Annotated in this window: 57 protein-coding genes (2 of these 57 only partly in view); 10 read left to right on the forward strand and 47 right to left on the reverse strand. The window is 71.3% G+C overall.

Annotated elements, in window-relative coordinates; translation table 11 throughout:
* Positions 1 to 663, forward strand: the 3' portion of a protein-coding gene (locus ACLJOU_RS00260; protein ID WP_410561767.1) for an ESX secretion-associated protein EspG. The gene continues 6 nt to the left of window position 1, outside the view; only the last 663 of its 669 coding nucleotides appear in the window; its start codon lies beyond the left edge, outside the window; the stop codon is at positions 661 to 663.
* 44 nt (positions 664 to 707) lie between these two features.
* Here ACLJOU_RS00260 and nuoN read toward each other — a convergent pair whose 3' ends face one another.
* The 18 genes from nuoN to ACLJOU_RS00350 all read right to left on the reverse strand — a co-directional run bounded on the left by nuoN (position 708) and on the right by ACLJOU_RS00350 (position 21,279).
* Positions 708 to 2,276 (reverse strand): NADH-quinone oxidoreductase subunit NuoN, encoded by a 1,569-nt coding sequence (gene nuoN, locus ACLJOU_RS00265; protein ID WP_410561768.1) that lies wholly within the window; start codon positions 2,274 to 2,276, stop codon positions 708 to 710.
* Between the two features lie 2 nt (positions 2,277 to 2,278).
* Positions 2,279 to 3,829 carry an NADH-quinone oxidoreductase subunit M gene (locus tag ACLJOU_RS00270; protein WP_410561770.1) on the reverse strand — a complete coding sequence of 517 codons (1,551 nt, stop codon included), beginning with the start codon at positions 3,827 to 3,829 and terminating at the stop codon, positions 2,279 to 2,281.
* Positions 3,829 to 5,730, reverse strand: a complete 1,902-nt coding sequence (nuoL, locus tag ACLJOU_RS00275) for an NADH-quinone oxidoreductase subunit L (protein ID WP_410561772.1) — start codon at positions 5,728 to 5,730, stop codon at positions 3,829 to 3,831. The genes ACLJOU_RS00270 and nuoL overlap by 1 nt, the downstream gene beginning before the upstream one ends.
* 11 nt (positions 5,731 to 5,741) lie before the next feature.
* On the reverse strand, positions 5,742 to 6,041 hold the full coding sequence (gene nuoK / locus ACLJOU_RS00280) for an NADH-quinone oxidoreductase subunit NuoK (protein ID WP_363999543.1): 300 nt from the start codon (positions 6,039 to 6,041) through the stop codon (positions 5,742 to 5,744).
* Complete coding sequence (locus ACLJOU_RS00285) at positions 6,038 to 6,907, reverse strand: NADH-quinone oxidoreductase subunit J (protein ID WP_410561774.1); 870 nt, start codon at positions 6,905 to 6,907, stop codon at positions 6,038 to 6,040. The genes nuoK and ACLJOU_RS00285 overlap by 4 nt, the downstream gene beginning before the upstream one ends.
* A complete protein-coding gene (gene nuoI, locus ACLJOU_RS00290) occupies positions 6,904 to 7,428 on the reverse strand; it encodes an NADH-quinone oxidoreductase subunit NuoI (RefSeq protein WP_043783834.1) in 525 nt (174 codons plus the stop codon). Before nuoI ends, ACLJOU_RS00285 begins: the two co-directional genes overlap by 4 nt.
* The gene (gene nuoH / locus ACLJOU_RS00295; RefSeq protein WP_410561775.1) at positions 7,415 to 8,764 is read right to left on the reverse strand and encodes an NADH-quinone oxidoreductase subunit NuoH; all 1,350 of its coding nucleotides are present in this window, start codon (positions 8,762 to 8,764) and stop codon (positions 7,415 to 7,417) included. Before nuoH ends, nuoI begins: the two co-directional genes overlap by 14 nt.
* On the reverse strand, positions 8,761 to 11,232 hold the full coding sequence (locus tag ACLJOU_RS00300; protein ID WP_410561777.1) for an NADH-quinone oxidoreductase subunit G: 2,472 nt from the start codon (positions 11,230 to 11,232) through the stop codon (positions 8,761 to 8,763). Before ACLJOU_RS00300 ends, nuoH begins: the two co-directional genes overlap by 4 nt.
* Positions 11,229 to 12,527: an NADH-quinone oxidoreductase subunit NuoF gene (gene nuoF, locus ACLJOU_RS00305; protein ID WP_410561779.1), complete on the reverse strand. Its 1,299-nt coding sequence runs from the start codon at positions 12,525 to 12,527 to the stop codon at positions 11,229 to 11,231. Before nuoF ends, ACLJOU_RS00300 begins: the two co-directional genes overlap by 4 nt.
* Complete coding sequence (gene nuoE / locus ACLJOU_RS00310; protein WP_410561782.1) at positions 12,527 to 13,384, reverse strand: NADH-quinone oxidoreductase subunit NuoE; 858 nt, start codon at positions 13,382 to 13,384, stop codon at positions 12,527 to 12,529. Before nuoE ends, nuoF begins: the two co-directional genes overlap by 1 nt.
* Positions 13,381 to 14,781, reverse strand: coding sequence for an NADH-quinone oxidoreductase subunit D (locus tag ACLJOU_RS00315; protein WP_410561783.1), 1,401 nt, complete (start codon positions 14,779 to 14,781; stop codon positions 13,381 to 13,383). Before ACLJOU_RS00315 ends, nuoE begins: the two co-directional genes overlap by 4 nt.
* A complete protein-coding gene (locus ACLJOU_RS00320) occupies positions 14,778 to 15,527 on the reverse strand; it encodes an NADH-quinone oxidoreductase subunit C (protein ID WP_410561786.1) in 750 nt (249 codons plus the stop codon). Before ACLJOU_RS00320 ends, ACLJOU_RS00315 begins: the two co-directional genes overlap by 4 nt.
* 4 nt (positions 15,528 to 15,531) lie before the next feature.
* Complete coding sequence (locus ACLJOU_RS00325; RefSeq protein ID WP_086678877.1) at positions 15,532 to 16,080, reverse strand: NuoB/complex I 20 kDa subunit family protein; 549 nt, start codon at positions 16,078 to 16,080, stop codon at positions 15,532 to 15,534.
* A 4-nt stretch (positions 16,081 to 16,084) separates the two neighbouring features.
* Positions 16,085 to 16,504, reverse strand: a complete 420-nt coding sequence (locus ACLJOU_RS00330) for an NADH-quinone oxidoreductase subunit A (protein WP_206790918.1) — start codon at positions 16,502 to 16,504, stop codon at positions 16,085 to 16,087.
* Positions 16,505 to 17,041: 537 nt separating this feature from the next.
* A complete protein-coding gene (locus ACLJOU_RS00335) occupies positions 17,042 to 18,328 on the reverse strand; it encodes a geranylgeranyl reductase family protein (RefSeq protein WP_410561791.1) in 1,287 nt (428 codons plus the stop codon).
* Positions 18,329 to 18,338: 10 nt separating this feature from the next.
* Positions 18,339 to 19,028, reverse strand: a complete 690-nt coding sequence (locus ACLJOU_RS00340; protein ID WP_410561794.1) for a class I SAM-dependent methyltransferase — start codon at positions 19,026 to 19,028, stop codon at positions 18,339 to 18,341.
* Between the two features lie 75 nt (positions 19,029 to 19,103).
* The gene (locus ACLJOU_RS00345) at positions 19,104 to 20,207 is read right to left on the reverse strand and encodes a glycosyltransferase (RefSeq protein WP_410561796.1); all 1,104 of its coding nucleotides are present in this window, start codon (positions 20,205 to 20,207) and stop codon (positions 19,104 to 19,106) included.
* Position 20,208: 1 nt separating this feature from the next.
* The gene (locus ACLJOU_RS00350) at positions 20,209 to 21,279 is read right to left on the reverse strand and encodes a glycosyltransferase family 4 protein (protein ID WP_410561798.1); all 1,071 of its coding nucleotides are present in this window, start codon (positions 21,277 to 21,279) and stop codon (positions 20,209 to 20,211) included.
* Between the two features lie 176 nt (positions 21,280 to 21,455).
* Here ACLJOU_RS00350 and ACLJOU_RS00355 point away from each other — a divergent pair, with 176 nt between their 5' ends.
* A complete protein-coding gene (locus ACLJOU_RS00355; RefSeq protein ID WP_410561800.1) occupies positions 21,456 to 22,286 on the forward strand; it encodes an inositol monophosphatase family protein in 831 nt (276 codons plus the stop codon).
* A 30-nt stretch (positions 22,287 to 22,316) separates the two neighbouring features.
* The gene (locus ACLJOU_RS00360; protein ID WP_410561801.1) at positions 22,317 to 22,874 is read left to right on the forward strand and encodes a GNAT family N-acetyltransferase; all 558 of its coding nucleotides are present in this window, start codon (positions 22,317 to 22,319) and stop codon (positions 22,872 to 22,874) included.
* A gap of 46 nt (positions 22,875 to 22,920) precedes the next feature.
* On the opposite strand, the gene ACLJOU_RS00365 is transcribed toward ACLJOU_RS00360, so the two are convergent.
* The 3 genes from ACLJOU_RS00365 to menD form a co-directional block, all read right to left on the reverse strand.
* A complete protein-coding gene (locus ACLJOU_RS00365; protein WP_410561802.1) occupies positions 22,921 to 23,364 on the reverse strand; it encodes a DUF3592 domain-containing protein in 444 nt (147 codons plus the stop codon).
* 22 nt (positions 23,365 to 23,386) lie between these two features.
* The gene (locus tag ACLJOU_RS00370; RefSeq protein WP_410561804.1) at positions 23,387 to 24,940 is read right to left on the reverse strand and encodes a M1 family metallopeptidase; all 1,554 of its coding nucleotides are present in this window, start codon (positions 24,938 to 24,940) and stop codon (positions 23,387 to 23,389) included.
* A gap of 121 nt (positions 24,941 to 25,061) precedes the next feature.
* Positions 25,062 to 26,738: a 2-succinyl-5-enolpyruvyl-6-hydroxy-3-cyclohexene-1-carboxylic-acid synthase gene (menD, locus tag ACLJOU_RS00375; protein WP_410561807.1), complete on the reverse strand. Its 1,677-nt coding sequence runs from the start codon at positions 26,736 to 26,738 to the stop codon at positions 25,062 to 25,064.
* A gap of 96 nt (positions 26,739 to 26,834) precedes the next feature.
* Between menD and ACLJOU_RS00380 the strand changes: the two genes are divergently transcribed.
* The 4 genes from ACLJOU_RS00380 to ACLJOU_RS00395 are packed head-to-tail and all read left to right on the forward strand — an operon-like array spanning position 26,835 to position 29,995.
* Positions 26,835 to 27,758 carry a 1,4-dihydroxy-2-naphthoyl-CoA synthase gene (locus ACLJOU_RS00380; RefSeq protein ID WP_410561810.1) on the forward strand — a complete coding sequence of 308 codons (924 nt, stop codon included), beginning with the start codon at positions 26,835 to 26,837 and terminating at the stop codon, positions 27,756 to 27,758.
* 1 nt (position 27,759) lies between these two features.
* Positions 27,760 to 28,884, forward strand: a complete 1,125-nt coding sequence (gene menE, locus ACLJOU_RS00385) for an o-succinylbenzoate--CoA ligase (RefSeq protein ID WP_410564638.1) — start codon at positions 27,760 to 27,762, stop codon at positions 28,882 to 28,884.
* 51 nt (positions 28,885 to 28,935) lie between these two features.
* A complete protein-coding gene (locus ACLJOU_RS00390) occupies positions 28,936 to 29,073 on the forward strand; it encodes a hypothetical protein (protein ID WP_410561811.1) in 138 nt (45 codons plus the stop codon).
* Between the two features lie 49 nt (positions 29,074 to 29,122).
* The gene (locus ACLJOU_RS00395; protein ID WP_410561813.1) at positions 29,123 to 29,995 is read left to right on the forward strand and encodes a 1,4-dihydroxy-2-naphthoate polyprenyltransferase; all 873 of its coding nucleotides are present in this window, start codon (positions 29,123 to 29,125) and stop codon (positions 29,993 to 29,995) included.
* Here the strand turns inward: ACLJOU_RS00395 and ACLJOU_RS00400 are convergent.
* The 4 genes from ACLJOU_RS00400 to ACLJOU_RS00415 are packed head-to-tail and all read right to left on the reverse strand — an operon-like array spanning position 29,992 to position 32,319.
* A complete protein-coding gene (locus tag ACLJOU_RS00400; protein WP_410561814.1) occupies positions 29,992 to 30,453 on the reverse strand; it encodes a hypothetical protein in 462 nt (153 codons plus the stop codon). The two genes, ACLJOU_RS00395 and ACLJOU_RS00400, sit on opposite strands and share 4 nt — an antisense overlap.
* Positions 30,454 to 30,467: 14 nt before the next feature.
* Positions 30,468 to 31,550 (reverse strand): PLP-dependent cysteine synthase family protein, encoded by a 1,083-nt coding sequence (locus ACLJOU_RS00405; protein ID WP_410561817.1) that lies wholly within the window; start codon positions 31,548 to 31,550, stop codon positions 30,468 to 30,470.
* On the reverse strand, positions 31,547 to 31,834 hold the full coding sequence (locus ACLJOU_RS00410) for a DUF4229 domain-containing protein (RefSeq protein ID WP_410561819.1): 288 nt from the start codon (positions 31,832 to 31,834) through the stop codon (positions 31,547 to 31,549). The genes ACLJOU_RS00405 and ACLJOU_RS00410 overlap by 4 nt, the downstream gene beginning before the upstream one ends.
* Before the next feature lie 11 nt (positions 31,835 to 31,845).
* The gene (locus ACLJOU_RS00415; protein ID WP_410561820.1) at positions 31,846 to 32,319 is read right to left on the reverse strand and encodes an Lrp/AsnC family transcriptional regulator; all 474 of its coding nucleotides are present in this window, start codon (positions 32,317 to 32,319) and stop codon (positions 31,846 to 31,848) included.
* Between the two features lie 277 nt (positions 32,320 to 32,596).
* On the opposite strand from ACLJOU_RS00415, the gene ACLJOU_RS00420 reads away from it, so the two are divergent.
* Both ACLJOU_RS00420 and ACLJOU_RS00425 read left to right on the forward strand, forming a co-directional pair.
* Positions 32,597 to 32,809 carry a BldC family transcriptional regulator gene (locus ACLJOU_RS00420; protein WP_003081896.1) on the forward strand — a complete coding sequence of 71 codons (213 nt, stop codon included), beginning with the start codon at positions 32,597 to 32,599 and terminating at the stop codon, positions 32,807 to 32,809.
* A 147-nt stretch (positions 32,810 to 32,956) separates the two neighbouring features.
* Entirely contained in the window at positions 32,957 to 33,142 is a 186-nt protein-coding gene (locus tag ACLJOU_RS00425; protein ID WP_354821336.1) for a hypothetical protein, read from the forward strand.
* A 147-nt stretch (positions 33,143 to 33,289) separates the two neighbouring features.
* On the opposite strand, the gene ACLJOU_RS00430 is transcribed toward ACLJOU_RS00425, so the two are convergent.
* The 7 genes from ACLJOU_RS00430 to hemL form a co-directional block, all read right to left on the reverse strand.
* Positions 33,290 to 34,738 carry an AAA family ATPase gene (locus ACLJOU_RS00430; RefSeq protein ID WP_410561823.1) on the reverse strand — a complete coding sequence of 483 codons (1,449 nt, stop codon included), beginning with the start codon at positions 34,736 to 34,738 and terminating at the stop codon, positions 33,290 to 33,292.
* A 76-nt stretch (positions 34,739 to 34,814) separates the two neighbouring features.
* The gene (ccsB, locus tag ACLJOU_RS00435) at positions 34,815 to 35,783 is read right to left on the reverse strand and encodes a c-type cytochrome biogenesis protein CcsB (protein ID WP_410561825.1); all 969 of its coding nucleotides are present in this window, start codon (positions 35,781 to 35,783) and stop codon (positions 34,815 to 34,817) included.
* Between the two features lie 3 nt (positions 35,784 to 35,786).
* The gene (locus ACLJOU_RS00440) at positions 35,787 to 37,391 is read right to left on the reverse strand and encodes a cytochrome c biogenesis protein ResB (protein WP_410561827.1); all 1,605 of its coding nucleotides are present in this window, start codon (positions 37,389 to 37,391) and stop codon (positions 35,787 to 35,789) included.
* Positions 37,388 to 38,161: a cytochrome c biogenesis CcdA family protein gene (locus ACLJOU_RS00445; RefSeq protein WP_410561830.1), complete on the reverse strand. Its 774-nt coding sequence runs from the start codon at positions 38,159 to 38,161 to the stop codon at positions 37,388 to 37,390. Before ACLJOU_RS00445 ends, ACLJOU_RS00440 begins: the two co-directional genes overlap by 4 nt.
* 251 nt (positions 38,162 to 38,412) lie before the next feature.
* On the reverse strand, positions 38,413 to 38,976 hold the full coding sequence (locus ACLJOU_RS00450) for a TlpA family protein disulfide reductase (protein WP_410561831.1): 564 nt from the start codon (positions 38,974 to 38,976) through the stop codon (positions 38,413 to 38,415).
* Positions 38,973 to 39,599 carry a histidine phosphatase family protein gene (locus tag ACLJOU_RS00455; RefSeq protein WP_410561833.1) on the reverse strand — a complete coding sequence of 209 codons (627 nt, stop codon included), beginning with the start codon at positions 39,597 to 39,599 and terminating at the stop codon, positions 38,973 to 38,975. Before ACLJOU_RS00455 ends, ACLJOU_RS00450 begins: the two co-directional genes overlap by 4 nt.
* Entirely contained in the window at positions 39,596 to 40,897 is a 1,302-nt protein-coding gene (hemL, locus tag ACLJOU_RS00460) for a glutamate-1-semialdehyde 2,1-aminomutase (RefSeq protein ID WP_410561835.1), read from the reverse strand. Before hemL ends, ACLJOU_RS00455 begins: the two co-directional genes overlap by 4 nt.
* Positions 40,898 to 41,048: 151 nt before the next feature.
* On the opposite strand from hemL, the gene ACLJOU_RS00465 reads away from it, so the two are divergent.
* Entirely contained in the window at positions 41,049 to 41,525 is a 477-nt protein-coding gene (locus ACLJOU_RS00465) for a TspO/MBR family protein (protein WP_410561837.1), read from the forward strand.
* Here the strand turns inward: ACLJOU_RS00465 and ACLJOU_RS00470 are convergent.
* From ACLJOU_RS00470 to ACLJOU_RS00540, 15 genes are all read right to left on the reverse strand, one after another.
* Complete coding sequence (locus ACLJOU_RS00470; protein WP_410561839.1) at positions 41,522 to 42,067, reverse strand: hypothetical protein; 546 nt, start codon at positions 42,065 to 42,067, stop codon at positions 41,522 to 41,524. The genes ACLJOU_RS00465 and ACLJOU_RS00470 overlap by 4 nt on opposite strands.
* Positions 42,068 to 42,078: 11 nt before the next feature.
* Positions 42,079 to 43,281 carry an ABC transporter permease gene (locus ACLJOU_RS00475; protein WP_410561841.1) on the reverse strand — a complete coding sequence of 401 codons (1,203 nt, stop codon included), beginning with the start codon at positions 43,279 to 43,281 and terminating at the stop codon, positions 42,079 to 42,081.
* Entirely contained in the window at positions 43,278 to 43,991 is a 714-nt protein-coding gene (locus ACLJOU_RS00480; RefSeq protein ID WP_410561844.1) for an ABC transporter ATP-binding protein, read from the reverse strand. Before ACLJOU_RS00480 ends, ACLJOU_RS00475 begins: the two co-directional genes overlap by 4 nt.
* Complete coding sequence (locus ACLJOU_RS00485; RefSeq protein ID WP_410561846.1) at positions 43,988 to 45,271, reverse strand: efflux RND transporter periplasmic adaptor subunit; 1,284 nt, start codon at positions 45,269 to 45,271, stop codon at positions 43,988 to 43,990. Before ACLJOU_RS00485 ends, ACLJOU_RS00480 begins: the two co-directional genes overlap by 4 nt.
* Positions 45,272 to 45,333: 62 nt before the next feature.
* Positions 45,334 to 45,672: a hypothetical protein gene (locus ACLJOU_RS00490; protein WP_410561848.1), complete on the reverse strand. Its 339-nt coding sequence runs from the start codon at positions 45,670 to 45,672 to the stop codon at positions 45,334 to 45,336.
* A gap of 13 nt (positions 45,673 to 45,685) precedes the next feature.
* Positions 45,686 to 46,126 carry a hypothetical protein gene (locus ACLJOU_RS00495; RefSeq protein ID WP_410561850.1) on the reverse strand — a complete coding sequence of 147 codons (441 nt, stop codon included), beginning with the start codon at positions 46,124 to 46,126 and terminating at the stop codon, positions 45,686 to 45,688.
* The gene (locus ACLJOU_RS00500; protein WP_410561852.1) at positions 46,123 to 46,659 is read right to left on the reverse strand and encodes a hypothetical protein; all 537 of its coding nucleotides are present in this window, start codon (positions 46,657 to 46,659) and stop codon (positions 46,123 to 46,125) included. Before ACLJOU_RS00500 ends, ACLJOU_RS00495 begins: the two co-directional genes overlap by 4 nt.
* 17 nt (positions 46,660 to 46,676) lie before the next feature.
* Positions 46,677 to 47,648 carry a porphobilinogen synthase gene (gene hemB / locus ACLJOU_RS00505; RefSeq protein WP_410561853.1) on the reverse strand — a complete coding sequence of 324 codons (972 nt, stop codon included), beginning with the start codon at positions 47,646 to 47,648 and terminating at the stop codon, positions 46,677 to 46,679.
* A gap of 163 nt (positions 47,649 to 47,811) precedes the next feature.
* Positions 47,812 to 49,344: a uroporphyrinogen-III synthase gene (locus ACLJOU_RS00510; protein ID WP_410561855.1), complete on the reverse strand. Its 1,533-nt coding sequence runs from the start codon at positions 49,342 to 49,344 to the stop codon at positions 47,812 to 47,814.
* 84 nt (positions 49,345 to 49,428) lie between these two features.
* Positions 49,429 to 50,358 (reverse strand): hydroxymethylbilane synthase, encoded by a 930-nt coding sequence (hemC, locus tag ACLJOU_RS00515; protein ID WP_410561857.1) that lies wholly within the window; start codon positions 50,356 to 50,358, stop codon positions 49,429 to 49,431.
* Positions 50,359 to 50,378: 20 nt separating this feature from the next.
* Positions 50,379 to 51,686: a glutamyl-tRNA reductase gene (locus ACLJOU_RS00520; protein ID WP_410561859.1), complete on the reverse strand. Its 1,308-nt coding sequence runs from the start codon at positions 51,684 to 51,686 to the stop codon at positions 50,379 to 50,381.
* A 73-nt stretch (positions 51,687 to 51,759) separates the two neighbouring features.
* Positions 51,760 to 52,674, reverse strand: coding sequence for a redox-sensing transcriptional repressor Rex (locus ACLJOU_RS00525; protein WP_410561862.1), 915 nt, complete (start codon positions 52,672 to 52,674; stop codon positions 51,760 to 51,762).
* Positions 52,675 to 52,915: 241 nt separating this feature from the next.
* Positions 52,916 to 54,469: a molybdopterin-dependent oxidoreductase gene (locus ACLJOU_RS00530; RefSeq protein ID WP_410561864.1), complete on the reverse strand. Its 1,554-nt coding sequence runs from the start codon at positions 54,467 to 54,469 to the stop codon at positions 52,916 to 52,918.
* A 58-nt stretch (positions 54,470 to 54,527) separates the two neighbouring features.
* Complete coding sequence (locus tag ACLJOU_RS00535) at positions 54,528 to 54,767, reverse strand: glutaredoxin family protein (protein WP_410561867.1); 240 nt, start codon at positions 54,765 to 54,767, stop codon at positions 54,528 to 54,530.
* Between the two features lie 10 nt (positions 54,768 to 54,777).
* On the reverse strand, positions 54,778 to 56,194 hold the 3' portion of the coding sequence (locus tag ACLJOU_RS00540) for an AMP-binding protein (protein WP_410561869.1). Its footprint extends 95 nt past the window's final position; only the last 1,417 of its 1,512 coding nucleotides appear in the window; the start codon falls outside the window, past its right edge; its stop codon occupies positions 54,778 to 54,780.

Consider the following 56,194-nt stretch of genomic DNA (forward strand, 5'->3'; position numbering starts at 1 on the left):
GCTGTCTTCTCGCTGAACAGCCTCCTGACCGCCATGCGGCACGTCGGCTGCGGTGATCCGCACCCCGTTTTCGCGAAAGGGCTCCGGTACATCCCACCGGCAGCCAAGGACCAGATCACCCGAAGGGCCGTGGAAGAACTCGGCCCCTACGGTTTCACCCGAGGAAACGGCTTCACGCCCGAATTCGAAGACGTCCTGCACCTCATCGACCACCCGGCCCAGGAGTACGTCGCCCACGCCCGGGACACCACCGGGCAGATCGGGGTGCTCGTCGCCGTCAAAGGCCGGAGCAAGGTCTGCGTTGTCTGCCGGGGCGATCAGGTCGAACTCACCGATGTCGACACCCACCCCGCCGATGCCCTCGTCGCGCAGCTGCCCGGCTACCGGCCCGCGGACATCAGGCCCTTTTCGCTTCCGCAGGCCGACTTTCAGCCACAAAACGAAAGCGACATCTTCGACGACGCTCCCGCGCGCAGCCGGGAAGCCCAGGAACTCGACGCTCTCTTCCAGCAACCCCACTACGGCGTCGGGCAACTCCAGACGAACGACAAAACCGTCAGCTACCTCGACCTGCGCGAAGGCCGTATCGGCATCGCGCTCGCTGACGGCTACATCAGCGTGCTGCCCGGCGAGCCGCACCAACTGAGCCGAAAACTGAAATAGGGCCGCCACTCCCCGAAGAGAGTGGCGGCCCCAAGAACCAAACCTCAGAAAGCGAACCCGCCCGAACCCGCCCAGCCGAGCGCGAACGCCGGGACCAGGCCCAGCACTAGCGTCACCGCCGTGCCCAGGAAGATCGCCGTTCCGGTGCCGAAGCCCGGGACCGATACCGACGGGCCGTCCGCCGCCGGCTCCGAGAAGTACATCAGGACGATCACGCGCAGGTAGAAGAACGCGGCCACCGCGCTGAACACCAGGGCCACCACCACCAGCGGGGCCATTCCGTCCGACAGCGCCGCCGAGAACACCACGAACTTGCCGACGAAACCGGACGTCAACGGAATACCGGCCAGCGCCAACAGCAAGAACGTGAACACGCCCGCCACCAGCGGTGAGCGCTTGGCGAGACCCGCCCACGCCGACAGGTGCGTCGCCTCGCCCGAGGAGTCCCGGACCAGGCTGATCACCCCGAACGCCGCCAGCGTCGTGAAGCCGTACGCCAGCAGGTAGAACAGCGTGCTCGACAACCCGTCGCGAGTCATCGCGATCGCGCCCACCAGCAGGAAGCCCGCGTGCGCGATCGACGAGTACGCCACCATGCGCTTGACGTCCGTCTGGGTCAGGCCCAGCACCGCGCCGATCACCATCGAGATGATCGCCACGCCCCAGAGAACTCCGCGCCACTCCCACGAAGTCGACGAGAACGCCACCGACAGCACCCGCAGGATCCCGCCGAACGCCGCGACCTTCGTGCACGCCGCCATGAACGCCGTCACCGGCGTCGGCGCGCCCTGGTACACGTCCGGGGTCCAGGTGTGGAACGGGCCGACCGAACCCTTGAACAGCAGGCCGACCACCAGCAGACCCAGGCCGGCGAACAGCAGCGTGTCCGACCGGTCCGAACCGGCCGCCGCGGCCGCGATGTCGCCCAGCTTCACCGAGTTCGCGTAGCCGTACAGCAGCGCCAGCCCGTACAGGAAGAACGCCGAGGAGAACGCGCCCAGCAGGAAGTACTTGACCGCTGCTTCCTGCGACAGCAGCCGGCGGCGCCGCGCGAGGCCGCACATCAGGTACAGCGGCAGCGAAAGCACTTCCAGCGCGATGAACATCGTCAGCAGGTCGTTCGCCGCGGTGAACGCCATCATGCCGCCGAGCGCGAACAGCGTCAGCGGGAACACCTCGGTCTGCATCACCGTCGCCGTCTGCGCGCGGTCCTGGACCGTGCCCGGGCGGATGCCCGCCTGGGCGACGAGCGCGCCGCCCGGCTCGACCACGCGGTCGGAGATCAGCAGCACCGCGCCGATCGCCAGCGCCAGCAGCGTGCCCCAGAGGAACAGCGCCGGCCGGTCGATCGAGATCGCGCCGCTGAACGTCGTCACGCCACCCGCGGGCGCGCTGCCCGTCGCGTAGATGATCAGGCTGACACCGGAAGCCACGATCGCCGCCAGGCTCAGGCCCACCTGGATGCCGAACCGCGACCGCTTCGCCGCGAACGCCTCGACCAGCACGCTGACGCACGCCGCACCGAGGACGATCAGCACCGGCAGCACCGCCGGATAGTCGATCGACGGCGTCGCGATCGGCGCCGGCGCCTGGGTCAGGAGGATGTCGAGCACTTTTACCTGCCTCCCTGGACCGCGGACAGCGTCTGCTGCACCGTCGGGGTGACTGTGTCGAGCACCGGCTTCGGGTAGAAGCCGAGAACGATGATCAGCACGACCAGCGGCGCGAGGATCGCGATCTCACGGCCGTTCAGATCGCGGATCGCCTTCTTCGCACCCAGCTCCGGCGCGATCGCGGTGCCCGGGCCCCCGCCGACGCCCACGAGCGCGTCACCGCGGACCGGGCCCTGGAAGACCCGCTGGTAGAGCCACAGGACGTACGCCGCGGCCAGGACCATGCCCACCGTGGCGAGGATCGTGTACACCGGATGGTCCACAAAGGACCCGATGAGCACCAGGAACTCCGAGACGAACGAGTTCGTGCCCGGCAGCGAAAGCGTGGACAGACCCGCCAGGAGGAACAGGCCCGCGAGCAGCGGAGTCACCTTCGCCATGCCGCCGTAGTCCGAGATGCGCGACGACCCGCCGCGCGCGATCACCAGGCCGATCACCACGATCAGCATGCCGGTCGCCAGGCTGTGGTTCAGCATGTACGTCGCCGAGCCGACCATCGCCTGCTCGTTGAACGCGAAGATGCCCAGCGAGATGAAGCCGAAGTGGGCGATGGACACGTAGGCGATGAACCGCTTCATGTCCCGCTGCCCCGCGGCGAGGATCGAGCCGTACAGGACGCCGATCACCGAGAGCACCAGCACCAGCGGGGCGAGGGTCTTGCTCGCCTGGGGGAACATCGGCAGGCAGTAGCGCAGGAACCCGAACGTGCCGACCTTGTCCAGCACGCCCACCAGCAGGACGGCGACGCCGATCGGCGCCTCCCCCGCCGCGTCGGGCAGCCAGGTGTGGAACGGCACCAGCGGCGCCTTGATCGCGAAGGCCAGGAAGAACCCGAGGAACAGCCAGATCTGCGTGGACAGCGGCGCGTCGCGGACGACCGTGACCAGCGTGGCCCAGTCGAAGGTGCCGTGCCCGATCTTGTCCTTCGCCAGCGAGTACGCCCCGATCGCCGACGCCAGCATGATCAGGCCGCCGAGGAACGAGTACAGGAAGAACTTCACCGCCGCGTACTGCCGGTTCGCGCCGCCGTAGCCGCCGATCAGGAAGTACATCGGGATCAGCATGATCTCGAACAGCACGTAGAACAGGAAGACGTCGGTCGCGGCGAACACGCCGATCGTGAGCGCTTCCTGCAGCAGGATCAGCGAGAGGAACCCGCCCGCGCTGCGGTCCGCCGGGAGCTTGTCCAGCGTGCCGAGCCCGCCCACGACGATCGGCACCAGCAGCGCGATCACCGCGATCATGATCAGCGAGATGCCGTCGGTGCCGAACGCGATGTGCACCCCGAAGCTCGGGATCCAGTCGAAGCTCGACGTCATCTGCAGCCGCGCGCCCGAGGGCGAGTAGCTGAGCCAGAACGGGATGATCAGCACCAGCTCGAGGATGGAGAAGCCCAGCGCGGCCAGCACCGCGGCGCGGTCGTTCCCCTTGAGGAACGCCAGCACGCCGGCGCCGGCGAGCGGCACCAGGATGAGGATGAGCAACCAGGTCATCAGGAGAACCTCACCAGCAGGAGAGCCGCCAGAAGCAGGAACGTGCCGCCCAGCATCGACAGCGCGTACGACCGGACGAACCCGGTCTGCAGCCGCCGCAGCCGGCCGGACCCGCCGCCGAGCCCGGCGGCCAGGCCGTTGACCGCGCCGTCGACGCCGCGGTTGTCGACGTACACCAGCGCCCGCGAGAGCCAGGTGCCCGGGCGGGCGACCAGCGTCTCGTTGAGGGCGTTGCCGTAGAGGTCCTTGCGCGCGGCCCGGGTGACGAACGAGACCCGCTGGGGCTGCTCGACCGGGACGTCACGGCGGAAGATCAGGTACGCGAGGGCGACGCCGAGCAGCGAGAGCACGACCGCCGCCACCGAGATCACCCAGGCGTCCACCGGCAGGTGGTGCGCCTCCTCCAGCTCACCGACCGACGGAGTCAGCCAGTCGCTGAAGCGGTGGCCGAGGGCGAAGAACGCGCCGGCGCCGACCGAGCCGATCGCCAGGACCGCCATCGGGATCCACATGACCGACTTCGACTCGTGCGGGTGGAAGTCGTGGCCGTCCGCGCTCTTGAGGTCCTTCCAGCGTTCCTTGCCGAAGAACGTCATCACCATCAGGCGGGTCATGTAGAAGGCGGTGAGCCCGGCGCCCAGCAGAGCGGCGCCGCCCATCACCCAGCCGCGCCAGCCACCCTGGCCGAACGCCGCTTCGATGATCGCGTCCTTGGTGAAGAAGCCCGACAGCGGCGGGATGCCGATCAGGGCCAGGTAGCCGAGGCCGAAGGTGATGAAGGTGATCGGCATGTGCTTGCGCAGCCCGCCGAACTTCCGCATGTCGACTTCGTCGTTCATGGCGTGCATGACCGACCCGGCCCCGAGGAACAGCCCGGCCTTGAAGAAGCCGTGCGCGACGAGGTGCATGATGCCCAGCGCGTAGGCGATCGGCCCGAGGCCGACGGCCAGCATCATGTAGCCGATCTGGCTGACCGTCGAGTACGCGAGGACCTTCTTGATGTCGTCGTACGCGCAGCCGATGATGCACCCGAGCAGCAGGGTCACCGTGCCGACCAGCGTGACGATGAGGCGGCCGTCCTCGGTGGCGTTGAAGATGTCCTTCGAGCGGGCCACCAGGTAGACCCCCGCGGTCACCATCGTCGCCGCGTGGATCAGGGCCGACACCGGGGTCGGGCCCTCCATCGCGTCCGGGAGCCAGGCCTGCAGCGGGAACTGGCCGGACTTACCGCAGGCACCCAGCAGGAGCAGGATCGCCATCGCGGTGATCGCGCCCGGCGAGAACTTGCCGTCGCCGACCGCCTGGAAGACCTGCGCGTAGCCGGTCGAACCCGCGTACTTGAACATGATGAAGATCGCCAGCGCGAGGCCGACGTCCCCGACGCGGTTCATCAGGAACGCCTTCTTCGCCGCGGTGGCGGCGGACGGGCGGCCCTGGTACCAGCCGATCAGCAGGTAGGACGCGAGACCCACGCCTTCCCAGCCGAGGTAGAGCGTCACGAAGCTGTTGCCCAGCACCAGGATCAGCATCGACGCGACGAAGAGGTTGAGGTACGCGAAGAAGCGGTACCGGCCCTCGTCGTCGGCCATGTAGCCGATCGAGTAGTAGTGGATCAGCATGCCGACGCCGGTGATGAGCAGGACGAACGTCAGCGACAGCGCGTCGATCCGCAGCCCGAAGTCCACCTGCAGCTGGCCGACCGGGATCCACGAGTAGAGCTTGACGTCGGACGTCGTGCTCGTGTTCGCGCTGAAGAACAGAATCAGCCCGTAGATGAAAGCCAGGGTGACGGTGGCACAGCCGAGCAGATGCCCCCAGGCCTTGGCGCGCTTCCCCGCCAGCAAGAGGATCAGGGCGCCGAGGGCGGGGAGGGCCACCAGCAGCCACGATGATGCGGTCACTCGGGGGTCTCCTAGTACTTCAGCAGGTTGGTGTCGTCGACCGAGGCCGAGCGCCGGGTGCGGAAGATGGCCATGATGATCGCCAGGCCGACCACGACCTCGGCGGCCGCGACGACCATGACGAAGAACGCCATGATCTGGCCGTCGAGCCCGCCGTTGATCCGGGCGAAGGTGACCAGCGACAGGTTCACCGCGTTGAGCATCAGCTCGATGCACATGAACACGACGATCGCGTTGCGCCGCACCAGCACGCCGACCGCGCCGAGCGAGAACAGCAGCGCCGACAGCAGCAGGTAGTACGTCGGGGTCATGCCTTCTCCCCTTCCGAAGCACCTTCCGGCGCGGCTTCCGAGCCGACCAGCGCGTGCGCGTCCGCGTGCGGGCCCTCGTCGGCGACGAGCTTGCGTTCCTTCGCCAGCTCGATCGCCGAGGTGGACTCGATGATCGCCGAGAGCGACTCCGGCGCGATCGAGCCGTCCGGCAGCAGCGCCGGCGTCGCGACCGAGTTGGCGGTCGCGAAGACACCCGGGCCAGGCAGCGGCGACGGCCGGTCGTGCTCACCGCGGAAGCGCAGCAGCACCAGTTCGCGCTGCGAGAGCTTGCCGCCCTTGCCGTGCCGGTCGGTGAAGGCCAGCACCATCGCGCCGATGGCGGCGGTGATGAGCAGCGCCGACGTCAGCTCGAACGGGAACAGGTAGTCGGTGAAGATCAGCCGGCCCAGGCCCTTCGGCCCGCCGCCCGCCGGGGTGGCGGAGTCGAGCGGGATGGCCGGGGTGACGTTGGCCAGCGCCCGGTAGATGCCGGTGGCCAGCAGCGCGGCGATCCCGATGCCGAGCACGGTCGCGGCCAGCCGCTGGCCGCGGAGGACTTCGACGACCGAGTCGGAGCTCTCCCGGCCGACCAGCATCAGCACGAACAGGAACAGCATCATGATCGCGCCGGTGTAGACGATGATCTGGGTGAACCCGAGGAACGGCGCCGACTGGATCATGTACAGCGCACCCAGGCTCAGCATCGTCAGGACCAGCCACAGCGCCGAGTGGACGGCGTTGCGGGAGAAGATCATGCCGAGCGCGCCGAGCAGCGAGAGCGGGCCGAGGATCCAGAACGCCACGGCCTCGCCGGTGGAGACACCGGCCGACGCGTTCGGCGCGGCGGCCAAGACTGCGGAGATCACTTGACGCCCTCCCCGCGAGCCAGTTCGGGGCCATTCACGTAGTAGTCCTGCTCGTTCTCGCCGAGCCGCATCGGGTGCGGCGGCTGCTCCATGCCGGGCAGCAGCGGGGCGAGCAGGTCCTCCTTCGTGTAGATCAGCCGCTGGCGGTCGTCGTCGGCCAGCTCGTAGAAGTTGATCATCGTGAGCGACCGGGTCGGGCACGCCTCGATGCACAGGCCACAGCCGATGCAGCGCAGGTAGTTGATCTGGTAGTCCTTGCCGTACCGCTCGCCCGGCGAGAACCGGGCCTCCTCGGTGTTGTCACCGCCCTCGACGAAGATCGCGTCCGCCGGGCACGCCCACGCGCACAGCTCGCAGCCGACGCACTTCTCGAGGCCGTCCGGGTGGCGGTTCAGCTGGTGCCGTCCGTGGTACCGCGGCGCGGCCGGCGCGCCGGCCTCCGGGTACTCCTCGGTGGCGACCTTCTTGAACATCATCCCGAAAGTGACGCCGAAGCCCTTGACGGGATCAAGAAACCCCATCTTGCGCTCCTTCCTGTGCGGTACCGACGGCCGCCGGCTTGCGGCGGGCCGCCTTCGCCTCGGCCTTGGCCAAAGCCCTCTGACGCGGGGTGGTCTGCGGGACCTTGAGGTCCAGCGGCGGGACCGGGAAACCGCCGCCGGTCACCGGGATCGACTCGCTCTCTTCCTCGCGGCCCGCGGCGCGGACGTAGAAGAACAGCGCGAGGACGATGAAGATGGCGACCGCGGCGATGATGATCGTCGTGACGTTCCAGGTGATCACCTTCGCGAAGGTCACCATGACGATCCACACCAGGTTCAGCGGGACCAGGACCTTCCAGCCCAGCCGCATGAACTGGTCGTAGCGCAGGCGGGGCAGCGTGCCGCGCAGCCAGATGAACCCGAACAGCAGGACGAACATCTTCGCGAAGAACCACAGCACCGGCCACCAGCCGGTGTTGAGGACGTTGTTCCCGATCAGCGACAGCGGCCACGGGGCCATCCAGCCGCCGAGGAACAGCGTGGTCGCGAACGCCGAGACGATCACCATGTTGACGTACTCGGCGAGAAAGAACATCGCGAACTTCATCGAGCTGTACTCGGTGTGGAACCCGCCGACCAGCTCCGACTCGGCCTCCGGGAGGTCGAACGGCGCCCGGTTGGTCTCGCCGACCATCGAGATCAGGTAGATCACGAAGCTGGGGACCAGGTAGAGGAACCACGCCGGCTGCTGCTTGCCGACGATGTCGGCCAGGTTCAGCGACCCGGCCTGCAGGATCACCGCGACGATCGACAGGCCCATCGCGATTTCGTAGGAGATCACCTGCGCCGCGCTACGCATGCCGCCGAGCAGCGGGTACGGCGAGCCGGACGACCAGCCGGCGAGCACGATGCCGTAGACGCCGATCGAGGAGCAGGCCAGGATCACCAGCGCGCTGACCGGCAGGTCGAGCAGCTGCAGCACGGTCCGTTCGCCGAAGATCGACACGACCGGGCCGAACGGGATGGCCGACAGCGCGATCAGCGACGGCACCACGCAGACGACCGGGGCGAGGAAGTACACCTTGCGGTCGGCGGTGTCCGGGATGATCTGTTCCTTGAACGGCAGCTTGATCGCGTCCGCCAGCGACTGCAGGTAGCCGCCCGGGCCGACCCGGTTGGGGCCGGGCCGGTTCTGCATCCGGCCGACCGCCTTGCGCTCCCAGACGATCAGGAAGATCGTCATGATCGGCCCGATCAGCAGGATGACCACGCACTTGAGCAGGATCAGCCACAACGGGTCGTCGGCCAGCAGCGCCGCCCGCGTCGCCGCGTCGGGAACACTCCCGACAGCAGCTTCGGTCAGCAGCGGGGTCATTGCCCACCTCCAGCGAGGTTCACGACGGCGCCGTGGCCGGCACCGAGCGTCTTGAACACGGCGGAGCCGTCCGAGTTGCCCGGCAGCCACACGACGCCGTCGGGCAGGTCGGCGATCTCCACCGGCAGCGTGATCGCGCCGCGTTCGGTACTGACCCGCACGGTGGTGCCGAGCCCGGCCGCGGTCGTCGCGGACAGCCGCGCGACCGGCGTGCGCTGGGTGCCCTTGAGGTGCGGCTCGCCGTCCTGCAGCGAACCGTTGTCGATCAGCTGGCGCCAGGTCGACAGGATCGCCTGGCCGGCCGCCGGCGTCGCGGGCGGCGCGACCTCGGCGGCGACGTAGCTCCAGCGCAGCGCCGAAGCCTGGCCCAGCTTCTCGAAGTCCCCGCGGGCGGCGGCCGGCGTCTGCGTGAACAGGTCCGCGTCCATCTCGACGGCGAGCGTGTCGAGCACCCGGCAGTCCGGCAGGGCGCCGGTGCCTTCGATGGTCGTGTCGAACGGGCGGGTGCGGCCCTCCCAGTTGAGGTAGCTGCCGGACTTCTCGTCCGACGCGGCCACCGGGAGGACGACGTCCGCGCGCTCGGTCACCGCGCTGTGCCGCAGTTCGAGGCTGACCACGAACCCGGCGGCACCCAACGCGCGCAGCGCGAGGTCCGGGTCCGGCAGGTCGTACGGATCGACACCGCCGACGACCAGGCCGCCGAGCTCGCCGGCCGAAGTGGCCAGCAGGATGTCGGTCGTGTCGCGGCCCGGAGTGGCCGGGAGCGGCACGCCCCAGGCGTTTTCGACGGCGACGCGGGCGGCGTCGTCGCCGACCCGGCGGCCGCCGGGCAGCAGCGACGGGACGCACCCGGTCTCCAGCGCGCCCCGGTCACCGGCGCGGCGCGGGATCCACGCGAGCCGGACGCCGGTGCGCTCGACCAGGTCGTGGAGGGCGGCGAACAGGCCGGGGATCGCGGCGGCGCGCTCGCCGACCAGGACGACGGCACCTTCGCCCCGCAGGGCCTCGTCGAGGTCCGGCGCGTGCTTGGCGATGCCCTCGACGGCCGCGGCTTCCTGGCCGGGGACGCAGGCGAGCAGCTCACCGAACGTCTTGCGCACCGACGACGTCGTCCACTGTCCCAAGTGGACGACCCGGGTCCTGTTCCGGCGGGCCGCCTTGCGCAGCCGCAGGAACACGATCGGGGCCTCGTCCTCGGGCTCGAAGGCGACGCACAGGACCGTGCGGGCCCGCTCGATCTCGCCGAAGGTGACGCCGGACTCCGGCGTCACGCCCACGACGTGCGAGGTGAGGAACGCGAGTTCCTCGGCGGAGTGCGGGCGGGCGCGGAAGTCGACGTCGTTGGTCCGCAGGGCGACGCGGGCGAACTTCGAGTACGCGTAGGCGTCCTCGACGGTCAGCCGGCCACCGGGCAGCACGCCGACCCCGCCGTTGGCCCGGGCTTCGACGAGCCCGGCGGCCGCGGCGCGCAGCGCGTCGGTCCAGGACGCTTCTTCCAGCTCACCGGTCTCGCGGTTGCGGACCAGCGGACGCCGGATGCGGTCCTCGGCACCGGTGTAGCGGAAGGCGAACCGGCCCTTGTCGCAGATCCACTCCTCGTTGACCTCGGGGTCGTCGCCGGCCAGCTTGCGCTGGACCTTGCCGCGCCGGAAGTCGGTCCGCTCGGCGCAGCCGGACGAGCAGTGCTCGCACACGCTCGGCGCGGACACCAGGTCGAACGGGCGGGAGCGGAACCGGTAGGCCGCGCTGGTCAGCGCGCCGACCGGGCAGATCTGGATGACGTTGCCGGAGAAGTAGCTCTGGAACGGCTGCCCGGACGTCGTCCGCGAAGCCAGGTCCAGCACGTCCGCCGTCTCCGCGGTGCCGATCTGCTGGTGGGCGCCGCGTTCGAGGAGCTCGATGAACGGGTCGCCGGCGATCTCGCGGGAGAACCGGGTGCAGCGCTGGCAGAGCACGCAGCGTTCGCGGTCCAGCAGCACCTGCGTCGAGATCGGGAGCGGCTTCGGGAACGTCCGCTTGGTGTCGACGAACCGGGACTCGGTGCGGCCGTGGGCCAGGGCCTGGTTCTGCAGCGGGCACTCGCCGCCCTTGTCGCAGACCGGGCAGTCCAGCGGGTGGTTGATGAGCAGGAGCTCCATCACGCCCTGCTGGGCCTTGTCCGCGACCGGCGACGTCAGCTGCGTCTTGACGACCATGCCGTCGGCGACGGTCATCGTGCAGGACGCCTGCGGCTTCGGCATCGGCCGGCCGCCCATCTCGACCTCGACCAGGCACTGGCGGCAGGCGCCCGCCGGGTCGAGGAGCGGGTGGTCGCAGAACCGCGGGATGACCGTGCCGAGGCGCTCGGCCGTGCGGATGATCAGCTCGCCCTTGGGGGCGATGACCTCTTCGCCGTCGATGACCAGCTTGACGTGGCCTTCGGGGACCGGCGTCTCGGTGGTTTCGGGCTTGTCGGGCGCGATCGTCATGATGCCTGCGCTCCCACGAGTTCGGGCTTGGTCTGTTCGTGCCGGTTCGCTTCGCACAGCGCGAGGAACTCTTCGCGGAAGTACTTGATGCCGCTGGTGATCGGCGACACCGCGCCGTCGCCGAGTGCGCAGAACGACCGGCCGAGGATGTTGTCGCAGACGTCGAGGAGGGTGTCGATGTCCTCTTCGGTGCCGTGGCCCTCGACCATCCGCTCGAGGATCTGCACCAGCCAGTACGTGCCTTCGCGGCACGGCGTGCACTTGCCGCAGGACTCGTGCTCGTAGAACTGCGTCCACTTCATCACGGCCCACGGCACCGACACGGTCTCGTTGAAGACCTGGACGGCGGTGGTGCCGAGCATCGACCCGGCTTCCGCCGCGCCTTCGAAGTCCAGCGGGACGTCGAGGTGCTCGGCGGTGAACATCGGCGTCGAGGAGCCGCCCGGGGTCCAGAACTTGAGCGGGATGCCGTCCTTCATGCCGCCCGCCATGTCCAGCAGCTCGCGCAGCGTGGTGCCGAGCGGGCACTCGTACTGGCCGGGCTTCTCGACGTGGCCGGAGATCGAGTAGATCTTCGGGCCGGGCGACTTCTCGCGGCCCATCTCGCGGAACCAGCTGGAACCGGCGTTGACGATGTAGGGCGCGCTGGCGATGGTCTCGACGTTGTTGACCGTGGTCGGCGCGGCGTACAGACCCGCGGCGGCCGGGAACGGCGGCTTGAGCCGGGGCTGGCCGCGACGGCCTTCGAGGGAGTCGAGCAGGGCCGTCTCTTCGCCGCAGATGTACGCGCCCGCGCCCGCGTGGACGGTGATCTTGAGGTCAAAGCCGGAGCCGAGGATGTTCTCGCCGAGGTAACCCGCCGCTTCGGCCTCGCGCACGGCCGCGTTGAGGCGGCGGATGCAGTGCAGGGCCTCGCCGCGGACGTAGATGAAGCAGTGGTTGGACCGCATCGCGTACGAGGCGATGATGCAGCCCTCGATGAGCGAGTGCGGGTCCGCCATCATCAGCGGGATGTCCTTGCAGGTGCCCGGCTCGCCCTCGTCGGCGTTGATCACCAGGTAGTGCGGCTTGTCGAAGTTCGGCGGCATGAACGACCACTTGATGCCGGCCGGGAAGCCCGCGCCGCCGCGGCCGCGCAGGCCGGAGTCCTTGATCAGCTGGACGAGCTGCTCCGGCGTTCCGGCCAGGGCCTTGCGGATGGCGGTGTAGCCCTCGAGGGCCTCGTACTGGCCGATCTGCCAGGAGTTCGGCGACAGCCAGCGCTTCGTGAGGACGGGGGTAATGGGGTCGGCCATTACTTCTTCTCCACTTCCGGCAGGGGGACGTCGGACGCTGCCGGGGCGACCCAGCCGCGGTCCTGCGCGAGCTGCGCGCCCCGCAGCGTCTCGACGGCCTGCGACGGGCCGTCGACGTCCGCGCGGTAGGTCGCTTCGTCCTCCGGGAAGAACCCGGCGAGCTGGAGTTCGGCGCCCTTGAAGTTCGTCAGCGGGGCCCCGCGCGTCGGCGCCGGCTTCTTGCCCGCCTGCAGGGCGTCGACCAGCGCGACGGCCTTTTCCTCGGTCTGGTTGTCGAAGTACTCGTAGTTGACCTGGATGACCGGCGCGAGGTCGCAGGCCGCGAGGCACTCGGCGTGCTCGAGCGTGATCGAGCCCGGCTCGTTCGGCGTGCCCGCGGTCTCGTTGTGCCCCAGGGGGTTCTCCTCGGAGCCGAGGTGCGTCCGGAGCCTCTTGTAGATCGCGTCGCCGCCCATGGCCGCGCACAGGGTGTTGGTGCAGACGCTCACGAGATGCTCGCCGCACGGGCGGCGCTTGTACATCGTGTAGAACGTCGCGACCGCGCTGACCTCGGCGTCGGACAGGTCGAGCTGCTGCGCGCAGAACGCGATGCCCTCCTGGCTGACGTACCCCTGCACCGACTGCACGAGGTGCAGCATCGGCAGCAGCGCCGAACGCGACATCGGGTAGCGCGCGATCAGCTCCTGCGCCTTCGCGTGGATGTCCGCGTCGAAGATGTCTTCCAGCGGCGTCTCGGTGATGATCCCGGCGGCCACCGCGGGGTCCGGCGCGATGGCGACGACGTCGGTGTCCGCCGACGCCGCCGCGTACGTCGTCGCCGCGTCCTTCGGCCCCGGCTCGGGGAACGTTGAGGTCATCGGTCCACTCCCCCCATGACGGGGTCGATCGAGGCGATGGCGGCGATCACGTCCGCCACCAGGCCGCCTTCGGCCATTGCGGGCATCGACTGCAGGTTCACGAAGCTCGGGTCCCGCACGTGGACGCGGACGGGCCGCGTGCCGCCGTCGGACACCAGGTGCACGCCCAGCTCGCCGCGCGGCGACTCCACCGAGGCGAAGACCTGGCCCGGCGGCACCTTGAAGCCCTCGGTGACCAGCTTGAAGTGGTGGATCAGGGACTCCATCGACTGGCCCATGATCTTCTTGACGTGCTCGAGCGAGTTGCCCATGCCGTCGCTGCCGATGGACAGCTGCGCCGGCCACGCGATCTTCTTGTCCTCGACCATCACCGGGCCCGGCTCGAGCTTCTCGAGGCACTGCTCGATGATCTTGAGGCTCTCGTGCATCTCGTGCACGCGGATCAGGTAGCGCGACCAGCAGTCGGCGCCGTTGTCCACGGGCACGTCGAAGTCGAACTCGTCGTAGCAGGAGTACGGCTCGGTCTTGCGCAGGTCCCACGGCAGGCCGGCGGACCGGAGCACCGGGCCGGTGACGCCGAGCGCGAGGCACGCGTCGACCGGCAGGTAGCCCACGCCCTTGAGCCGGTTGCGCCAGATCGGCTGCCCGGTGAAGAGCTTGTCGTACAGCGGAAGGCGCTGCTTCATCGTCTTGACGAATTCAGTGACCTTCTCGCGGTAGTCGGCCGGCATGTCCTGCGCGAGGCCGCCGGGCCGGATGAACGCGTGGTTCATCCGCAGGCCGGTCAGGTGCTCCAGCAGGTGCAGCACCTCTTCGCGCTCGCGGAAGCCGAGCGTCATCGCGGTGGTGGCGCCGAGCTCCATGCCGCCGGTGGCGATGTAGACCAGGTGCGAGCCGATCCGGTTGATCTCCAGCAGCAGCACGCGCAGCAGCTGCGCGCGCCGCGGGGCTTCGATCCGGAGCAGCTTCTCGACGCCGAGGCAGTACGCCATCTCCGTCGACAGCGGGGCCAGGTAGTCCATCCGCGTCACGAACGTGACGCCCTGGGTCCAGGTCCGGTACTCGCAGTTCTTCTCGATGCCGGTGTGGAGGTAGCCGATGACCGACCGCAGCTGCGTGACGGTCTCGCCCTCCATCTCCAGCACGAGCCGGAGCACGCCGTGCGTCGACGGGTGCTGCGGGCCCATGTTGATGACCATGCGCTCGTCGTGCGCAGCGTCGGCGATGACGTCGTCCCAGTCGCCGCCGGAGACCGTGTAGACGCGGCCTTCGGTGGTGTCGCGGGAGTCGGCGTAGCCGACGTTGTCGGTGCCCGCCTTGTCGTCGGTGCTGTCGCTGCCTTCGGCCGTGGTCGAGGTGCCCGTGGTGACGTCGGAAAGGTTCTCGGTGCTGCTCACGAGTACGACCTCCGCTGGTCCGGCGGCGGGATCTCCGCGCCCTTGTATTCGACCGGGATCCCGCCGAGCGGGTAGTCCTTGCGCTGGGGGTGGCCGTCCCAGTCGTCCGGCATCAGGATCCGGGTCAGCGCCGGGTGGCCGTCGAAGACGATCCCGAACATGTCCCAGGTCTCCCGCTCCTGCCAGTCGGCGGTCGGGTAGAGCTCCACCAGCGACGGCACGTGCGCGTCGTCGACGTCGAGGGTGACCTCGAGCCGGATCCGGCGCCGGTAGGTCAGCGACGTGAAGTGGTACACCGCGTGCAGCCGCTGCGGGACGTCGACGCCGTAGTCCACCCCGGACACCGAGGACAGCAGCTCGAACCGGAGGCCGCCGTCGTCGCGCAGCGCCTTCGCGATCGCGGGCAGGTGCTCGCGGGCGACGTAGAAGGTGATCTCGCCGCGGTCGACCGTCGTCTGCAGGATCGCCTCGGCGGGGATCTTCCGGTCGGACAGGGCGGCGTAGAACTCGTCGGCGAACTGGTCGAACCAGCCGCCGTACGGGCGCTCGGCCGGCGCGGGGGTGTAGGCCGGGAGCCGGACGCCGCCGTAGCCGGAGGTGTCGCCGGTGCCGCGGACGCCGAACATGCCCTGGCGTTCGCGACCGGTGACGACCGCTTCGGCCGAGCCCGGGCCCTTCGCCGTCAGGCCGGTTTCGGAACGCTCGGCGCTGGACTGCTCTTCGCCGGGTTGGGGGTTCTCAGTCATCGCTCTACTTCTTCGCGTACTTGATCGACGACGCGACGAGCTCGGTCCGGGCCCCGCTCGCGGCGCGGATGGCGGCGCGGCGGGCGTTGATCGGCTCGTCCTGGATCTTGGCGTGCAGCTTGAGGATCGCGTCCAGCAGCATCTCCGGCCGCGGCGGGCAGCCGGGCAGGTACATGTCGACCGGCACGATGTGGTCGACGCCCTGGACCACCGCGTAGTTGTTGAACATGCCGCCGGAGGAGGCGCAGACGCCCATCGCGAGGACCCAGCGCGGCTCGGCCATCTGGTCGTAGATCTGGCGCAGGACCGGGGCCATCTTCTGCGTGACGCGGCCGGCGACGATCATCAGGTCGGCCTGCCGCGGCGTCGCGCTGAAGCGCTCCATGCCGAAGCGGGCGATGTCGTAGCGGGAACCGCCGACCGTCATCATCTCGATCGCGCAGCAGGCGAGGCCGAAGGTGGCGGGCCAGAGCGAGTTCTTGCGCGCCCAGTTGACGAGGCCTTCGAGGCTGGCCAGCAGGATGCCGTTGGGGAGTTTTTCTTCCAGGCCCATGGGTCTAGTTCCAATCCAGGCCGCCGCGCCGCCACACGTAGGCGTACGCGAAGCCGACCGTCGCGATGAACAGCAGGATCTCCACCAGGCCGAACGTGCCCAGCGCGTCCGCCTGCACGGCGAACGGGTAGAGGAAGACCATCTCGATGTCGAACAGGATGAACAGCATCGCGGTGATGTAGTACGCGACCGGCATCCGCCCGGCGCCGACGAGCGGCTGCGGGGACGGCTCGATGCCGCACTCGTAGGCGGACAGCTTGGCTTTGTTGTACCGGCTGGGGCCGACGAGCGGCCCGAGCAGGACCGACAGCACGGCGAACGCCAATGCCAGCACGAACAACAGGACCAGGGGCAGGTAGGGCTTCAGGCTCGGGGCCTCTTGCGCCAGCTGCACCGTGTCGGTCCGGGTCAGCAACGTCAGCACGGGGTCTTCGCCATCCTTTCCGCGCCGATGCGGTTGTGCTTGTGGTGGGAACCGCGTGGCCTCGTCGGCACCCTAAGGGACCTGGGTCACACCGCCGAGGGTCAGGGTCTCCTTACGGCCCGTGGCTGGACCGGGTGGGAGGGTACGCAGCGCTTGTGAAATAGTTCACAAGCCACTCGTCGTGGATGTGAAGGGATTCACAAAGCATGGGGGGAGTCTAGGACGCGACTCACACTCTTGTCCCTAGTACCCCGGCTTATCAGGGTCGCCTAAGTTGCGGCGCCATCGTTGTCACGGGTCGGCAACACCGCGCGTGCGACCTGCGCGAAGGGCGTCGGAGATCGCGTACCGGGCGGACAAAACGGGCGTTGACCTGTGATCTATCCCACTGACCGCACGGCCAACTTGCTGGGCCACTCGTGTGTCCGCGCGCGAGAAAGCGCCCCAATTTGGCCTTCGGTGCGTCTCACGCACCCAAGGCGGCCTTCGGTGCGTGAGACGCAACCAAGGCCGCCTTGGGGCGCTTGAAAGCCGGGGTCAGCGCGGGCTCGGAGTCACCTTCGCGAGGGCCGCGATGAGGCGGTCGACGCCGTCGCCGCCCTTGGCGTCGTAGCAGCCCGAGAGGCCCTTGTAGACCAGCGGGAGGAGCTTGTTGATGCGCAGCCCGTACTTCGTGCACGCGTGCATGATCTTCGGCTTGCCGATGATCTTCGCGAAGACGTTGCCCAGGGCGTAGTAGCCGCCCATCAGCTCGCCGACCGCCCGCGGGTACGCCTCCAGCGCCCGCTCCCGCGAAGGCCCTTCGCGCCGCGCCAGGGCCTGCACGACGACCTCCGCCGCGATCTGCGCGGACTCCATCGCCGCCGAGATGCCTTCGCCGTTGAACGGGCTCACCATGCCGCCCGCGTCGCCGAGCAGCAGCAGGCCGTCGCGGTAGTGCGGGGTGCGGTTGAAGCCCATCGGCAACCCCGCGCCGCCGACCTTGCCGATCGCGTTCTCCTCGCGGTAGCCCCACTCCTCCGGCGTCCCGTCGAGCCACTGGCGCAGCAGCGCGCGGTAGTCCGTGTTCCGGAAGGAAGCCGACGTCGACAGCATGCCGAGGCCGACGTTGACCGTGCCGTCGCCGAGCGGGAACGCCCAGCCGTAGCCCGGCAGCAGCTTCGGGTTCCGCGGGTCGGAGCGGTCCCACAGCTCGAGGTGGCCCTCAATGAACGGGTCGTCGTGCCGCGGGCTCTTGTAGTACTGGCGCACGGCCACGCCCATCGGGCGCTTCTCGTTCTTCTGGATGCCGACGCTGAGCGCGAGCCGTGCGGACACGCCGTCGCAGGCCAGCACCAGCGGCGCGCGGTAGTGCACCGGCGTCTTCTCCGGCCCGACCTTCGCCTCGACGCCGACCACGCGCCCGCTCGCGTTCGTGATCGCGCTGGTGACGGTGGTGCGCTCGTACAGCCGCGCGCCCGCCTTCACGGCGAGCTTCGCGAGGAGGTCGTCGAAGTCGTGGCGGGTGCGGGAAACGCCGTACGGCGGGTAGCTCGTCAGGTCCGGCCAGTCGAGCTCCAGCGTCAGGTCGCCGGTGAGGATGCGCAGGCCGCGGCTGTGCACCCAGCCCGCGTCCTCGCTCGTGTCGATGCCCAGGTCGATGAGCTGCTTGACGCCGCGGGGGGTCAGGCCGTCGCCGCAGACCTTCTCGCGCGGGAACTCGGTCTTTTCCAGCAGGAGGACGTCGACGCCCGCGCGGGCCAGGTAGGTGGCCACGGTGGACCCGGCGGGTCCGGCGCCGACGACGATGACTTCGGCGTCCTGGTCTGCGGTGCGTCGCGTCATATGCGCGAGTTTAGGCAGGCTTTCGCGCGCGGTGGATCGCCACGACCCCGAATGTGAGGTTCAACCACTCGACGTCGGTCCAGCCCGCGCTCGCGATGATCTCGCCGAGCGTCCGCTGGTCGGGCCAGGTGAGCATCGATTCGGCCAGGTAGGAGTACGCCTCGGGGTTCGACGACGTCCGGCTGCCCACCCAGGTCAGCAGCTTGAGGACGAACCGCCGGTGGACGAACCGGATGGGCGCGAACGGCGGCGTCGAGACCTCGCAGACGACCAGCCGGCCGCCCGGCTTGACCACCCGGGCGATCTCGCTGAGCGCGGCCTTCGGGTCGACGAAGTTGCGCAGCGCGAGGGAGATCGTCACGGCGTCGAAGCTCTCGTCCGCGAACGGCAGGTTGAGCGCGTCGGCGGCAACCATCGGCACGTTCCGGTGCAGGCCCGCGCGCAGCATTCCGAAGGAGAAGTCCGCGGCCAGGCACCAGGCGCCCCCGCGGGCGTACTCGACGGTGGAGACCCCGGTGCCGGCGGCGAGGTCGAGGACCTTTTCGCCACGGCGGGCGTCGAGCACGCGGGCGGTGGTGGTGCGCCAGCGCCGGTCGAAGCCGAAGGTCATGAACGAGTTCGCCCGGTCGTACCCGGACGCGACGCCGTCGAACATCGCGGCGACTTCGTGCGGGTTCTTGTCCAGGCTTGCGCGTGACATACGTCGAGATTAGTCGCTGGATCAGCGGCGACTGACGCGCAGTACCAAGGTCGCGCGTAACCAGCCGCCGGGCCGTCAGCCGAATGTGGCCAGCATCCCGGCCACCGCCGCGGGCCAGGTGAACTCCTCCGCCCTCGCCCGCGCCGCCGCCCTGCGCAAGTCCTCCGGCCGGTCCAGGAGCCCGGTCACCGCTTCCGCGAACGCGGGCGCGTGGTCGTCCACCGCCGCGCCGCAGCCCGGCCGCACGATCTCCCGCAGGGCCGACGACGCCGACACCACCACCGGCGTCCCGGACGCCAGGGCCTCCAGCGCGGCCAGCCCGAACGTCTCGTGCGGCCCCGGCGCCAGCGACACGTCCGCGCTGGCCAGCAGCCGGGCGACGTCGCGACGACCCGGCAGGAACCCCAGGAACGTCACCGGCAGCCCGCGCGCCCGGCGCTCCAGCGCCCGCCGCCGCGGCCCGTCGCCCGCCACCACCAACCGGACCTTCGCGCCCGCCTCGGTCAGCGAAGCGACGGTGTCCACGCTGCGCTCCACGTGCTTCTCCGGCGACAGCCGGCCACAGTGGACCAGCAGGGCGTCCGCGCCGGAGGCCAGGTCGGTGCGCCAGCCGTCGTCGCGCATGGCGGGCCGGAACGTCGTGAGGTCGACACCGAGCGGCACCCGGCGGACGTTCGGCGCGGCGATCCGGTCGAACTCCGCGCGCGCGAACGCCGTCGTGCAGACGACCGTGTCGTAGCTCGCCGCCATCCGCCGGTTCGCGACGTCCGCCACCCGGCGGGCCACCGGCGCGGGCAGCAGGAACTGTTCCAGCAGGCGGTCGAGGCGTTCGTGGGAGATCACCGTGCTGGGCACGCCGTGGCGGCTCGCCCAGCCGCCCATCCCCCGCAGCGTCAGCCGGTCGGACACCTCCAGGCGGTCCGGTTCGAGCCGCCGCAGCACCGCGCGGACCCGGTGCGGGTCGACGGCCCGGTAGCCGCCGGTGCCCGGGATCTTCGGCGCGGGCAGGGAAAACCGGCGGACCCCGGTCGGCAGGACCTCGTCGGCGTACCGGCGGCCGGGCACGACGAGCGTCACTTCGTGCCCGTTGGCGACGTAGCCGGCGCCGAGGTGGTGCAGTGCCGTGCGCAGGCCGCCCGAGCGCGGGCCGTAGAAGTTGGCGAGCTGGACGATGTGCATGTCAGGCCGCGCGGGCGGCCCGGCCCTGCACCGCTTCGTAGTGCCCGACCAGCTCGTGGCAGACGGCGGGCCACGTGCGGCCCAGCACGACCTTGCGGGCCTTCTCGCCGAGCCTCGCGCGCAACGCGGCGTCGCGGAGGGCGTCGACCTTTTCGACGAGCGCCGGCCCGAACCGCTCGCGGTCCGCGGGCAGCAGGTAGCCGGTGCGGCCGGGCAGGACGAGGTCCTTCGGGCCGCCGGCGTCCGGCGCGAGCACGGGCAGGCCGGACGCCATGGCCTCCTGCACCGCCTGGCAGAACGTCTCGTGCGGTCCGGTGTGGACGAAGACGTCGAAACTCGCGTACGCCTTCGAGAGGTCTTCGCCGTACTTGGCACCGAGGAACGCCGCGCCGGGCAGCTGTTCCCGGAGGTTTTCCAGTTCCGGCCCGTCGCCGACGACGACCACGCGGATGCCCGGCACGCGGGCCAGCGCGGCCAGCCGGTCGACTTCCTTCTCGGGCGCGAGCCGGCCGACGAACCCGACGAGCAGCTCGCCGTCCGGGGCCAGCTCGGCCCGCAGCGCGGCGTCGGCGTGCTCCGGGGAGAACCGGTCGACGTCGACTCCGCGGGCCCACCGGTGCACGCGCGGGACGCCGTGCAGCTCCAGCTGCTCGACGGAGTCGCTCGACGGCGCGAGCGTCCGGTCGGCCCGCGAGTGCAGCCGCCGCACCCAGCGCCACGCGGCGCGGGCGGCGATCCCGAAGCCGTACGCGGCGGCGAACCCGGCGATGTCGGTCTGGTAGACGGCGATCGAGGGCACCCGCAGCCGTCTCGCCGCGGCCAGCCCGCGCGCGCCGACGACGAACGGCGACGCCAGGTGCACGACGTCCGGGCCGAACGCGGTGAGCGCGGTCAGCACCGTGCGCGTCGGCAGGCCGATCGGCAGGGAGCTGACGCCGGGGACGTCGAGCGCGGGGATCCGCACCACCGGGGCGCCGCGGTAGGAGTCCGGGCCCGGGCCGGGGGCGATGATCAGCACGTCGTGCCGGCGTTCGCGCAGGTGCTCGACGACCCGCAGGACGGAGTTGGTCACGCCGTTCACCTGGGGCAGGAAACTTTCGGTGACTATGGCGACTCGCACGTCTGGACGATCGCACCCGATCCTGGCGCTGGTGTGACGTGTGAGCCAACGGGGCCGGAACAGATCGGCTACGACATGTCATCTCAAGGTCGTGTCCCGGAAACCCGCGGGGCCCAGACTAAGCAGGCATGACCCTCTTGTCCTCACGGCCGCCGCGGCCCGTCGAGCCCGGCCTGCTGTCGAGGGCGCTCGAAGTGGCCGGGCGGCTGGCCAACGACGCCACCGACGTGATCACCGCGACCGCCGGCCGCGGCGCCCACCCATCGACGTTGGATTCGCCGTTCGACTGGGTCACCGACACCGACCGGATTCTGGAGCGCCACACGCGGCGCGTGCTGACCGCGGAGTTCCCGGGCATCCCGGTGGTGGGCCACGAGTTCGGCGCCGACCACGGCGCGGACGTCGCGGAGTACCGCTGGGTGGTCGATTCGGTGGACGGCACGGCGAACTACGTGGCCGGGGTGCCGTGGTGCGCGTACAGCCTGGCGCTGGTGGACGCGGCGGGCCCGGTGGTGGGCGTGGTGGCGGACCCGTACCGCGCCCAGATCTACGCCGCGGCGCGCGGCCGGGGGGCCCGCGCGAACGGCAAGCCGATCCACCTGGCGGACCGCTGCGTGACGGCGGGAGCGCTGGTGTGCACGGAGCTGGCCCGCACCGGGCCGTGGCCGGGCATGGGCGGCTTCATCGAGCGCGCGGCGGCGGCCCACGCGGGAGTCCGGGTACTCGGCTCGGCGGCGTTGTCGATCGCGCAGGTGGCACTGGGCCACGCGGCGGCGGCGGTGCTGCACAGCTACCACGAGTGGGACGTGGCGGGCTCGGTGGCCATGGCCATCGAGGCGGGCGCGGTGGTGCTGGACAAGCACGGCGAGGACACGGCGCTGCCGACGGACGGCCTGCTGGTGGCGGCCCCCGGGGTGGCGGACGAGGTCCTGGGCTGGTGGCAGGAGACGGCGGGCTAATCGAGTTGCGCGCGGGGTGAAGATCGGAACATGCCGACCCTCCGCACCCCGCGGCTCACGCTCGTGCCCTTGGCCGACGAGCACTTCGAGCTGGAGTACGAGCTGGACTCCGACCCCGAGGTGATGCGCTACCTCACCGGCCGGGCCGCCACCCGCGCCGAGGTCACGCAGGCGCATTCGCGGCGGATGGCGACCGCGGCCGGGTTCGGCTTCTGGATGGGATTCGCGGGCGAGGACTTCGTGGGGTGGTGGCTCCTGCGGCCGCCGAACGGCCCGGACCAGCCGGATGTCGAGGGGGAGGCGGAGCTGGGCTACCGCCTGCTGCGCCGCCACTGGCGGCAGGGGTACGCCCGGGAGGGCTCGCTCGAGCTGCTCCGGTACGGGTTCGAGAAGCTGGGCCTGGACCGGATCTTCGCCCAGACGATGGCGGTCAACAAGCCATCCCGGGCAACGATGGCTTCGGTGGGCATGACGTTCGCGCGGGCGTTCGTTTCGGCCGCGGAGTACGAAGACCCGGCCGAAGGTGCCGACCAAGGCGAGGTCGAGTACGAAATAACGCGGAGCCGCTGGCTCGAAACGGCTAGCTGAGCCGCAACCGGAACCACCCCCGCCCTACACCTGTCGGCAGCCCCGCTCAGGAAGCCGCAGCGACCGCAGCCCGCTTCTTCTGCCGCCGGATCCACCACAGCGCCGGCCCCGCCACCAGCCACGTGAAGAACACGAAACTCCCCAGCGGCAGCAACGTCAGCGTCGCCGACCGCCCAGCCACCCGCGCCAGCTCCGGGTCGGACGCGTCGTACTCGATCCGCACCAGCTGCCCGGCCGCCAGGCCGTCCGGGTACAGCACCCCGTTCGCCGGGCTGTGCACGATCCCGTCCGGCGTCTCGAAGTGGATGATCGTCCGGTCGAACGCCACCGAATCGACCGTGGCCGTGGCCGTGCCGAGCTGGGCGGAGATCGCGCCGTCGTTGCGGATCGCCGCGAACAGCAGGCACACGCACATCACGGTGAGGAGCGAGGCGACGCCGAGGGTGGCCCACCACCCGACGCGCCTCGCCCGCTCACCTCTCGTGCTCACGCCGCGAGCGTATCGCTCTCGATCAGCCCGCGTGCTCGGCGGCGAGGAACCGGTGGTTCGCCTGGATCTGGTCGTACGACTTCGGCTTCACCGGACCCGAAACCGCAGCCGGAACCGCGGCGGAAGCCGCAGCCGCGCGAGCGGTCGAAGCCGCAGGCGAAGCCCCGTTCGGGCCCACCGCGGGCTTGCCCGCCGTGTACAGCCAGGTCTGGAACAGGTCGTGCAGCGGCTTGCCCGAGATCTTCTCCGCCAGCGCGATGAACTCGAGGATCCGCCCGTCCTTGCCGCCCTTGGCCGCCTGCCACGCCTTGAGGATGGCGAAGAACGCGTCGTCACCCACGGCGGTCCGCAGCGCCTGGAGCGTCAGTGCGCCCCGGTCGTACACGGCGTTGTCGAACTGGTTGTCCGCGCCCGGGTCGGCCGGCACGAGCTTCCACAGGTCACCGTCGGCCGGGTTCGAGTCGTACGTGTACTGGGCCAGCTCCGCGACCGTGCCCTCGCCCTCGTGCTCCGACCACAGCCACTCCGCGTAGGACGCGAAGCCCTCGTTCAGCCAGATGTCGCTCCAGCGGCCGAGCGAGACGTTGTCGCCGAACCACTGGTGGGCGTTCTCGTGCGCGATCAACGTCGTGTTCGAGCCCGCGCGGAAGTTCCGGACGCCGTACGTCGGCCGGGTCTGGTTCTCCAGCGAGAAGCCGATGCCGCTGGTCACGACGCCGCCCTCGGCCTCGAACGGGTACGGCCCGAACTGCGTCGCCAGGAACTCGTCGATCTCCGGCGTCCGCTCGACGCTGGCCTTCGCCGCGTACAGCGAGTCGCCGAGGTCGGCGCCGTAGGCCGTGATGAACGGCTTGCCGTCCGGCGTGGTCGATTCGATGACCTCGTACTTGCCCACGATGAACGACGTCAGGTACGTGGCCTGCGGTTTCGCGCTGCGCCACTGCCAGCGGGTCCAGCCCGCGCGCTGCTTCGTCTTGCGGACCAGGGTGCCGTTGGAGATGGCCGCGTTGTCGTCCGGCGCCTCGATCGAGACGTCGTAGGTGGCCTTGTCGGTCGGGTGGTCGTTGGCCGGGAACCACCACGCCGAGCTCTGCGGCTCGTCGATGCCGAGCGCGCCGAAGGCACCCTTCTTCCAGGCGTTGATGCCGTCCACCGTCTCGGTCGAGGGCGTGTCCGAGTACGCGACGACGACGGTCGCGGTCTGGCCCTTGAGCAGCGGCTGCGCCGGGGTGACGACGAACTCGCCGTTGCCGGTCTGGTTCGTGAACTGCGCCGGCCGGTTGTTCACCCGCACGCTCGACGCCTTCAGCGCGAAGTCCAGGTCGAACCGCGAGAGGTCCTGCGTGGCGGTGAGCAGCAGCGTCGTGGTGCCCGACAGCAGGTCGGTCGCGGGCTGGTAGGTCAGCCGGATGTCGTAGTGCAGCACGTCGGTGCCGCCGTTGCCGGCGTTCGGGTAGTACGGGTCGCCGACGCCGGGAGCGCCGGGCGCGGGCGCCGCGCTCGCGGTGCCGGCGAGCAGCACCGAGACGACGCCGGCCGCGAGCGCACCGAGACCGGTCCGCGTTCTTGCACGCATTCGATTTCCTCCAGATGGAGTGAGGATCAGCGCGCTCGAACGTAGCCAGCCGGGAAGCACCCAGGAACAGCCGAAGGGAGGTTTCTTGCCTGCTGGGATTGCACCCGGAAAGCGGTTGACGTCAGCCCGCGGACACGGCGGCGGACACGGCCGCCCGCAGGCGGGCGTGCAGTTCGCGGTGCCGCGCCCGGTCCACCCGCACCTCGACGACCCGCAGCCCCGGCGCCGGCGCCAGCGCCGCCCGGAACTCCGTCAGCGTCTCCGCGACGACGTGCGGGACGCGGTACCCCGCGCACAGCGCGCCCAGGTCGGCGCCGTGCGGGGTGCCGAAGACCCGCTCGAAGCTCGCCGAGTGCTCCGGCGCCCCCTGTTCGAGCAGCGAGAAGATGCCCCCGCCGTCGTCGTTGAGCACCACGATCGTCAGGTCGGGCCGCTGCTCCGCGGGCCCGGTCAGCAGCCCCGAGGCGTCGTGCAGGAACGTCAGGTCGCCCAGCAGCGCGTACGACGGTCCCCGGTGCACATACGCGGCCCCGATGGCCGTGGAGACCGTGCCGTCGATGCCCGCGACACCGCGGTTGCGGTGCACCAGGACGTCCGGGCGCAGCCGGCCGGCCAAGGCGACGTCCCGGGTCGGGTTGGACGAGCCGACGACCAGCAGTGACTCCGGCGGCAACGCGTCCACCAGCTCGGTCGCCACCCGCAGCCCGCTCGGCCACGGCTCCTCGGCCAGCGTCGCCGCCACCGCGGCGGCGGCCGCCGCGTCGGCCCGGCGCCAGCTCGCCAGCCACTCCGGGTCGGCGGGTTTGGTCGGCTCGTCGAACCACTGCCCGACCTGCCGGACGTTGTGCGCGGGCGCCGGCCAGTCCGAGTCCGGCCGCACCAGCAGCACCTCGACGCCGGGGTCGGAGATCACCTGCTGGATCTGCCGGAACACCGTCGGCCGGCCCAGGCAGAGCACCTGCTCCGGCTTGTGCTTCGAGATGAACTCCTCGACACCCAGCAGCCACGCGCCGGACGAGATCGCCGTGCCGCCGGACAGCCCGATCCCGCCGGTCTCGGAGATCACCGGCCAGCCGTGCTGCTCGGCCCACTCGCTGGCCGCCTGGACGCCGGTGTCGCACGCGATCACCAGGCCGTGCCGCGCCGACGGCACCACGAACGACGGGAGCGCCCCGAAGTCCGGCAGCTCGGTCCAGCGGGACCCGTCCGCGCGGCCGTCGAGGGATTCGTACCACTCACCGTCATCGTCCAAATCGGGCACGAGCGGCTCGCGGAACGGGACGTTCAGGTGCACCGGCCCGCACCGCCACTCGCCGTAGGCGGCGTTCCAAGCCCGGCAGATCTGGCTGCGCCAGTACGAGTTCTGCCCGGCCCGCCGCTCGGCCACGGCCAGCTCGTCGAAGTAGCGGACGGCGTCGCCGTAGAGCTGGTGCTGGTCGATGACCTGCGACGCCCCCGCGGCCCGCAGCTCGGGCGGCCGGTCGGCGGTCATGACGATCAGCGGGACGCCGGCCCGGTCGGCCTCCAGGACCGCCGGGTGGAAGTTCGCGGCCGCGGTGCCGGACGTGCAGAGTACGGCCACCGGGCGGCCGGTGCGCGCGGCGATGCCGAGGGCGAGGAACGCGGCCCCGCGCTCGTCGATGCGGACGTGCAGCCGGAGCTTCCCGGCCGCCGCCGCGTCGTACAGCGCGATCGACAGGGGCGCGTTGCGGGAGCCCGGGCAGAGGACGACGTGCGAAACGGTGTTGCGGACGAGTTCGTCGACGATGACCCTGGCCTGCGCGGTGGAAGGGTTCACCGGCGGGCTCCAGGTGCGTCGACTGTGTGCAATGCCGCCTCCGCGGGAGGGAGTACGTCGGCGGTAGATGGGTCCACAGGTCCTATTCTCCCAAACGTGGATGACGCCCGAGTTTCCGAGCTGTTCGATCCGGCCGCGTGGACCGAGGTCGAAGGTTTCGCCTTCACCGACATCACCTACCACCGCTCCGCTGAGAGCCGCGGTGGCAAACGCGTCGTGCGGATCGCGTTCGACCGCCCGGAGGTCCGCAACGCCTTCCGGCCGCACACCGTCGACGAGCTCTACCGGGCCCTGGACCACGCCCGGATGAGCGCCGACGTCGGCTGTGTCCTGCTCACCGGGAACGGCCCGTCGCCCAAGGACGGCGGCTGGGCGTTCTGCTCCGGTGGTGACCAGCGTATTCGCGGACGCTCCGGGTATCAGTACGCGAGCGGGGAGACCTCCGACACGGTGGACCCGGCGCGGGCCGGCCGGCTGCACATCCTCGAGGTCCAGCGGCTGATCCGGTTCCTGCCGAAACCCGTGATCGCGGTCGTGCCGGGCTGGGCCGCGGGCGGCGGGCACTCCCTGCACGTCGTGTGCGATCTCACCCTCGCTTCGGCCGAGCACGCGAAGTTCAAGCAGACCGACGCCGACGTCGGCTCGTTCGACGGCGGCTACGGCTCGGCCTACCTGGCCAAGATGGTCGGGCAGAAGTTCGCCCGCGAGATCTTCTTCCTCGGCCGCGAGTACTCCGCCGAGCAGATGCACGCGATGGGCGCGGTGAACGCCGTCGTCCCGCACGCCGACCTGGAAAAAGAGGCGCTGACCTGGGCGTGGGAGATCACCCGCAAGTCGCCGACGGCGCAGCGGATGCTCAAGTACGCGTTCAACCTCACCGACGACGGGCTGGTCGGCCAGCAGCTGTTCGCCGGCGAGACCACCCGGCTCGCCTACATGCAGGACGAGGCCGTCGAAGGCCGTGACGCCTTCCTGCAGAAGCGCGACCCCGACTTCGAGGACGTCCCCTATTACTACTGAGCTGCTCCCGGTCCACCTCGACGGCTCGCCCGAAGCGCTCGAGACGCTGAAGGCGGCCGTCGCGGCCGCGCTGGGCGGTGGCCCGGCGGTCCTGCCGTTCGCCGACCCCGTGCTGCGTGACGCCATGGCGCCGGCCGAGCCGGCCGAACCGGGCACCGCCGTGGTCATCGCCACGTCGGGCTCGACCGGCGAGCCCAAGGGCGTCCTGCTGTCGGCCCGCGCCCTGACCGCGTCCGCCGAGGCCACGCACGCCCGCCTCGGCGGGCCGGGCCACTGGCTGCTGGCCACCCCGGCGCAGTACATCGGCGGCCTGCAGGTGCTGGTCCGGTCCCTGCTCGCCGGGACGACCCCGGCGCTGCTGACCGGCACCGGCTTCCGCCCGGACGACTTCGCGGCCGCGGCGGCCCGGCTGGCCGGCAGCCCGCGCTACACCGCGCTGGTGCCGACCCAGCTGGTCCGCCTGCTCGACGACGGCGGCGCGGGGCTGGCCGCGGCGAAGACGTTCGACGCGATCGTGGTCGGCGCGGCGGCGACCCCGCCGTCCCTGCGGGAGCGGGCCGCGGACGCCGGGGTGCGGATCGTGCCGGCGTACGGCATGAGCGAGACGGCCAGCGGCTGCGTCTACGACGGCTTCCCCCTCGACGGCGTCCGCGTCGACCTCGACGGCGACCGCATCCGGATCGGCGGAGACGTCCTCGCGCACGGCTACCGGCTCCGGCCGGACCTCACCGCGGAGTCGTTCTCGGACGGCTGGTTCACCACGTCCGACCGCGGGGTCCGGCACGCCGACGGCCGCATCGAGGTCCTCGGCCGGGCCGACGACATGATCAACACCGGTGGGGTGAAGGTGTCGGCGAACGCGGTCGAGCGGTGCCTGAGCGCGCAGCCGGGGGTACGGGACGCGTGCGTAGTCGGCGTGCCGGACCCGGAGTGGGGCGAGGCCGTCGTGGCGCTGGTCGTCCCGGACGGCGAGCACGGTGACCTGCGGGCGGCGGTCCGGGCGGAACTGGGCGCGGCGGCGACCCCCAAGCGCATCGAATTCGCCGCGGAACTGCCCCTCCGGGGTCCCGGGAAGATCGACCGGGCGGCGGTCAAAGCTCGTCTTCGGCAGCGTTCGCGCGACTGAATGACGGCTTGGCGTTGACACGCACGGGGCGCGCCCGCTTGGCTACTCACCATGACGCGCTGGCTCAGAACTGCACTTATCGGCACGGTCGTCGCGCTGGGTGTCCTCCTGCCCGCGAGCGCGGCTCTCGCCGACAGCGTCGACCCCAACAGCGGGTCGCTCGTCTGGCAGCTGCCGACGTCCGACTGAGTTCCCGGGTTCCCGCTCAGGCGTGATCACCATGGCGTTGAATGGCGCCATGGCGAGTGTGAGCGAGTGGATCGAAGGGGCCCGGCCGCGGACGCTGCCCAACGCGGTGGCGCCGGTCGTGGCGGGGGCCGGCGTGGCGATCGCGCTGGACGGCTTCTCGTGGTGGCGGTCGGTGCTGGCGCTGCTCGTCTCCCTCTCGCTGATCATCGGCGTGAACTTCGCCAACGACTACTCCGACGGCATCCGCGGCACGGACGAGCACCGCGTCGGCCCGCTGCGGCTCGTCGGCTCGGGTATCGCCGCTCCTAAGGCCGTGCTGACGGCGGCGCTCGTCTGCCTCGGCCTGGCCGGGGTGCTGGGCTTGGTCCTGGTGACCGTCAGCGGGCACTGGTGGCTGCTGGCGATGGGCGCGCTGTGCATCCTCGGCGCGTGGTTCTACACCGGCGGCAAGAAGCCCTACGGCTACTACGGCTTCGGCGAGATCGCCGTGTTCGTGTTCTTCGGCCTGGCCGGCGTGCTGGGCACGGTCTACGTCCAGGCGGGCCGGGTGAGCTGGGCCGCGCTGGGCTGCGCGGTCGCGGTCGGCTGCTTCTCGGCGGCGGTCCTGACGGCCAACAACCTGCGTGACATCCCGACCGACATCGAGTCGGGCAAGCGCACCCTGGCCACCCGCCTGGGTGACAAGGGCACGCGGCGGCTCTACCTGGCGCTGGTCGGGGTGCCGTACGTGATCGCCCTGCTCATGGGGTTCTTCATCCACTCGCTGGCCGCGCTGCCCATCCTGAGCTCGTCGCTGCTGTTCGTGTCGGTCAGCGCGATCCGCCACGACGCGACCGGCCGCGACCTCATCCCCGCCCTGCGCGACACCGGGCTCGCGATGCTCGCCTGGGCGGTGCTGGCCGCGGTCGGCCTGAACCTCTAGGGCCAGTTCGCGTCGTCCAGCTCGCGGACCAGGAACGTCCGGTCCGCCGGGTCGACCACGGCCGTCAGCTCCCGGCCCGGCACCAGGTCCGGGCGGTACCCGGTGGTGACGACCGCTTCGAACGCCGGGACCTCGGGGCCGCTGACGCGCAGGGTCAGGCGAAGCGGGTTGTCGTCACCACCGCCTGCTGCGGCCGCGAGGATCTCGGCTTTCGCCAGCAGGCCGACCTCGTCCAGCCGGAGCAGCCGCCGCTTCGCCCGGGTCGTGCCGCGCCACAGGCTGACCCCCATGGGCATCAGCACGGCCGCCAGCACTCCGCCGAGCACTGGCTGGTCCATTCCCCCGGCGGCGGCCGCCACGACCGGACCGGCCACGACGAGCGACACGCTGAGCAGGCGCCGGCCGATGTTGCGGCCGCGGCCGGCGCCCTGCACCTCGACGAACCCGGATCCCGTCACCCGGTCGAGCGTAGTCAGCTTTCCGGAACGAACTTGCCCGTCGCCAGGAACTCCTCGAACAACGCCGCGTGCGGCGCGAGGTCCAGGCCCTGCTGGGCCAGCCACTCGTCGTTGTAGTAGGTGTGCGCGTACCGCTCGCCGCCGTCGCACAGCAGCGTCACGACGCTGCCCGCCTGCCCGTCCTCGACCATCCGCGAGATGAGCCGGAACGCGCCGTAGAGGTTCGTGCCGGTCGAGCCGCCCGCCCAGTGCCCGGTGCGCTCGCGCAGCAGCCGGATGGCCGCCAGGGACCCCGCGTCGGGGATCCGGAACATCTCGTCGATGACGCCGGGGACGAACGACGGCTCGCAGCGCGGCCGCCCGATGCCCTCGATCCGCGACGGCATGCCGGTGCCGTAGTCCAGCGCCCCGGTCTCCCAGGCGCCGTAGAACGACGAGTTCTCCGGGTCGACGACGCAGACCTTCGTCGTGTGGCGCTTGTAGCGGACGTACCGGCCGAACGTCGCGCTCGTGCCGCCCGTGCCCGCGCCGACGACGATCCAGGTGGGGATCGGGTGGCGTTCCGAGCGCATCTGCGCGAACACCGACTCGGCGATGTTGTTGTTGCCGCGCCAGTCCGTCGCGCGCTCGGCGTAGGTGAACTGGTCGAGGTAGTGCCCGCCGGACTCGGCCGCGAGCCGCTCGGCCTCGGGGTACATCGCCGGGGCCTCGTCGACGTAGTGGCACTCGCCGCCGTAGAACTCGATGAGCGCGATCTTCTCCTTCGACGTGCGCCGCGGCACCACGGTGATGAACCGCAGCCCCAGCATCCGGGCGAAGTAGGCCTCGGACACCGCGGTCGACCCGCTGGAGGCCTCGACGAGCACGGTGTCCGGCCCGATCTGGCCGTTGACCAGCCCGTAGAGGAACAGCGACCGGGCCAGCCGGTGCTTCAGCGAGCCGGTCGGGTGGACCGACTCGTCCTTGAGGTAGAGGTCGATGCCCCACTCCGGGGGCAGCGGGAAGACGTGCAGGTGCGTGTCGGCGCTGCGGTTGGCGTCGGCCTCGATGATCCGGACGGCCTCGCGGACCCAGCTGCGGGCGTGCGGGCGGCTCATTCGGCGTGGCCCGGCGTGTCCCCGCGCAGCTGCGCGCGCAGGTCGGCACGGGCCCGGGCGCGCTTCTCGTTGCGCTTCGCCAAGCCCGCCGTGACGCGGGCGTTGAGCGGACGGAACAGCAGCAGGCCCAGCGGCAGGCCGACGACCAGGCCGACGAGCAGCGCGACCAGCAGGGGCACGCCGACCAGGGTCAGCACCCAGGCGATCACCCCGACCAGCACGAACCGCGCCAGCAGGTACAGCGTCAGGTCACGGGGCAGGTGGCCGGCCTTCACGTCGCTCACATCAACGCAGGCTACGCCCCGGCCGGCCGGTCCTTCTGCAGGCCCGCGTTGTTCGGGCGGCCCTCGAACCGCGTCGAGAGCACGACGGTCGTGTTCGTCCGCCCGACGCCGGGGATGCGCCGGAGCCGGCCGAGGGTCCGCTCCAGCTCGTCCACGGTCGGCACGCGCACCTTCACGACGAAAGCTTCGTCACCCGCCACCGCGTAGCAGCTCTCGACCTCGTCGAGCTCGGCGAGCGCGTCGGCGACGTCGTCCTCCGTCGCGGTGTCGGTCGGGTGGATGCTGACGAGGGCGGTGACGCCGAGGCCGACCGAGCTCGGGTCGACGACCGCGTGGTAGCCGGTGATCACGCCGGCGGCTTCCAGCTTGCCCACGCGCTCGTGCACCGACGACGCGGAGAGCCCGACGGCTCGCCCGAGGTCGGCGTAAGTGGCCCGTCCGTTGATGCGCAACGCTGCGATGATCTTCCGGTCCAACTGATCCACGGGATCACTCTATGCGGTTGGACAATCCCCCATTGGCACCACGCCTGGCCGCCGACGGCCGCCGGACCGGCGTCGCCGCACGTCACGTCACCGGACGGTAGTTACCGGTGGTCGGCAAACTGTCCGTTTTGACCTTTAAGGGCTCTTTACTCGCGGACAACCGTTCGAGTACCCGACGGGTGAAGTGCAACGATTGCCTTGTTGGCTACCCCGGCGCGACGGGCAGAAGGGCCCGGACGCCTCCGGTATAGCAGTGAGTTCGTTAAGGAGGCGGAAAATGACCGCGACGATGGGCGGACGCCTGCTCACCCCTGGCGAGGTGGCAGCGCTCTTCCGGGTCGACCCGAAGACGGTGACGCGGTGGGCGACCGCGGGCCGGATCGGCTCGATCCGCACCCCGGGCGGGCACCGGCGGTTCCGGGAGTCCGAGGTGAACGAGCTCCTCGCCGAGCTGACCACCGACGCCAGCGAACCGGCGCGCAACGCCTGAACCATCCGGACGCCAGGGCCGTGTCGAGGTAACGGGAACCACCCCGTCCCCGCACGGCCCTCGTCTTTTTCCGGCCCGGCTTCAAGCCCACCACACGGCCGGAGCGGTTAACCTCGGGGGACAGGCAGCCATACGGAAGGATCCGGCATGCTCGCTCTGCTCGCGGCGGTCGGCGCGCTGGTCGTCGCCCTGCTCCTGTGGCGGTCGTTCGCCGGTCAGCGGATCGGGGTGACGTCGGCACCACGGCGGGCCCCGCTCGCCCCGGACGACGACCCCGACTTCCTGCGCCAGCTGGCCGAACAGCAGCGCAAACGCCGGGACGAAGACTCGTAGGCCGCCCTTTACTTTCACCGAACCCGAACCCGCGTGAGCCGGCCCGTCACCGCCGTGACCGGGCCCGGAACTCGCGTGATTGAGGCCGGAACTCGCGAGTTCCGGCTCCGATCCCGCGAGTTCCGCCGCTGATCACGCGGGTGCGGGTCAGCGGTAGCCCTGCGAAAGCGGGGTGGCGAAACCGTCCGCGACCGTGGCCGCCAGGTCCAGCAGGGCCAGGCGGGTGTCGCCGGACAGGCGGTCCAGCTCGATCTCCGCGCCTTCCTCCAGGTGCGGGTCGAACGGCACCTTGCAGACCGCCCGGACCTTCGCGCCGAAGTGCGCCGAGAGCTTGTCGAGGTCGACCGAGCCGCCCTTGGGCCGGACCGAGTTGATCACCGCGACCGAGCGCTTGACCAGCTCGCCGTAGCCGTGGGCTTCGAGCCAGTCCAGCGTCGCCGAGGCGCTGCGGGCGCCGTCGACCGAGCCGGAGGAGACCACGACCAGCGCGTCCGCGACGTCCAGGACGCCCTTCATCGCCGAGTGCATCAGGCCGGTCCCGCAGTCGGTGAGCACGATGTTGTAGAAGTGCTCCAGCAGGTTGACCGTGCGCCGGTAGTCGTCCTCCGAGAACGCCTCCGACACGGCCGGGTCCTGCTCGCTGGCCAGGATTTCCAGCCGGCTCGAGCCCTGGGACGTGTACGACCGGACGTCGCTGTAGCGCGTGATGCGCGCGGCATCACGCAGCAGGTGACGCACGGTCGCGGTGGTCTCCAGCGGGATCTTCTGCGACAGCGTGCCGCGGTCCGGGTTGGCGTCGACGGCGACGACGCGGTCACCGCGCAGGGACGCGAACGTCGAGCCCAGCGTCGTCGTCACCGTGGTCTTGCCGACGCCGCCCTTGAGCGACAGCATCGCGATCTTGTAGCACCCGCGCAGCGGCTGGTTGACCCGCGCGATGAGCTCGCGGCGGCGGGTGTCCGCCGGGCTCTCCCCCGGGTTGACCAGCTTCCCGGTGCCGACGTAGAGCGCCTTGCGCCAGCCGGACTGCGGAGGCCGCCGGGTTTGCTTGACCAGGTGCGCGGTCGAAAGGTCGTGACCGTGGCCCGGCTGCGGCGCCGCGTGCCGCCCGCCCTGGGGCTGCGGCAGCCCGGACGGCTGCTGTGGGTACTGGGCGTGCGCCTGGTACTGCTGCGCCGGGTCGCCGTACTGCGGCTGCAGCGGCGGCAGGTTCTGGTCGTACCCGTAGGGCGCTTGGTGCGGGCCCGGCGCGGCCGCGTTCGGCACCTGATGGGGCCCGGACACCGCCGGGTTCGGCACCTGGTGCGGCCCGGACACCGCCGGGTTCGGCACCTGGTGCGGGCCGGACACCGCCGGGTTGGGCACCTGATGGGGCCCGGACACGGCCGGGTTCGGCACCTGGTGCGGGCCCGACACCGCCGGGTTGGGCGGCGGCGCCACGGCCTGCGTCGGCTGCACGTCGTACGCCCCCGACGTCTCGGGGTGCGGGTGCGAGTCCGTCCGATCGTCGGCGAACAGGCCCGGCTGCGGCGCAGCGACGGCCGGGTCAGCCTGTTCGCGGTGGCCAGGAGCCGATTCTTCGCTGGGTCCGGTCACCGGTGAAAACCTCCACGCGCTCCGCCTGACACTCGGTCCCCCGGTGTCGACGGTAGTCGGCGTTCGCGCGGGATGCTCAGCCCACCCCGGCGTAGGAGTGCAGGCCCGCGGTGACGAGGTTCACGAAGAACAGGTTGAAGACGATCGCGGCGAACCCGACGATGTTGATGGCCGCGGCCCGGGCGCCCCGCCAGCCCGCGGTCGCCCGCGAGTGCAGGTAGGCCGCGTAGACCACCCAGGCGATGAACGCGACGGTCTCCTTGGGGTCCCAGCCCCAGAACCGGCCCCACGCCGACTCGGCCCACACCGCGCCGCAGAGGACGCCGAAGGTGAACACCGGGAAGGCGAAGATGGTCGTCCGGTAGGCGATCCGGTCGAGGACGTCGGCCGAAGGCAGCTTCGAGGCGAAGCCGGCGAACTTCGTGGCGTCCTTCTCGTGGGCCGCGCGGAACAGGTAGAGCACGCTCGCGACGCCCGGCACCAGGAAGACGCCGGACCCGATGATGGCCGCCGAGACGTGGATGACCAGCCAGTACGACTGCAGCGCGGGCTGCACCGGCGCCGCGGTCGTGTACAGCAGCGTGCCGTTGACGAACATCAGGATGACGACGGGCAGCAGCAGGAAGCCGGTGAGGTGCCGGACCGGGAACTTCTTCATGACGATCAGCCAGGTCACCACCGTGATGAAGGTGACGGCCATGCCGTACTCGTACATGTTGCCCCAGGGCGCGCGGTGCACGGCGAGCCCGCGCAGCACGATCGCCGACAGCTGCAGCAGCGCACCGAGCACGAGCAGGGCCGCGCCCATCCGGCCGATCCGCTCGGGGCGGCCGACCTCGCGCTGCGCGGCCGGGACGTCCTCGACCGGCGGGCCGCCGGCGCCGACGAGCTCGCGGGCCCGCAGCTTGGCGCGCTCGGTGGCGAGCCGGCCCTTGGCGCCGAAGCCCTGCTCGATCAGGGTGAACATCAGCGCGACGACGTAGATCGCCGCGGCGGTGGTGTACAGCCAGTCGCTGTAGGTGGACAGCGTCTCGTTGATCGGCATGCCTCAGCCCTTCTGCCCACTGATCAGGCGTTCGCTGACCCGGTGGAACTCTTCGCCGTACCCGGCCTGGTCCGTGCGGGCCAGCCCGGCGACCTCGATGACGGTACCCGGGTCGTCCGCGGTCCCCGGTTTCACCCGCACCCACAGCCGGCGGCGCTTGACCAGCAGAGACGCGCCGAGGCCGAGGAACATCGCGATGGCGAAACCGAGCACGAACCCCTGGGTGGGGTCGTGGGAAACCTGCAGCGAGACCCACTGCCCGACGCCGTCGAAGCGGATCTTCGTGCCGTCGTCGAGCTTGAGCTCCTGGCCGACCTTCAGGTTCTGGCGGGCGACCTTCTTCAGCCTGCCGTCGTCGACGAGCGACTGGTCGACCTGGAACACGGACTGGCCGCGTCCGGCGTCGAGGCCGAGGTCACCGCGCAGGACGTCGACGGCCACCGCGGGGTCCTTCGCCTCCGGCGCCGACGACGTCAGGACGCTGCCGTGCAGGAACGCGGTCGGCGCGAACAGGCCGGTGACGGCCAGCTGCCGGGTCCGCCGCCGGACCTCGTCGGTGATGCCGGGCTGGTCGAACTTGGTCGCGCCCTCGGCGAGCATCGTGGCCGGGTCGACCGTGCGCCACTGGGTGTCCTGGGTGCGCTGCGAACCGTCCGGGAAGGTCACCGTGAACTTCGGCGAGTAGCCGTGCCCGAGCAGGTAGACGCGGTCGCCGGCGGTGCGCAGCGGCGAGTTGACCTCGAGGCCGTACGGGCGCCAGGTGTTCGTGTCCAGGTCCGCGCCCGACTGGTACTCGATGTTCGAGTGGTAGTAGTCCGGCTGGCCGGACTCGGTGTAGCGCGCGGTGAAGTCGTTGACCTTCACGCAGAACGGGTCGAGGTCGGTGCCGTCGACGCGCAGGCCCGCGTTGAAGGAGTCGTAGTTGTAGATGCCGGCGTTGCAGAAGGTGCTGCCGTCGGCCTGGACGATGACCTGGCCTTCGTAGCCGTAGAGCTTGCCGAGGGCGAAGAACACGATCAGGCCGAGCATGCTGAAGTGGAAGAGCAGGTTGCCGGTCTCGCGCAGGAACCCGCGTTCGGCCGAGATCGTGCGGACGCCGCCGGCTTCTTCGCGCTCGACGCGGCGCCAGCCGGAGAGCTGCTTGTGGGCGGCGGCGATCTCGGCGGCAGCGTCCGACACGTCGGCCTTGCCCCGGCCGAGCCGGTAGTGCGGCATCCGGGCGAGGTTGCGCGGGGTCAGCACCGGCTTGGCGCGCATCGCCTTGGCGTACTCGAAGCTGCGCGGGGTGAGGCAGCCGACGAGCGAGACCATCAGCAGCAGGTAGATGGCCGAGAACCAGATGCTGGAGTAGACGTCGTAGAACTCGAGCTTGTCGAGCAGCGTCCCCCACCAGCCGTGGGAGGTGATGTACTCGTCAACCTTGGGGGCGTTCAGCTTCCGCTGCGGCAGCAGCGCGCCCGGCAGGGCGGCCAGCGCGAGCAGGAAGAGCAGGACGAGCGCGGTGCGCATCGACGTCAGGCCGCGCCAGGTGTTGCGCAGGAAGGCGAAGGTGCGCCTCGCGGGCGTCGGGGGCCGCGGGGTCTTGGGCGGTGCTTCCGTGGTCGTCACAGCGGCAGCCTCAGGTCGACGGCGAGTTCGTTGCGGAGCCAGCCCATCAGGTCGCCCCAGACGCCGGTGACCAGCAGGATGCCGACGATCATCAGCAGCACACCGCCGAAGATCTGCACCTGGCGGCCGTGCCGGCGCACCCAGTCGGTGGCGCGCACGGCCCACCGGGCGCCGAGCGCGATGAGCAGGAACGGCAGCCCGAGGCCGAGGCAGTAGACGGCGATCAGCAGGTACCCGCGGGCCGCGGCCCCGCCGGTGGCGCTGGCCAGGGTGGTGACGGCCGACAGCGTCGGGCCGATGCACGGCGTCCAGCCGAGGCCGAAGACGGCCCCGAGCAGCGGGGCGCCCCAGATCCCGCCGCGCGGGACGTGGTGCGAGCGGACCTCGCGCTGCAGGCCGGGGATCCAGCCGAGGAAGACGAGCGCCATGGCGATGGTGAGGACGCCGCCGATGCGCTGGAGGAGGTCCTGGTTGAGGGTGAGGGTCGCGGTCAGCCAGACGAGGGTCCCGAGCGTGGCGACGAAGACGACGGTGAACCCCAGAACGAAGAGGAGCGCGGCCCCGACGACGGCCCACCGGCCCTTTTTGCGCTCTTCGCCGGCCCGCACGGCGGGAGCATCGGCCCCGACGAGCGCGGCGAGGTAGGCGAGGTAGCCGGGAACGAGCGGCACGACGCACGGCGAGGCGAAGGAGATGGCCCCGGCCAGCAGCGCAACCCCGGCCGCGAGCAGCAGCGGTCCGGAGATCGCCAGCTCGGTCACGGAGTTCACTCCGTTGAGGGTAGGCAGTGAGGTCCTGGTGAGAACGCCGGGGCCGCCTCACAGGACCTCGGTCACAGCACTTCAGGACCTAGGTCCCGCGGGTGCCGGCCGCTTTCGGGCGGTTGCCGGGCGCGGGACGACGCGTGCGTCCGTGCGGTGCCGCGGCAGACCGGCGTCCGAGACCGGCCGGGGCGCACCTCACCGGCAAAGCGCCGATCAGCCCTCCGCGGCCAGGCGCCGGGCCACCGGCAAAGTCCCGATCAGCCCTCCGCGGCCAGGCGCCGGGTCACCGGCAGCACGTCCTGCGCCAGCACCGGCCGCAGGAACACCGCCGCCACGCGGTGCTGCTTGTCCAGCACGATCGTCGACGGGATGATGTTGCGCGGGTAGCCGCTCAGCTTGAGCAGCACCCGGCCGTCCGGGTCGTAGATCGACGGGTACGTCAGCCCGCGGTCGCGGACGAAGTCCTGGGCCACCTCGCGCGCCGGGTCGCGGACGTCGATGCCCACCACCTGCACGCCCTGCTTCACCAGCGACTCCATCTCCGGCGCCTCGGTCCGGCACGGCCCGCACCACTGGCCCCAGAGGTTGAGCACCACGGCCTGGCCCGCGTAGTCGGCCAGCGACAGCTGCTTGCCCTCGTTCATCAGGTCGTCGCCGGCCAGGACCGGGGCCGTCTGGCGGTCGGCCACGTCATACGTGATGTCGATCCGGCCGCCCGGGGAGACGAAGCTGAAGCTGCTCCCCTGCACCACCGCGTCCTTGCCCGCGCTGCACCCGGCCAGGGCCAGCGCCGCGACCAAGCCGGCGACCAGCCGTTTCATGCCCCGGTCACCTTCGGGTCGGTGGCGCCCGCCGGCTCGCTGTAGACGATCTCCCGCAGTTCGTCGCCCTCGAACACCAGCGACGTCAGCGACGCCAGGGAGCACTGGCGGCGCCGCGGGTCGTGCCAGAGGCGCTTGCCCTCGAGGAACCGCCGCAGCGTCCAGATCGGCAGCTGGTGCGACACGCAGAGCGCTTCGTGGCCGAGCGCCGCCTCGCGGGCCCGGTGGACCGCGCCGAGCATGCGGTGGGCGATCTCGATGTAGGGCTCGCCCCACGACGGCTTGAACGGGTTCACCAGCTTCGGCCAGTGCTGCGGCTCCCGCAGCGCGCCGTCGCCGACCGCCACGTGCAGGCCCTCGAACTGGTTGCCCGCCTCGATCAGGCCTTCGTCGGTCGCGATGTCGAGCCGGTGGGCCGCCGCGATCGGGGCCGCCGTCTCCTGCGCCCGCTGCAGCGGCGACGCGACGACGTGGACCAGGTCGTGCCCGGCGACGGCCTCGGCGACCGTCAGCGCCTGCCGCTGCCCGCGCTCGGAGAGCCGGTAGCCGGGCAGACGGCCGTAGAGGATCTTCGACGGGTTGTGCACTTCGCCGTGACGCAGCATGTGGACGACGGTGGTCACTGGACGGCCCCCGCCGCCGCGCGCGCCGCCGCGGGCAGAGCCGCTTCGATCACCGAGAACGCTTCGTCGTCCATCGCCGCGTTGACGAACCAAGCCTCGTACGCGCTGGGCGGCCCGTACACCCCTTCGTCTAGCAACGCGTGGAAGAACGCCGGGTAGCGCCACGTCTCGGACGCCTGCGCGCCGGCGTAGTCGCGGACCGGCTCTTCGCCGAAGAACACGCTCACCAGGTTGCCCGCGTACTGGACGTTGTGCGCGACCCCCGCTTCGCTCAGAGCCGCGCGGAAGAGGTTGCCGAGGCGCTTCGCGTTGGCGTCGAGCGCCGCGTACACGGCGTGGTCGGCCGCGCGCAGCGTCGCGAGGCCCGTGGCCACCGCGACCGGGTTCCCGGACAGCGTCCCGGCCTGGTAGACCGGCCCGCCCGGGGCGAGCTTGGCCATCACGTCGGCGCGGCCGCCGAAGGCCGCCGCCGGTAGCCCGCCGGACATCACCTTGCCGAACGTGTAGAGGTCGCCGGCCACGCCCTCGAGGCCGAACCAGCCCGCGTGCGAGACGCGGAACCCGGTCATCACCTCGTCCATGATCAGCAGCGCGCCGTGCTCGTGGGCCAGCTCACGCAGCCCCGCGTTGAAGCCGCCGTCGGGGGCCACCGCGCCCATGTTCCCGGCCGCCGCCTCGGTGATCACCGCGGCGATCTCCCCCGGGTTGTCCACAAAGGATTTCCGGACGGCGTCGAGGTCGTTGTAGGGCAGCACCAGCGTGTCCGCGGCCTGGGCGCCGGTGACGCCCGGCGACGTCGGCAGCCCGAGCGTCGCGACGCCGGAGCCGGCCTGGGCGAGGAGCGCGTCGACGTGACCGTGGTAACACCCGGCGAACTTGACGATCTTCGTCCGGCCGGTGAACCCCCGGGCCAGCCGGATGGCGCTCATCGTGGCCTCGGTGCCCGAGTTGACCAGGCGGACCTGCTCGACCGGCTCGACCCGGCCGATGATCTCCTCGGCCAGCTCGACCTCGCCGATCGTCGGCGTGCCGAACGACAGCCCGGCCGTCGCCGCCGTCCGCGCCGCCTCGACGACCGCCGGGTGCGCGTGGCCCAGAATCATCGGGCCCCAGGACGACACCAGGTCGACGTAGCGGTTGCCGTCGGCGTCCCACAGGTGCGGGCCCTCGCCGCGGACCATGAACCGCGGGGTGCCGCCGACCGAGTTGAACGCCCGCACCGGCGAGTTCACCCCGCCCGGAATGGCCGTCTTCGCGCGGTCGAACCATGCCTTGGACTGCTCGGTTCCAGTGCTCACCGGTCCAGTGAACCTTATTCCGCCGTCGGCCGACGCGAGAGGTCACCATATGCGAGCCAGTCGCGACCGTAGCGTCGGCCTGACCGAAATAAGGTTCAGTGCCCCGAACCCGCCTAAGATGGCGGGCAGCCGCCCGGGAGGGGAACAACCGGTGACCGAACGCGCCCCGCACCGCAACCAGTGGCTCATGCTGGCCGGCTTCGTGGGCGTGGTCGCCGTGGTGGCCGTGGTCGGCGCACTGGCCGCGACGTCGGCGAAGGAGGTCTACGCGCGGCTCGAGCAGCCGTCCTGGGCGCCGCCCGCGTCGCTGTTCGGTCCCGTGTGGACGGTGCTCTACCTCACCATCGCGGTGGCCGGCTGGCTGTACTGGCGGACCGACGGCGAAACGCGCGGGTTCGCCGCCTACGGCATCGGCCTGCTGTTCAACCTGCTCTGGACACCGCTGTTCTTCGAAGGCGGCGCGGCCAGGGTCGCACTGGCCGACATCGTGCTGCTCGACGTCGTGGTGGTCGTGACGATCGCCCTGTTCGGCCGCCGGTCGAAGGCCGCCGCCGCGCTCCTGGTGCCCTACCTCGGCTGGATCCTCTACGCGACGGCGCTCAACACCGCGATCATCGTCCTCAACTAGCGGCCGGCCTGCTGGGTGATGGCCTGCGCGGTCACCGTGCCGTCGCTGCCCGGCTGGCCCTGGACGACGACCGTCGCGCCCGGCTTGAGGTCCGCCAGCTTGCCCGGCTGGGTGACGCCGATCGTGGTGGAGTCCGATGTGGACACCTTGACGTCGGTGCCCTGCGCGGTCTTCACGTACACCGTGGTGCCGTCGACGTGGTCGACCGTGCCGGTGGTGCCGCGGCCCCCGCGGAACCCGCCGCCCTGCTGGCCGGCGCCGGCTTGGGCGTTGCCTTGGCCGCCCTGCCGGGCGGGTGCCGACGGGGTCGAGGAGCCGAACGCCGCGTGCGTCCAGGCGCCGCCGCCGAACGCGATCGCGAGGACGACGAGCCCGGCCAGCACCAGCGTGGTGCGGGAGAAGGGCTTGGCGGCGCGGCGCATCTCGGCGTTGAGGTCGCCGTCGACGGCCGGGCTGGCGACGATCTGTTCCGCGGTCGGCTCCACGGCGGGCAGGATCGCCGTCGGCTCGTCCCCCGGCGGGGTCGTCGTGTGGGTGGACATGCGGGAACTCCTTATTCGTGACGCAGGGCGTCGATGGGCCTCAGCTTGGCGGCCCGGTTCGCCGGGAAGCTGCCGAAGAACAGCCCGATCAGGGCGGACACCGCGAAGGCGAGCAGGATCGAGGAGGGCACCACGACGGGCTTGATCCCGGAGATGGTGAACCGGCTGCCGACCAGCCCGATCGCCACGCCGAGCAGGCCGCCGAACAGGCTGAGCATGGTCGCTTCGGCGAGGAACTGCCCGAGGATGGCCGAGCGCGGGGCGCCGATGGCCTTGCGGATGCCGATTTCGCGGATCCGCTCGGTCACCGTGACGAGCATGATGTTCGTGACGCCGATCCCGCCGACCAGCAGGGAGATCGCCGCGACGGCGGCCAGCAGCACGGTGAACGTCTCGGTCGCCGAGGTCCGGGTCGCCAGCAGCTGCTCGGAGTTCTGGACCTGGTAGTCCGGGTTCCCGCCGAGCCGGATGCCGTGGCGGGCGTTGAGGATCGCGGTGATCTCGGACTGGGCCAGCGAGACGGAGTCGGCGCTGGTGGCCTGGACGGCGATCTGGTTGAGGCTGCCGTACCCGGCGAGGGAGTTCTGGACCGCCGAAATCGGCGCGATGGCGACGTCGTCGGCGTTCTGGAGGCCGGTGCTGCCCTTGGCCTGCAGCACCCCGATCACGGTGAACTGGATGCTGTTGAGCAGGACGTTCCTGCCGACCGGGTCGGCGGTGCCGAAGATCGACTCCGCCGTGGTCGGGCCCAGGACGACGACCTTGCGCGCGGTGGTGACGTCCTCGGTGGTGAACAGCTGCCCTTGGGCGAGCTCGCGGTTGGTCGTGGTGAAGTACGCGGGTTCGGTGCCGGCGACGCTGGAGATGTCGTAGGACGTCTGCCCGTAGGTCGCGGTCGCCGTCGTGTTGACCACCGGCGAGGCGGCCTTGACGTCCGGGGCGCCGACGGGGTCGACGAGCGCGTGCGCGTCCTGCACGGTCAGCGGCCGCGCGGCCGCGCCCTGGCCGCCGCCGCGCGCCGGGGAGACGTTGACGACGTTGGTGCCGAGGCCCTGGATGCTGGCCGCGATGGCCGCCGACGCGCCGTTGCCCACCGCGACGAGCAGGATCACCGCGGCGACGCCGATGGTGATGCCGAGCGTGGTGAGCGCCGAGCGCAGTTTGTTCGCCGTGAGGCCGCGGACGGCGAACCGCAGGACTTCGAGGAGGTTCACGAGACGGCTCCGACGGTGCCGGTCGTGCGCGTCACTTCGTCCGACACGATCAGCCCGTCGTCGACCCGGACGACGCGGTGGGCGTGCTCGGCCACCTCGTCTTCGTGCGTGATGACGACGATGGTGCGGCCGAGGGCGTTGAGCCGGTCGAAGACGCCGAGGACGTCCTCGGTGCTGCGCCGGTCGAGGTTGCCGGTCGGTTCGTCGGCCAGCAGCATCGCCGGGCCGGTGACCAGCGCCCTCGCCACCGCGACGCGCTGGATCTGCCCGCCGGAGAGCTCGCTGGGCAGGTGCTTGGCCCGGTCGGACAGCCCGACCATTTCCAGCGCCGCGAGCGCGCGGCGGCGGCGCTCGGCCCGGCGCAGTCCACTGTAGACCAGCGGTAGCTCCACATTGGACAAGGCCGACGTCCGGGGCACCAGGTTGAACGACTGGAAGATGAACCCGATCTTCCGGTTGCGCAGCAACGCCAGTTGCCGCTCGTTCAGCTTCCCGACCCCGAACCCGTCGAGGAGGTACCGGCCGGACGTCGGGACGTCCAGGCAGCCCAGCATGTTCAGCAGCGTCGACTTCCCCGAGCCGGACGCGCCCATGATCGCGACGTACTCGCCGGGCCACACGGTGAGGTCGACGCCGCGCAGCGCGTGCACCGCCGTCTCCCCGGCCCCGTAGGTCTTGCGCAGTCCGGAGACCGCGATCACCGGGTTCATCCGCGCCCGCCGAAACCGCCGCCGGTGCCGGTGCCGCGCTGGCCGCCGCCCGGGAACCCGCCGGTCCCGCCGCCGGGGAACCCGCCGGTGCCCCCGGTGCCGCCCGGGCGGCCGGTGCCGGTGCCGGTCGTGGCCGTTCCGGTGAGCACGACGTTGTCGCCTTCGGTCAGGCCCGAGGTGATCTGGACGGTCGACTCGCCGCGCAGCCCGACCTGCACCTGCCGCGTGACGTTCTGGCCGTTCTCCTGCACGGTGACCAGGTTGGTGCCACCGGCGGTCTGCACCGCCGCGGCCGGCACGCTCAGCGCGTTGTCCGCCTCGGCGACGGTGATCACGACGCTGGCCGACTGGCCCGGCCGCAGCCCGTCCGGCGGGCTCGTCAGGGCCAGCTGCGCGCCGTAGGAGACGACGCTGCCGCTGGTGGTCGGGGTCAGGTTGACGCTCGACACGGTCGCCTGGATCGGCTTGTCCGGCAGGGCGTTCAGCGTCACCGTGGCTTTCTGGCCCGCCTTGACCTTGCTGACGTCGATCTCCGCGACCGAGGTGTTGACGACCAGGCCGGTCAGGTTCGTGATGGTGATGAACCCGGAGCTGCTGCTGCTACTGCTGCTGCTCACGGCAGCGGCGCCGGAGTTCGCCCCTTGGCCGCCTTGGCCGCTGCCGCTGCTCGACGACTGCGCCGTCGCCGAAGAGCCGCTGGAAGACTGCTGGCCGACGGTGCCGTTGATCGCGGTGACCGTCCCGGCGCCGGGCGCGTACAGCACCGTGTTGTCGAGGGCCTGCTGCGCGGTCTGGACGTCGAGCTGGGCCTGGTCGAGCTTCGCCTGCGCCGAGGTGACGCTGTTCGCCGCGCCGGTCTGGGCGTTCTGGGCGTTCGGCCCGGTGGCCGGGGTGTTCTCGGCCGTCTCGGCCGTGTCGAGGGCGTCCTGGGCGACGGCGAGGTTGGCCTTCGCGACCTGCAGCTGTTTCGACGCCTGGGTGCCGTCGACGGTGGCGAGCTTCTGCCCGGCGCTGACGACGTCCCCGACCTTGACGTCGATCGAGGTGACCTTGCCGGCCGTCGCGAAGTTCGCGACGCCGGTGTAGCTGCTGGCCAGCGTCCCGGCGGCGGAGACGGTCTCGGTGACCGTGGCCCGGCGGACCGGGGTCGTGCGGCTCTGGGCCTGCGCCGAACTCGGTGCCGGGGTGAATGCCTGGTATATCCCGAATCCCGCCCCGGCCAGCAGTACGACCAGAGCTCCGTTGATCAGCCATGCCTTCGAGGCACGCACGCGCGTCATGCGGCAACTCAAGTACCGGCGCTTAGCAATTGACTGTTCGTTGCCTGTGCGCGAGCTGTGTATCAGGCCTTCGGCTTCGGGCTCCGTGCGCGGATGGCGAGCGCCAGCTGACGCACCGCGTCGACCAGCAGCAACGCGGCCACGGTACCGAGGCCGATGGCGGCGGCGAGCAGCCCGCCGAAGTACCGCTGCGACTCGAGCACGGCACCGTCATCGGTCCGGGTGACGACGGTGGCGACGCTGCTGTGCCAGCAGGCGTAGGCGGCCCACCCGGCAAGCACGGCGAGCAGCACTTCCACGACGGCAACGAGCCCCCGCCACGGTTTGTGCAGCCGCGCGGGCGACCCGGGTTCTTCCGGCGGCCAGAGCTCGGTCCCGGTGGGCTGCGGAAGGTCGATCACACCGGCGATTTTCTCATGCTTCCCGCGGCGACGCCCGGACGAGCCGGTCGAGCGCGTCCCGCAGGGCCTCGACGTCCTTCGCCCACGCCAGCACCACCGTGCCGTCCGCCAGCCGGACCGGTAGCTCGTCGTACTTCCGCGGCACCGACCAGCCACCGCCGAGCACCCGCGCTCCCACCGGTGCCCCGACGTCCGTCACCGACGCGATCTGCGCCGCCGGTACCTTCTCCCGGCCCTGCCGCAGCTGCTCGGAAGTCACTTCCAGCGACAGGAACCGGCGTCGCGCGTACACCCACGGCATCGTGAGCACGCACAGCCCGAGCCCGACCAGCAGCCAGCCCACCACGTGCACCGGGCCGCCGGTGACGAGCTCCGCGAGCGCGCCCACCAGGGCGAACACCGGGCCCCAGCCGATCGCGCCCCAGCTCACGCCGGACTCGGCGTAGAGCCTCACAGCTTCTTGCCGACCTTGGGGAAGTAGCCGCTCACCGACGGCAGGTACAGCAGCACCAGCGCGATGACGAACAGCAGCACCGCGACCAGCGTCAGGTACGTGAGCACCGGCGCGAAGGTGAAGATCAGCAGCACCATCACGACCGGCAGCACGGTGAGCACCGTCCGGGCCGAGCGGGTGCCTTCGCGGGCCTTGTACGCGAACAGCAGGAACAGCAGCGTGAACACGACCGAGCCGGCGAGGAGGAACCACAGCATCGCCGTGACGCCGTCCGCGATCATCTGCGGCGAGATCTTCGGGTCGGTCGTCCCCTTGACGTACCGGTCGATGACCGCGGACTTGCCCGCCATCAGCTGGACGTACCCGAGGACCAGCAGCACCCCGCCGGCGAGCCACAGCCAGAACGACACCGCCACCGGGCGCGGCGGCTTGGCCTTCGGGGCCTTCGCGCCGGGGAGCACCGGGTCGGGTGAGCGGCCGAGCTTGCGCCGTTCGTCGTCGGTCAGACCGGTGAGGTCCTCTTTGTCTTCCACGCGTGGACTCTAACGGGTCAGTCCAGCCAGGCAGCGGCCTCCGCGGCCCAGTACGTGAGGATCAGGTCGGCGCCCGCGCGGCGGATCGACGTCAGCACCTCGAGGACGGTCCGCTCGCGGTCGAGCCAGCCGTTCGCCGCGGCGGCCTCGACCATCGCGTACTCGCCCGAGATGTTGTACGCCGCCACCGGGACCGGCGAGATGTCCGCCGCCGCCTTGATGACGTCGAGGTAGGACAGCGCGGGCTTGACCATGATCATGTCCGCGCCCTCGGCGAGGTCCAGCTCGATCTCGCGCAGCGCCTCGCGGCCGTTGCCCGTGTCCTGCTGGTAGGTCTTGCGGTCGCCCTTGAGCTGCGAGTCGACGGCCTCGCGGAAGGGGCCGTAGAACGCGCTGGCGTACTTCGCCGAGTACGCGAGGATCGCCGCGTCCTTGTGCCCGACCTCGTCCAGCGCGCGGCGGATCACGCCGATCTGGCCGTCCATCATCCCGGACGGCCCGAGTACGTGCGCCCCGGCTTCGACCTGCGCGATCGCCATCTGCGCGTAGATGCTCAGGGTGGCGTCGTTGTCGACCACGCCGTCGGCGTCGAGGACGCCGCAGTGGCCGTGGTCGGTGAACTCGTCGAGGCACGTGTCGGCCATCAGCACGGTGGCGTCACCGAGCTCGTGCCGCAGGTCGCGCAGGGCGACGTTGAGGATGCCCTTCTCGTCGACGGCCCCGGAGCCCTCGGCGTCCCGGGTGGCCGGGATGCCGAACAGCATGAGCCCGCCGACCCCGGCGTTGACCGCGTCGACGGCGGCCTTCCGCAGCGTGTCGCGGGTGTGCTGGACGACGCCGGGCATGCTCGAAATCGGCCGCGGCGCGTCGAGCCCTTCGGCGACGAACATGGGAAGGATCAGCTGGCGTGGCCGCAGCGTCGTTTCGCCCACCAGCCTGCGCATGGCCGGGGTGGTGCGAAGCCTGCGGGGACGATGCTCGGGGAACACCCCTACCAAGTTACTCCCGCGCTGATCGCCCGGGTTCCGCAAGGGTGCCCACCAGGCCGCCCGGACCAAAGCGCCCCAATGTGGCCTTCGGTGCGTCAGACGCACCCAAGGCGACCTTCGGTGCGTCAGACGCAACCAAGGCCGCCTTGGGGCGCTCGAGACTTTAGGAGCGGCGGGCCCGCTTCGCCTTGCGCGGCGGCGGAAGGGCACCTTCCGCGCGCAGGCGAGCGGCGTGCTCGGCGAGCGCGTCCACCAGGTGCGGGACGTCCGCCTTCTCCGGCTGGACGTCGACCCGGAGACCGAACTCCACCGCCGTTTCGGCCGTCTTCGGGCCGATGCACGCGACCAGCGTGCGGGTGTGCGGCTTGCCGGCGATGCCGACGAGGTTCCGCACGGTCGAGGACGAGGTGAAGCAGACCGCGTCGAACCCGCCGGTCTTGATCATCTCGCGGGTCTCGGCGGGCGGCGGGGCGGCCCGGACCGTGCGGTACGCCGTCACGTCGTCGATCTCCCAGCCGCGCTCGCGCAGGCCGGCCGACAGCGTCTCGGTGGCGATGTCCGCCCGCGGCAGCAGCACGCGGTCGACCGGGTCCAGCACGTCGTCGTACGGCGGGAACTCGGCCAGCAGGCCCTCGGACGACTGCTCGCCCGACGGGACCAGCTCGGGGATGATGCCGAACGAGCGCACCTTCGCCGCGGTCGATTCGCCGACGCAGGCGATCTTCACGCCGGAGAACGCCCGGGCGTCGAGCCCGAACTCCTCGAACTTCTCCCACACCGCGCGGACCGCGTTGGTCGAGGTGAAGACGATCCACTGGTAGCGGCCGTCGACCAGGCCCTTGACCGAGCGTTCCATCTGCGCCGGGCTGCGGGGCGGCTCGACCGAGATGGTCGGCACCTCGTGCGACGTCGCGCCGTGGCCGCGCAGGCGCTCGGCCATCTCGCCGGCCTGCTCCTTGGTGCGCGGCACCAGGACCTTCCAGCCGTAGAGCGCCCGCGACTCCCACCACGACAGCTTCGAGCGCTGCCCGGCGGCCTGGCCGATCGTGACGATCAGCGGCCCGACGAGCTCGCCGGCGTCGTTGGCCAGCTTCTCGAGCGTCGTGTCCAGGGTGCGCTGGGTGTTGATGGTGCCGTTCGCGGTGACCGCGACCGGGGTGGTCGCCGGCACGCCGTTGCCGGTGAGCGCCGACGCGGCCTCGGCCAGGTGCGCCGACGTCGCGTGCAGCACCAGCGGGCCGGGCGCGGCGGCCAGGGCCGCCCAGTCGACGTCGCCGCGGACGTCGACCTCGGTGTGCGTGCCGCCCAGCGCGACGCCCGCGTACGCCGGGACGGCCGCGGCCGGGGAGACCCCCGGGATGACGTCGAACACGGCGCTCGTGCGCGCGACCGCCTGGACCTCGGCCACCACGGCCGGGGTGGTCAGCGGGTCGCCCGCGACCAGGCGCAGCACCAGCCGGCCGGCCTTGGCCTCGGTGGTCAGGTCCTTGGCGACCTCGGCGGCCTCGCCGACGGCCGGCCGGACCTCGGCGCCCTCGGCGGCCATGGCCAGCACGGCCTGCGGCACGTCGGGGTCGGTCACCACGACCTCGGCCTTGGTCAGCAGCTCCTGGGCACGGACCGTGAGCAGGCCGGCGTCGCCGGGGCCGGAGCCCACGAACGCTACGCGCCCGGTGGTCTTTCGCGCGGGGGTCATCTGTGCGTTTCTCCTCTTGCGGCGACCGTGCACGATCGCGCGGCCGCAGATCTCCTACGTCTGGGAAAAGCGCTCGCGAGAGCGCTATCGGGCAGGGCCGGAGAGGGCTCCGGCTCCCAGGTCCAGCAGCTCGGCGGCCAGGTCCTTGCCCAGCTGGGCAGCCTGGTCCTTGTCGGCCAGCGCGGAGGCCCGGACCATGTCCACCGCGCCGTTCTCGCCTTCCGCGGCGGCGGTGCCGCGCAGCGAGATCCGTTCCACGACCTTGCCCTCGGCGTCGAGATCTTCGACGATCTCGGCGAGCGCGCCCACCGGCGCGCTGCACCCCGCCTCGAGCGCGGCCAGCAGGGAACGCTCGGCCGTCACCGCGGCCCGCGTGCCCTCGTCGTCCAAAGTGGACCGGAGCAGCTGCTCGAGGTCCACGTCTCCCGCCCGGCACTCCACCGCCAGCGCACCCTGCGCGGGCGCGGGCAGCATCTGGATCGAGTCGAGGGTCTCGGTGATCGCCTCGGCCCGGCCGATCCTGGCCAGTCCGGCACGCGCCAGCACCACGGCATCGAGCTCGCCGTCGGACACCTTGCGCATGCGGGTGTCGATATTGCCGCGAATCGGCACGATTTCCAAACCGAGGCCCAGCGCGCGCAGCTGCGCGGTGCGCCGCGGGGAGCCCGTACCCACCTTCGAGCCCGGCAGCAGCTCACCCAGCGTCAGCCCGTCGCGGGCGACCAGCGCGTCCCGCGGATCCTCGCGCGACGGCACGGCGGCCAGCGTGATGCCCGGTTCCGGCGCGGTCGGCAGGTCCTTGTACGAGTGGACGATGACGTCGACCTCGTTGCGCAGCAACGCTTCCCGCAACGCGGACGTGAAGACGCCGACCCCGATCGTGGGAATCGGGGCGGAGGACTGGTCACCGGGCGTGGTCACCTTGACGATTTCGACCTCGGCGCCGGTGGCGCGCAAGGCGTCGGCGACGGTCCCGGTCTGGGCCAGCGCGAGCTTCGAACCGCGCGTACCCATGCGAATGACTCTGGTCACTGCTACTTCTTCTCTGAAGGGGGCTTCGGGCTCGCCACCGCGGCGGGTGCCTGCGGGTCGAGGCAGAACAGTTCGCGCAACGCGTTCGCGTAGTCGGTTTCGGCCGTCTCGGCGGCCAGCTGCTTGACCCGCACCGTCGGCGCGTGCAGCAGCTTGTCGACCACCCGGCGGACCGTGCGGCCGACCTCCTCGCGGACGGCGCCGTCCAGGCCCGGCAGGCGGTTGTCCAGGCGCAGCAGCTCGGCGTCGACGACCTCGGCGGCGCGGCGGCGCAACGCCGTCACAGTGGGGGTCACCTCGGCGCTGCGCTGCCCGGCGAGGTAGTTACGCACCTCGTCGAGGACGATCCCGGTCGCCTTGGCGGTCTGGCGCTCGGTGGTCGGGGTCCCCGCCTCGCGCATCCGGCGCTGGATGGTGGCCAGGTCGACGACCCGGACGTCCGCCAGCTCGCCGACCTCCGGGTCGACGTCCCGGGGCAGGCCCAGGTCGCAGACGACGAGCGCGCGGCCGCCGCGGGGCAGCACGTGCTCCGGGGTGAAGACGGCGTCCTGCGCTCCGGTGCAGCAGATCACGATGTCGGCGTCGCGGACCGCGTCGGCGACCCCGGACAGCGGGACCGCCCGGGCCGGCACGCCCTGCTCGCTGACGTTGGCGGCGAGGCGGCGGGCGCGGGCGTCGGTGCGGTTGGCCACGGTGATCTCGCCGATCCCGGCCTTGCGCAGCTGTGACGCGCTCAGCGCACCCATCGAACCGGCCCCGACGATGACGGCGTGCTTGCCGGTGACGTCCCCGGCCGCGGCGAGCGCTTCGGACACGACCGACGCGCCGAGCTGGTCGAGCCCGGTCTCGGTGTGGACGCGCTTGCCGACGCGCAGGGTCGTCTGGATCAGCTCGTGCAGCGTGCGGCCGACCGTGCCGGCTTCGCGGGCGGTGGCGTAGGCCGAGCGGATCTGGCCGAGGATCTGCGTCTCGCCGACGACCATCGAGTCCAGGCCCGAGGTGACCGAGAACAGGTGCTCGACCGCGGCGCCGGCGTAGTGCACGTACAGGCTGTCGTAGAGCTCCGCCGGCGCCATCCCGGCCTGGCGGGCCAGCACCGCGGAGACGTCGTTGAGGCCGCCGTGGAACGTCTCGACGACCGCGTAGACCTCGATCCGGTTGCAGGTCGAGACGAGCATGACCTCACTGACGTGCTCGGCCTGCTGCAGCTCGTCTAGCACCTTGCCGATCTCGGGCGCGGGGATCGCGACGCGTTCGAGCGTGCTCAGCTCCGCACTCCGATGCGAGAGGCCGACTGCCAAGACGCTCATGCGCACACCTCGCTGACGCTCGGTGCGGCCTGAGCGGCAAGCGCTGTGTTGAATGATTCACTCGCAAGCTCGCTCATGAGCGCACCACCATTTCCCGTCCGCCGTCCGGACCCGAGCCGTTCCGCCTGCCGTTCCCATTCTCGGCTGGGAGAACCGCACCGGGTAGTCCGGGATTGCCCTGATTCCCGGCGGCGTCATCCGCGCGGCGGGCCACATGGAACGAGAGTATCTGCAGCTCGACGGCCAAATCCACTTTGCGGACCTCGATGTGAGCAGGAACCTGCAGCACGACCGGCGCGAAGTTGAGGATGCACTGGACACCGCCGGCGACCAGCCGGTCGCACACCGACTGCGCCGCGGTGGGCGGGGTGGCGATCACGCCGATGGAGATGCCGCGCTCGGCGCAGATCCGCGGGATGTCGTCCATGTGCGACACCGGCAGGCCACCGACCGGCACGCCGATCAGGTCCGGGTCCAGGTCGAACAGCGCTTCCACCGGGAAGCCGCGGCCCGGGAAGCCGCCGTAGTTGGCCAGCGCGTGGCCCAGGTTGCCGATCCCGACCACGGCGACCTTGTGCTGCCGGGTCAGCCCGAGGATGCGCTCGATCTGGCTGACCAGGACGCCGACCTCGTAGCCGACGCCGCGGGTGCCGTAGGAGCCCAGGTAGGAGAGGTCCTTGCGCAGTTTCGCGGAATTGACGCCGGCGGCCTGCGACAGCTCTTCGCTGGAAACCGTCGTGGCGCCCTGTTCGGACATTCCGGACAGCACGCGGAGGTAGACGGCGAGCCGGGCGACCGCGGCCTCGGGAATGGACTTCGCCCGGACGGCCTCGGGGGCATCCCCGTTGCGGCCCGGCTCACCGGCGGGGACCGCGGGCATTTCGGCGGTCGGGGCGTTGTCGGCGTCCGGGCCGGCCGGACGGCGGGGCCGCCGGGGCGCCCGGCCCGGGGAGTCCGCCGCGTCGCGCCTCCCCCGCTGTGTCACCACGCCGTCGTCTCCCGCCCGCTGTGCATCCGGCGGCCATCGCCACGGCCGTACCGAACTGTGTCTTGACCCCGGTCTCGGAGTCCGGTTCGATGCCGGACGCCCGGGGGCGATGGCCCTACGGTAGACCACTTGTGAACGCAGGCACAAAGTCACAGGTCGGAGGCGGTTCCGGGGCCGCCGGCGCGGGCCGGAGATCACGACACCGCGTCAGAATCCTTGTCCGGCAAGGCAGTTCGCGCCCTCAGCGGGCGTCGAGGGTGACCGAGTGCCAGCCCGTGGCGCCGTCCGGGACGGGGTCCGCGCGGTTCTCCGTCTGCGTGTAGCCGTCCTGGTCGGTCGCCCGCACGGACGCCTGGTGCGTGCCCTTCGGGACGTCGAGCTCGATCCACCACATCCGCCAGGTGTCCTTGCTCACCTCGGCCGACAGCGTGGCTTCCCGCCACTCGCCCTGGTCCAGCCGGACCTCGACCTTCGCGATCCCGGTGTACTGCGCCCACGCCGTGCCGGTCAGCCGGACCTTGCCCGCCGTGACGCCCGCGAACCCCTTCGGTGTGTCGATCCGCGATTCGGTCTTGATCGGCGCCTGCTCGGCCCACCCGCGGCTCAGCCAGTACGCCTGCCGGGCGTCCCACCGGGTGAATTCGAGCGATTCGACCCACTTCGTCGCCGACACGTAGCCGTACAGGCCGGGGATGACGATCCGCGCCGGGAAGCCGTGCTCGACCGGCAGCGGTTCGCCGTTCATCCCGATCGCCAGCATCGCGCCGCGGGTCCGGTCGAGGGCCACGTTCGCCGGGGTGCCGCACGTCCAGCCGTCGACGCTGGTGGCGAACATCTGCTGCGCGCCCGGCTGCACGCCCGCCTCGTCGAGCAGGTCGGCGAGGTCGACGCCGATCCAGGCCGCGTTCGAGATCAGCGGGCCGCCGACCTCGTTCGACACGCACGTCAGCGTCACCCGGCGCTCCACCAGCGGCCGGCTGCGGATGTCGGCGTAGGAGAAGGTGACCTCGCGGTCGACCATCCCGTGGATCTTCAGGCGCCAGTCCTCGGTGCGCAGCTGCGGCACGACCAGCGCGGTGTCGATGCGGTAGAAGTCCGCGTTCGGGGTGATGAACGGCGGCGAGCCCAGCTTGGCGAAGTCGGCGTCCGCGGGCAGCGGCGGCGCGGTGCGCGCGGGCACGAGCGGCCCGACGGCGGCCCGCGAGTCCTCGGCGTCCGAGCTGGTCCCGGCGACCTGGCCGACGACGGCCGCGATCCCCGAGCCCGCGGCGACGCCGACCCCGGCCCGCAGGAACTTCCGCCGGTCGAAACCGCGCTCGTCGACGACGTCCACCGGCAGCGCGATCCGGTGCAGCCAGGTGAACACCATCAGCCCGGCCACCAGGGCGGCGACCGGCGCCAGCAGCGAGACCTGCCCGAGGTCGCTGCGGACGTACACGGCCGCGACGCCGGCGGCGCCGAGCGCGAAGACGAGCACCTGCCCGGCCCGCGGCGTCCGGCGCGAGAGCTGCCCGGCGAGCAGCGCGAACAGCACGAGCACCACGGCGAGGCCGAGCTTGAGCACCGGCTTGTCCCAGGTGCCCAGCGTCCGCTCGGCCCACTTCACGATCGCGGTCGGGCTGTGGTCGATGACGTAGTTCGCCACCGCGATGAAGGGCGACGCCGTGTACCCGACGAAGCCCGCGACCAGGTGCCCGACACCGAGGGCCGCGGCCAGGGCGAGGAGCCCGATCAGCGTCGCGACCGGCAGGGACAGGCGGCGCGCCTCGGGCGGGGCGTCCTGCAGAGTGCTCACGCCTCCATCATCGACAGCCGGCGCGCCCGGCGGCGGCCCGATCCCGCTTACGGACGTGTTACGGCTGCAGCGCGCGCCGCAGCCGGTCCTCCTCGACGCGCCAGTACCCGTGCTCGGCGCCGTCGACCAGGATCACCGGGACGCGGTCGCCGTACTCCGCCCGCCACTCCGGGTCGGTGTCGACGTCCTCGGCCGTCCAGGCGACGCCGAGCTCGCCGCAGATCCGGGCGACGTCGGCCTCCGCGACCTCGCAGAGGTGGCAACCGTCCCGGCCCATCACCGTCACTTCGTGCGCCATGGCGTCCTTACTACCGCAACCGCAGGCGGCGCAGCTTGCCGGTGGCCGAATGCGGCAGCGACTCGGCGAACTCGACCAGGTGCGGCACCTTGTACCCGGCCAGGTGGGCCGCGCAGTGGTCCACGACCTGCTGCTCGGACAGCGCCGCCCCGGCCGCCGGCACGACGACGGCCTTGACCGCCTCCCCGCTGCGCTCGTCGACCACGCCGACGACCGCGGCCTCGGCGACCTCGGGCAGCTCGTCGATCACGGCCTCCACTTCGCGCGGGAAGACGTTGAAGCCGTTGACGATGATCAGGTCGTTGGCCCGGTCGACCAGGTGCAGGTCGCCGTCGACGTCGAGGTAGCCGACGTCGCCGGTGCGGAACCAGCCTTCGTCGTCGGGCCCGTGGTCACCGTCGGGCCAGTAGCCGGAGAACAGGTTGGCCCCGCGGATCGACACCAGGCCGGTCTCGCCCTCGGCCTCGAAGACGTCGTCGACGTCGTCGGGGTCGAGCGGCACGGCCTGGTCGGTGCCGTCGCTGTCCACCAGCCGCAGCTCGATCCCGGGCAGCGGGCGACCGACCGAACCGGGCTTCGGGTAGCCGGTGACCAGCGTCGACGTCACCACCGGCGCGCATTCGGTGAGGCCGTAACCCTCGTAGACGTCGAGGCCGGTGGCCTCGCGGATCGCGGTCAGCACCTTCGGGTGCAGCGGCGCGGCGCCCGAGGTCATCCGGCGCACGGTGGCCAGGCCGCGGCGGAGCTCCTCGGCGCCGAACGCGGCGAACTCCCCGTACATGGTCGGGACGCCGGTGATCGACGTGACGCGGTGTTCGGCGCAGTCGTCCAGCGTGCGCTGCGCCTCGAAGCGCTCCGAGAGGACCGCGGTCGCGCCGACGGCGGTGGCCTGCAGGAGGCCGGGGCCGAGGCCGTAGACGTGGAAGAGCGGGATGGTGATCAGCACGCGGTCGTCGTGTTCGAGGACGCCCTCGACCCCGCTGATCTGCTCGAGGTTCGCCAGCAGCGCGCGGTGCGACAACATCACGCCGCGGGGCGGCCCGGTGGTGCCGGACGTGTACGAGACGACCGCGATGTCCTCTCCCGAGCGGCCGGCATCGACGAATTCGACTACTCCGTCCGGGTCACACGCGGGAGTGAGCCCGCTCACGCCGTCCGGGAGCTCGTCTTCGGGGTCGCGTTGGACGACGACCTTCGCTCCGCTGTGCGCGAGCAGCTTCGCGAGCTCCGGCCCGGGCACCTGCGGCGACAGCGGCACGACGATCGCGCCCGCCCGCAGCGCGCCGAAGAAGGCGACCACGAAGTCCACCGACGTCGGCAGCCGCAGCCCGACCCGGTCGCCGGGCCCGACCCCGGCGTCGGCCAGCTTGCGGGCCTGGGCCTGGGCGGCCGCGTCGACCTGGGCGTAGGTCAGGCCGCGTCCGGTG

Origin of the sequence: Amycolatopsis sp. cmx-4-61 (assembly GCF_046548775.1) — a bacterium.
Lineage (GTDB): Bacteria > Actinomycetota > Actinomycetes > Mycobacteriales > Pseudonocardiaceae > Amycolatopsis.

Bases quoted from the DNA above. Each gene is read 5' to 3' on its own strand.
- ACLJOU_RS00510 (WP_410561855.1), bottom strand. From the start codon at position 49,344: ATGACCCCCGCGCGAAAGACCACCGGGCGCGTAGCGTTCGTGGGCTCC.
- ACLJOU_RS00470 (WP_410561839.1), bottom strand. From the start codon at position 42,067: ATGTCCACCCACACGACGACCCCGCCGGGGGACGAGCCGACGGCGATC.
- nuoF (WP_410561779.1), bottom strand. From the start codon at position 12,527: ATGGCCGACCCCATTACCCCCGTCCTCACGAAGCGCTGGCTGTCGCCG.
- ACLJOU_RS00335 (WP_410561791.1), bottom strand. From the start codon at position 18,328: ATGACGCGACGCACCGCAGACCAGGACGCCGAAGTCATCGTCGTCGGC.
- ACLJOU_RS00355 (WP_410561800.1), top strand. From the start codon at position 21,456: ATGACCCTCTTGTCCTCACGGCCGCCGCGGCCCGTCGAGCCCGGCCTG.
- ACLJOU_RS00480 (WP_410561844.1), bottom strand. From the start codon at position 43,991: ATGAACCCGGTGATCGCGGTCTCCGGACTGCGCAAGACCTACGGGGCC.
- nuoE (WP_410561782.1), bottom strand. From the start codon at position 13,384: ATGACCTCAACGTTCCCCGAGCCGGGGCCGAAGGACGCGGCGACGACG.
- nuoI (WP_043783834.1), bottom strand. From the start codon at position 7,428: ATGGGGTTTCTTGATCCCGTCAAGGGCTTCGGCGTCACTTTCGGGATG.
- ACLJOU_RS00270 (WP_410561770.1), bottom strand. From the start codon at position 3,829: ATGACCTGGTTGCTCATCCTCATCCTGGTGCCGCTCGCCGGCGCCGGC.
- ACLJOU_RS00485 (WP_410561846.1), bottom strand. From the start codon at position 45,271: ATGACGCGCGTGCGTGCCTCGAAGGCATGGCTGATCAACGGAGCTCTG.
- ACLJOU_RS00340 (WP_410561794.1), bottom strand. From the start codon at position 19,028: ATGTCACGCGCAAGCCTGGACAAGAACCCGCACGAAGTCGCCGCGATG.
- ACLJOU_RS00390 (WP_410561811.1), top strand. From the start codon at position 28,936: ATGACGCGCTGGCTCAGAACTGCACTTATCGGCACGGTCGTCGCGCTG.
- ACLJOU_RS00420 (WP_003081896.1), top strand. From the start codon at position 32,597: ATGACCGCGACGATGGGCGGACGCCTGCTCACCCCTGGCGAGGTGGCA.
- nuoH (WP_410561775.1), bottom strand. From the start codon at position 8,764: ATGACCCCGCTGCTGACCGAAGCTGCTGTCGGGAGTGTTCCCGACGCG.
- ACLJOU_RS00325 (WP_086678877.1), bottom strand. From the start codon at position 16,080: ATGGGCCTGGAAGAAAAACTCCCCAACGGCATCCTGCTGGCCAGCCTC.
- ACLJOU_RS00405 (WP_410561817.1), bottom strand. From the start codon at position 31,550: ATGAGCCGCCCGCACGCCCGCAGCTGGGTCCGCGAGGCCGTCCGGATC.
- ACLJOU_RS00300 (WP_410561777.1), bottom strand. From the start codon at position 11,232: ATGACGATCGCGCCCGACAAGCCCGAAACCACCGAGACGCCGGTCCCC.
- ACLJOU_RS00535 (WP_410561867.1), bottom strand. From the start codon at position 54,767: ATGGCGCACGAAGTGACGGTGATGGGCCGGGACGGTTGCCACCTCTGC.
- ACLJOU_RS00345 (WP_410561796.1), bottom strand. From the start codon at position 20,207: ATGCACATCGTCCAGCTCGCCAACTTCTACGGCCCGCGCTCGGGCGGC.
- ccsB (WP_410561825.1), bottom strand. From the start codon at position 35,783: ATGCCGATCAACGAGACGCTGTCCACCTACAGCGACTGGCTGTACACC.
- ACLJOU_RS00395 (WP_410561813.1), top strand. From the start codon at position 29,123: ATGGCGAGTGTGAGCGAGTGGATCGAAGGGGCCCGGCCGCGGACGCTG.
- ACLJOU_RS00320 (WP_410561786.1), bottom strand. From the start codon at position 15,527: ATGACTGAGAACCCCCAACCCGGCGAAGAGCAGTCCAGCGCCGAGCGT.
- ACLJOU_RS00370 (WP_410561804.1), bottom strand. From the start codon at position 24,940: ATGCGTGCAAGAACGCGGACCGGTCTCGGTGCGCTCGCGGCCGGCGTC.
- hemC (WP_410561857.1), bottom strand. From the start codon at position 50,358: ATGGGTACGCGCGGTTCGAAGCTCGCGCTGGCCCAGACCGGGACCGTC.
- ACLJOU_RS00450 (WP_410561831.1), bottom strand. From the start codon at position 38,976: ATGAAACGGCTGGTCGCCGGCTTGGTCGCGGCGCTGGCCCTGGCCGGG.
- ACLJOU_RS00360 (WP_410561801.1), top strand. From the start codon at position 22,317: ATGCCGACCCTCCGCACCCCGCGGCTCACGCTCGTGCCCTTGGCCGAC.
- ACLJOU_RS00425 (WP_354821336.1), top strand. From the start codon at position 32,957: ATGCTCGCTCTGCTCGCGGCGGTCGGCGCGCTGGTCGTCGCCCTGCTC.
- nuoK (WP_363999543.1), bottom strand. From the start codon at position 6,041: ATGACCCCGACGTACTACCTGCTGCTGTCGGCGCTGCTGTTCTCGCTC.
- ACLJOU_RS00520 (WP_410561859.1), bottom strand. From the start codon at position 51,686: ATGAGCGTCTTGGCAGTCGGCCTCTCGCATCGGAGTGCGGAGCTGAGC.